The sequence below is a fragment of the Ruegeria sp. CDSC079 genome (assembly GCF_059610505.1).
Genome location: NZ_JBXWNT010000001.1, coordinates 1 through 55,126, shown reverse-complemented (window position 1 = coordinate 55,126; position 55,126 = coordinate 1). Strand labels below are relative to the sequence as shown.

At 57.5% G+C, this 55,126-nt stretch carries 61 protein-coding genes (1 of these 61 cut by a window edge); 25 read left to right on the top strand and 36 right to left on the bottom strand.

The features are described from left to right. From AC2FIC_RS00305 to AC2FIC_RS00285, 5 genes are all read right to left on the bottom strand, one after another. Window positions 1-154 carry the beginning of a 2-hydroxyacid dehydrogenase gene (locus tag AC2FIC_RS00305; RefSeq protein WP_496691004.1) on the bottom strand. 797 nt of this gene lie to the left of the window's left edge, so the window shows 154 of its 951 coding nt (coding positions 1-154); its start codon is at window positions 152-154; the stop codon falls past the left edge of the window. Further along, the gene (locus tag AC2FIC_RS00300; protein WP_282021513.1) at window positions 154-492 is read right to left on the bottom strand and encodes a tRNA-binding protein; all 339 of its coding nucleotides are present in this window, start codon (window positions 490-492) and stop codon (window positions 154-156) included. Before AC2FIC_RS00300 ends, AC2FIC_RS00305 begins: the two co-directional genes overlap by 1 nt. Beyond that, on the bottom strand, window positions 485-1,300 hold the full coding sequence (gene proC, locus AC2FIC_RS00295; RefSeq protein ID WP_496691005.1) for a pyrroline-5-carboxylate reductase: 816 nt from the start codon (window positions 1,298-1,300) through the stop codon (window positions 485-487). The genes AC2FIC_RS00300 and proC overlap by 8 nt, the downstream gene beginning before the upstream one ends. Window positions 1,301-1,336: 36 nt before the next feature. Continuing rightward, window positions 1,337-1,837 (bottom strand): type III secretion system chaperone family protein, encoded by a 501-nt coding sequence (locus AC2FIC_RS00290; protein ID WP_496869995.1) that lies wholly within the window; start codon window positions 1,835-1,837, stop codon window positions 1,337-1,339. 308 nt (window positions 1,838-2,145) lie between these two features. Continuing rightward, a complete protein-coding gene (locus AC2FIC_RS00285) occupies window positions 2,146-2,394 on the bottom strand; it encodes an accessory factor UbiK family protein (protein WP_142636566.1) in 249 nt (82 codons plus the stop codon). A 97-nt stretch (window positions 2,395-2,491) separates the two neighbouring features. Between AC2FIC_RS00285 and lgt the strand changes: the two genes are divergently transcribed. Genes lgt through pgeF form a run of 3 tightly spaced genes read left to right on the top strand, consistent with a single transcriptional unit; the run spans window position 2,492 to window position 5,195 of the window. Then, window positions 2,492-3,373, top strand: coding sequence for a prolipoprotein diacylglyceryl transferase (gene lgt / locus AC2FIC_RS00280; RefSeq protein ID WP_496691007.1), 882 nt, complete (start codon window positions 2,492-2,494; stop codon window positions 3,371-3,373). Next, entirely contained in the window at window positions 3,373-4,440 is a 1,068-nt protein-coding gene (locus tag AC2FIC_RS00275) for a class I SAM-dependent methyltransferase (protein ID WP_496691008.1), read from the top strand. Before lgt ends, AC2FIC_RS00275 begins: the two co-directional genes overlap by 1 nt. Further along, window positions 4,437-5,195 (top strand): peptidoglycan editing factor PgeF, encoded by a 759-nt coding sequence (gene pgeF, locus AC2FIC_RS00270; RefSeq protein WP_496691009.1) that lies wholly within the window; start codon window positions 4,437-4,439, stop codon window positions 5,193-5,195. Before AC2FIC_RS00275 ends, pgeF begins: the two co-directional genes overlap by 4 nt. Before the next feature lie 241 nt (window positions 5,196-5,436). On the opposite strand, the gene AC2FIC_RS00265 is transcribed toward pgeF, so the two are convergent. Next, window positions 5,437-5,616, bottom strand: a complete 180-nt coding sequence (locus AC2FIC_RS00265) for a hypothetical protein (RefSeq protein WP_185956677.1) — start codon at window positions 5,614-5,616, stop codon at window positions 5,437-5,439. 305 nt (window positions 5,617-5,921) lie between these two features. Here AC2FIC_RS00265 and AC2FIC_RS00260 point away from each other — a divergent pair, with 305 nt between their 5' ends. Continuing rightward, window positions 5,922-6,704, top strand: a complete 783-nt coding sequence (locus tag AC2FIC_RS00260; RefSeq protein ID WP_271949219.1) for a Hint domain-containing protein — start codon at window positions 5,922-5,924, stop codon at window positions 6,702-6,704. 116 nt (window positions 6,705-6,820) lie between these two features. Here the strand turns inward: AC2FIC_RS00260 and AC2FIC_RS00255 are convergent, their stop codons facing one another. Beyond that, complete coding sequence (locus AC2FIC_RS00255) at window positions 6,821-7,321, bottom strand: Lrp/AsnC family transcriptional regulator (RefSeq protein WP_142636556.1); 501 nt, start codon at window positions 7,319-7,321, stop codon at window positions 6,821-6,823. Between the two features lie 225 nt (window positions 7,322-7,546). Here AC2FIC_RS00255 and trxB point away from each other — a divergent pair, with 225 nt between their 5' ends. From trxB to AC2FIC_RS00235, 4 genes are all read left to right on the top strand, one after another. After that, entirely contained in the window at window positions 7,547-8,488 is a 942-nt protein-coding gene (trxB, locus tag AC2FIC_RS00250) for a thioredoxin-disulfide reductase (RefSeq protein ID WP_271949214.1), read from the top strand. 4 nt (window positions 8,489-8,492) lie between these two features. After that, window positions 8,493-8,960 (top strand): RES family NAD+ phosphorylase, encoded by a 468-nt coding sequence (locus AC2FIC_RS00245; protein ID WP_246097225.1) that lies wholly within the window; start codon window positions 8,493-8,495, stop codon window positions 8,958-8,960. Between the two features lie 60 nt (window positions 8,961-9,020). Next, a complete protein-coding gene (locus tag AC2FIC_RS00240; RefSeq protein WP_496691010.1) occupies window positions 9,021-10,691 on the top strand; it encodes an adenylate/guanylate cyclase domain-containing protein in 1,671 nt (556 codons plus the stop codon). A gap of 217 nt (window positions 10,692-10,908) precedes the next feature. After that, complete coding sequence (locus tag AC2FIC_RS00235) at window positions 10,909-12,627, top strand: bifunctional sulfate adenylyltransferase/adenylylsulfate kinase (protein ID WP_142636548.1); 1,719 nt, start codon at window positions 10,909-10,911, stop codon at window positions 12,625-12,627. Window positions 12,628-12,684: 57 nt separating this feature from the next. On the opposite strand, the gene AC2FIC_RS00230 is transcribed toward AC2FIC_RS00235, so the two are convergent. From AC2FIC_RS00230 to AC2FIC_RS00215, 4 genes are all read right to left on the bottom strand, one after another. Continuing rightward, window positions 12,685-13,545, bottom strand: coding sequence for a hypothetical protein (locus AC2FIC_RS00230; RefSeq protein ID WP_496691011.1), 861 nt, complete (start codon window positions 13,543-13,545; stop codon window positions 12,685-12,687). Beyond that, window positions 13,545-14,429 (bottom strand): PhzF family phenazine biosynthesis protein, encoded by an 885-nt coding sequence (locus AC2FIC_RS00225; RefSeq protein ID WP_496691012.1) that lies wholly within the window; start codon window positions 14,427-14,429, stop codon window positions 13,545-13,547. Before AC2FIC_RS00225 ends, AC2FIC_RS00230 begins: the two co-directional genes overlap by 1 nt. 92 nt (window positions 14,430-14,521) lie before the next feature. After that, on the bottom strand, window positions 14,522-14,746 hold the full coding sequence (locus tag AC2FIC_RS00220; protein WP_142636543.1) for a DUF1150 family protein: 225 nt from the start codon (window positions 14,744-14,746) through the stop codon (window positions 14,522-14,524). Between the two features lie 5 nt (window positions 14,747-14,751). Continuing rightward, on the bottom strand, window positions 14,752-15,165 hold the full coding sequence (locus AC2FIC_RS00215; protein WP_142636541.1) for an Hsp20 family protein: 414 nt from the start codon (window positions 15,163-15,165) through the stop codon (window positions 14,752-14,754). 163 nt (window positions 15,166-15,328) lie between these two features. Here AC2FIC_RS00215 and AC2FIC_RS00210 point away from each other — a divergent pair, with 163 nt between their 5' ends. The 4 genes from AC2FIC_RS00210 to AC2FIC_RS00195 all read left to right on the top strand — a co-directional run bounded on the left by AC2FIC_RS00210 (window position 15,329) and on the right by AC2FIC_RS00195 (window position 17,937). After that, window positions 15,329-15,553: a YdcH family protein gene (locus tag AC2FIC_RS00210; RefSeq protein WP_037308505.1), complete on the top strand. Its 225-nt coding sequence runs from the start codon at window positions 15,329-15,331 to the stop codon at window positions 15,551-15,553. A gap of 76 nt (window positions 15,554-15,629) precedes the next feature. Next, entirely contained in the window at window positions 15,630-16,115 is a 486-nt protein-coding gene (gene purE / locus AC2FIC_RS00205; protein ID WP_271949196.1) for a 5-(carboxyamino)imidazole ribonucleotide mutase, read from the top strand. Beyond that, on the top strand, window positions 16,112-16,867 hold the full coding sequence (locus tag AC2FIC_RS00200) for an NAD(P)-binding domain-containing protein (protein ID WP_282021522.1): 756 nt from the start codon (window positions 16,112-16,114) through the stop codon (window positions 16,865-16,867). Before purE ends, AC2FIC_RS00200 begins: the two co-directional genes overlap by 4 nt. A 2-nt stretch (window positions 16,868-16,869) precedes the next feature. Continuing rightward, window positions 16,870-17,937, top strand: a complete 1,068-nt coding sequence (locus tag AC2FIC_RS00195; protein ID WP_496691013.1) for a 5-(carboxyamino)imidazole ribonucleotide synthase — start codon at window positions 16,870-16,872, stop codon at window positions 17,935-17,937. Between the two features lies 1 nt (window position 17,938). Here the strand turns inward: AC2FIC_RS00195 and AC2FIC_RS00190 are convergent, their stop codons facing one another. The 6 genes from AC2FIC_RS00190 to AC2FIC_RS00165 form a co-directional block, all read right to left on the bottom strand. Next, the gene (locus AC2FIC_RS00190) at window positions 17,939-19,090 is read right to left on the bottom strand and encodes an alpha-D-ribose 1-methylphosphonate 5-triphosphate diphosphatase (RefSeq protein WP_496691014.1); all 1,152 of its coding nucleotides are present in this window, start codon (window positions 19,088-19,090) and stop codon (window positions 17,939-17,941) included. Continuing rightward, window positions 19,087-19,860: an alpha/beta fold hydrolase gene (locus tag AC2FIC_RS00185; RefSeq protein ID WP_496691015.1), complete on the bottom strand. Its 774-nt coding sequence runs from the start codon at window positions 19,858-19,860 to the stop codon at window positions 19,087-19,089. The genes AC2FIC_RS00190 and AC2FIC_RS00185 overlap by 4 nt, the downstream gene beginning before the upstream one ends. A gap of 38 nt (window positions 19,861-19,898) precedes the next feature. Continuing rightward, a complete protein-coding gene (locus tag AC2FIC_RS00180) occupies window positions 19,899-20,741 on the bottom strand; it encodes a DMT family transporter (protein ID WP_496691016.1) in 843 nt (280 codons plus the stop codon). A gap of 239 nt (window positions 20,742-20,980) precedes the next feature. After that, a complete protein-coding gene (groL, locus tag AC2FIC_RS00175; RefSeq protein ID WP_496691017.1) occupies window positions 20,981-22,621 on the bottom strand; it encodes a chaperonin GroEL in 1,641 nt (546 codons plus the stop codon). A gap of 55 nt (window positions 22,622-22,676) precedes the next feature. Further along, complete coding sequence (locus AC2FIC_RS00170) at window positions 22,677-22,964, bottom strand: co-chaperone GroES (protein ID WP_120632017.1); 288 nt, start codon at window positions 22,962-22,964, stop codon at window positions 22,677-22,679. A 151-nt stretch (window positions 22,965-23,115) separates the two neighbouring features. Continuing rightward, window positions 23,116-23,790 (bottom strand): DUF2161 domain-containing phosphodiesterase, encoded by a 675-nt coding sequence (locus AC2FIC_RS00165; RefSeq protein WP_496691045.1) that lies wholly within the window; start codon window positions 23,788-23,790, stop codon window positions 23,116-23,118. Between the two features lie 136 nt (window positions 23,791-23,926). Here AC2FIC_RS00165 and AC2FIC_RS00160 point away from each other — a divergent pair, with 136 nt between their 5' ends. The 7 genes from AC2FIC_RS00160 to AC2FIC_RS00130 all read left to right on the top strand — a co-directional run bounded on the left by AC2FIC_RS00160 (window position 23,927) and on the right by AC2FIC_RS00130 (window position 29,969). Continuing rightward, window positions 23,927-24,907, top strand: coding sequence for a TraB/GumN family protein (locus AC2FIC_RS00160; RefSeq protein WP_496691018.1), 981 nt, complete (start codon window positions 23,927-23,929; stop codon window positions 24,905-24,907). Between the two features lie 100 nt (window positions 24,908-25,007). Beyond that, complete coding sequence (locus AC2FIC_RS00155) at window positions 25,008-25,928, top strand: manganese-dependent inorganic pyrophosphatase (protein WP_496691019.1); 921 nt, start codon at window positions 25,008-25,010, stop codon at window positions 25,926-25,928. A gap of 126 nt (window positions 25,929-26,054) precedes the next feature. Next, window positions 26,055-26,930 (top strand): HAD family hydrolase, encoded by an 876-nt coding sequence (locus tag AC2FIC_RS00150; protein WP_496691020.1) that lies wholly within the window; start codon window positions 26,055-26,057, stop codon window positions 26,928-26,930. A 100-nt stretch (window positions 26,931-27,030) separates the two neighbouring features. Beyond that, a complete protein-coding gene (locus AC2FIC_RS00145; RefSeq protein WP_074736482.1) occupies window positions 27,031-27,474 on the top strand; it encodes a MaoC family dehydratase in 444 nt (147 codons plus the stop codon). Window positions 27,475-27,532: 58 nt separating this feature from the next. Then, on the top strand, window positions 27,533-28,465 hold the full coding sequence (locus tag AC2FIC_RS00140) for a bifunctional riboflavin kinase/FAD synthetase (RefSeq protein ID WP_282021528.1): 933 nt from the start codon (window positions 27,533-27,535) through the stop codon (window positions 28,463-28,465). After that, entirely contained in the window at window positions 28,462-28,935 is a 474-nt protein-coding gene (locus AC2FIC_RS00135) for a YcgN family cysteine cluster protein (protein WP_142636512.1), read from the top strand. Before AC2FIC_RS00140 ends, AC2FIC_RS00135 begins: the two co-directional genes overlap by 4 nt. Further along, window positions 28,935-29,969, top strand: a complete 1,035-nt coding sequence (locus AC2FIC_RS00130) for a threonine aldolase family protein (protein ID WP_496691021.1) — start codon at window positions 28,935-28,937, stop codon at window positions 29,967-29,969. The genes AC2FIC_RS00135 and AC2FIC_RS00130 overlap by 1 nt, the downstream gene beginning before the upstream one ends. Window positions 29,970-29,985: 16 nt before the next feature. On the opposite strand, the gene AC2FIC_RS00125 is transcribed toward AC2FIC_RS00130, so the two are convergent. Then, window positions 29,986-30,798: an alpha/beta fold hydrolase gene (locus AC2FIC_RS00125; RefSeq protein WP_496691022.1), complete on the bottom strand. Its 813-nt coding sequence runs from the start codon at window positions 30,796-30,798 to the stop codon at window positions 29,986-29,988. Window positions 30,799-30,807: 9 nt separating this feature from the next. Then, window positions 30,808-31,410, bottom strand: a complete 603-nt coding sequence (locus tag AC2FIC_RS00120; RefSeq protein ID WP_496691023.1) for a 2-hydroxychromene-2-carboxylate isomerase — start codon at window positions 31,408-31,410, stop codon at window positions 30,808-30,810. A 108-nt stretch (window positions 31,411-31,518) separates the two neighbouring features. On the opposite strand from AC2FIC_RS00120, the gene AC2FIC_RS00115 reads away from it, so the two are divergent. Then, on the top strand, window positions 31,519-32,538 hold the full coding sequence (locus tag AC2FIC_RS00115) for a ribose-phosphate pyrophosphokinase (protein ID WP_142636504.1): 1,020 nt from the start codon (window positions 31,519-31,521) through the stop codon (window positions 32,536-32,538). A gap of 60 nt (window positions 32,539-32,598) precedes the next feature. Then, window positions 32,599-33,051, top strand: a complete 453-nt coding sequence (gene rpiB, locus AC2FIC_RS00110) for a ribose 5-phosphate isomerase B (protein ID WP_142636502.1) — start codon at window positions 32,599-32,601, stop codon at window positions 33,049-33,051. Between the two features lie 14 nt (window positions 33,052-33,065). On the opposite strand, the gene AC2FIC_RS00105 is transcribed toward rpiB, so the two are convergent. The 7 genes from AC2FIC_RS00105 to AC2FIC_RS00075 all read right to left on the bottom strand — a co-directional run bounded on the left by AC2FIC_RS00105 (window position 33,066) and on the right by AC2FIC_RS00075 (window position 39,434). Beyond that, a complete protein-coding gene (locus tag AC2FIC_RS00105) occupies window positions 33,066-33,416 on the bottom strand; it encodes an H-type lectin domain-containing protein (RefSeq protein WP_281994982.1) in 351 nt (116 codons plus the stop codon). A gap of 114 nt (window positions 33,417-33,530) precedes the next feature. Next, on the bottom strand, window positions 33,531-33,941 hold the full coding sequence (locus AC2FIC_RS00100; protein WP_142636498.1) for a F0F1 ATP synthase subunit epsilon: 411 nt from the start codon (window positions 33,939-33,941) through the stop codon (window positions 33,531-33,533). A 12-nt stretch (window positions 33,942-33,953) separates the two neighbouring features. After that, window positions 33,954-35,378 (bottom strand): F0F1 ATP synthase subunit beta, encoded by a 1,425-nt coding sequence (atpD, locus tag AC2FIC_RS00095; RefSeq protein WP_142636495.1) that lies wholly within the window; start codon window positions 35,376-35,378, stop codon window positions 33,954-33,956. Between the two features lie 20 nt (window positions 35,379-35,398). Then, window positions 35,399-36,274 carry a F0F1 ATP synthase subunit gamma gene (locus AC2FIC_RS00090; RefSeq protein ID WP_496691024.1) on the bottom strand — a complete coding sequence of 292 codons (876 nt, stop codon included), beginning with the start codon at window positions 36,272-36,274 and terminating at the stop codon, window positions 35,399-35,401. Window positions 36,275-36,289: 15 nt separating this feature from the next. Beyond that, window positions 36,290-37,828, bottom strand: a complete 1,539-nt coding sequence (atpA, locus tag AC2FIC_RS00085; RefSeq protein ID WP_142636491.1) for a F0F1 ATP synthase subunit alpha — start codon at window positions 37,826-37,828, stop codon at window positions 36,290-36,292. Then, on the bottom strand, window positions 37,829-38,389 hold the full coding sequence (locus tag AC2FIC_RS00080; RefSeq protein WP_142636489.1) for a F0F1 ATP synthase subunit delta: 561 nt from the start codon (window positions 38,387-38,389) through the stop codon (window positions 37,829-37,831). 310 nt (window positions 38,390-38,699) lie between these two features. Continuing rightward, window positions 38,700-39,434 carry a class I SAM-dependent methyltransferase gene (locus tag AC2FIC_RS00075; protein WP_142636487.1) on the bottom strand — a complete coding sequence of 245 codons (735 nt, stop codon included), beginning with the start codon at window positions 39,432-39,434 and terminating at the stop codon, window positions 38,700-38,702. Between the two features lie 61 nt (window positions 39,435-39,495). On the opposite strand from AC2FIC_RS00075, the gene gloB reads away from it, so the two are divergent. Continuing rightward, window positions 39,496-40,263 carry a hydroxyacylglutathione hydrolase gene (gene gloB / locus AC2FIC_RS00070; RefSeq protein WP_496691025.1) on the top strand — a complete coding sequence of 256 codons (768 nt, stop codon included), beginning with the start codon at window positions 39,496-39,498 and terminating at the stop codon, window positions 40,261-40,263. A 174-nt stretch (window positions 40,264-40,437) separates the two neighbouring features. Then, the gene (clpA, locus tag AC2FIC_RS00065; protein ID WP_496691026.1) at window positions 40,438-42,762 is read left to right on the top strand and encodes an ATP-dependent Clp protease ATP-binding subunit ClpA; all 2,325 of its coding nucleotides are present in this window, start codon (window positions 40,438-40,440) and stop codon (window positions 42,760-42,762) included. A 137-nt stretch (window positions 42,763-42,899) separates the two neighbouring features. On the opposite strand, the gene AC2FIC_RS00060 is transcribed toward clpA, so the two are convergent. The 3 genes from AC2FIC_RS00060 to AC2FIC_RS00050 all read right to left on the bottom strand — a co-directional run bounded on the left by AC2FIC_RS00060 (window position 42,900) and on the right by AC2FIC_RS00050 (window position 46,364). After that, on the bottom strand, window positions 42,900-44,579 hold the full coding sequence (locus AC2FIC_RS00060; RefSeq protein WP_496691027.1) for a peptidoglycan -binding protein: 1,680 nt from the start codon (window positions 44,577-44,579) through the stop codon (window positions 42,900-42,902). Between the two features lie 3 nt (window positions 44,580-44,582). Beyond that, on the bottom strand, window positions 44,583-45,764 hold the full coding sequence (locus AC2FIC_RS00055) for a biopolymer transporter ExbB (RefSeq protein ID WP_282021534.1): 1,182 nt from the start codon (window positions 45,762-45,764) through the stop codon (window positions 44,583-44,585). Between the two features lie 69 nt (window positions 45,765-45,833). After that, window positions 45,834-46,364 carry a gamma-glutamylcyclotransferase gene (locus AC2FIC_RS00050; protein ID WP_496691028.1) on the bottom strand — a complete coding sequence of 177 codons (531 nt, stop codon included), beginning with the start codon at window positions 46,362-46,364 and terminating at the stop codon, window positions 45,834-45,836. Window positions 46,365-46,431: 67 nt separating this feature from the next. Here AC2FIC_RS00050 and AC2FIC_RS00045 point away from each other — a divergent pair, with 67 nt between their 5' ends. Continuing rightward, window positions 46,432-47,433: a DUF2125 domain-containing protein gene (locus AC2FIC_RS00045; RefSeq protein WP_496691029.1), complete on the top strand. Its 1,002-nt coding sequence runs from the start codon at window positions 46,432-46,434 to the stop codon at window positions 47,431-47,433. On the opposite strand, the gene AC2FIC_RS00040 is transcribed toward AC2FIC_RS00045, so the two are convergent. The 4 genes from AC2FIC_RS00040 to AC2FIC_RS00025 form a co-directional block, all read right to left on the bottom strand. Then, complete coding sequence (locus AC2FIC_RS00040; protein WP_496691030.1) at window positions 47,430-48,149, bottom strand: extensin-like domain-containing protein; 720 nt, start codon at window positions 48,147-48,149, stop codon at window positions 47,430-47,432. The genes AC2FIC_RS00045 and AC2FIC_RS00040 overlap by 4 nt on opposite strands. Further along, window positions 48,146-49,066 (bottom strand): prephenate/arogenate dehydrogenase family protein, encoded by a 921-nt coding sequence (locus AC2FIC_RS00035; RefSeq protein ID WP_142636472.1) that lies wholly within the window; start codon window positions 49,064-49,066, stop codon window positions 48,146-48,148. Before AC2FIC_RS00035 ends, AC2FIC_RS00040 begins: the two co-directional genes overlap by 4 nt. Next, window positions 49,063-50,148 carry a histidinol-phosphate transaminase gene (gene hisC, locus AC2FIC_RS00030; protein ID WP_496691031.1) on the bottom strand — a complete coding sequence of 362 codons (1,086 nt, stop codon included), beginning with the start codon at window positions 50,146-50,148 and terminating at the stop codon, window positions 49,063-49,065. The genes AC2FIC_RS00035 and hisC overlap by 4 nt, the downstream gene beginning before the upstream one ends. Before the next feature lie 65 nt (window positions 50,149-50,213). Next, on the bottom strand, window positions 50,214-51,629 hold the full coding sequence (locus AC2FIC_RS00025) for an aminotransferase class V-fold PLP-dependent enzyme (protein ID WP_496691032.1): 1,416 nt from the start codon (window positions 51,627-51,629) through the stop codon (window positions 50,214-50,216). A 103-nt stretch (window positions 51,630-51,732) separates the two neighbouring features. On the opposite strand from AC2FIC_RS00025, the gene AC2FIC_RS00020 reads away from it, so the two are divergent. Then, complete coding sequence (locus AC2FIC_RS00020; RefSeq protein ID WP_142636466.1) at window positions 51,733-52,194, top strand: Lrp/AsnC family transcriptional regulator; 462 nt, start codon at window positions 51,733-51,735, stop codon at window positions 52,192-52,194. 129 nt (window positions 52,195-52,323) lie between these two features. On the opposite strand, the gene rpsD is transcribed toward AC2FIC_RS00020, so the two are convergent. The 3 genes from rpsD to AC2FIC_RS00005 form a co-directional block, all read right to left on the bottom strand. Further along, the gene (rpsD, locus tag AC2FIC_RS00015) at window positions 52,324-52,944 is read right to left on the bottom strand and encodes a 30S ribosomal protein S4 (protein WP_058279997.1); all 621 of its coding nucleotides are present in this window, start codon (window positions 52,942-52,944) and stop codon (window positions 52,324-52,326) included. Window positions 52,945-53,157: 213 nt separating this feature from the next. Beyond that, the gene (locus AC2FIC_RS00010) at window positions 53,158-53,661 is read right to left on the bottom strand and encodes a hypothetical protein (RefSeq protein WP_282021538.1); all 504 of its coding nucleotides are present in this window, start codon (window positions 53,659-53,661) and stop codon (window positions 53,158-53,160) included. A 282-nt stretch (window positions 53,662-53,943) separates the two neighbouring features. Continuing rightward, window positions 53,944-54,951, bottom strand: a complete 1,008-nt coding sequence (locus AC2FIC_RS00005; RefSeq protein WP_496691033.1) for a helix-turn-helix domain-containing protein — start codon at window positions 54,949-54,951, stop codon at window positions 53,944-53,946. Window positions 54,952-55,126 lie beyond the last annotated feature (175 nt).

Genomic DNA, 55,126 nt, shown 5'->3' with positions numbered 1-55,126 from the left:
CCAAGGTCGGCACCACCACATCGAATTCGGACAGCGCATGCCCCATTTCCTCGGGTGACATCGGCAAGGTTTCACTGCGCATCTCTGCGTCAAACTCTGCGCGTGCACGTGCTGCGACAGAGGCGGTCATCGGTCGGGCAATGAACACACGCATCAGTGCATCCGCCCACCGGTTGGAACCTTGCCATCCGGCCCGATCAGGACGATCTCACCAGTCTCATCGGGCAATCCCAAAACAAGCACTTCGGACATGAACTTGCCGATCTGGCGCGGAGGAAAATTTACCACCGCCATCACCTGCTTGCCCACCAATGAGGCGGGATCATAATGCGCAGTGATCTGGGCCGAGGTTTTCCGCTCGCCGATGTCTCGTCCAAAATCGATCCACATCTTGATCGCTGGCTTGCGCGCTTCGGGGAAGGGTTCGGCGCGGATAACCTCGCCGACGCGAATGTCGACCTTAAGAAAATCGTCGAATGTAATTTCACCCACGAGACAGCTCCTTGGACCGATCGGTTGCGGCTTTAACAGCGCGGTGCAGCAGGTCGGGAAAACCGAATTCGTCGTGCATCAGGACCTCAAGCGCGGCCTGCGTGGTTCCATTAGGCGAAGTGACATTGACGCGCAGTTGCGATGGGTCCTCGTCAGACGCCATGGCCAAGGCCCCTGCCCCGGCGACCGTGGACTTGGCCAGCCTCATCGCCAAATCATGTGGCAGGCCCTGAGCCTGACCCGCGGCAGCGAGCGTTTCTATAAGGTGGAATACATAGGCAGGGCCGGACCCGCTCAGCCCGGTAACGGCATCAATCTGCGCCTCATCCTGCAATCTGACCGTCTCACCGACCGCAGATAGCAGGTTTTCGGCTAGGGCCAGATCCGCATCCGAAACAGCAGAATTTCCAATCAACGCCGTGATTCCCTGTCGGATCGCCGCCGGGGTGTTCGGCATGGCACGCACGATTGGTGTTTTCTGGCCCAACACCTCTTCGAATGTGGAGATTGAGGTGCCCGCCGCGACCGACACGAACAGGCTGCGCCCGCCGCCCAAGGCTGTAATTGCGGGCAGCGCATCGCCCATCATCTGCGGCTTTACCGCGACCAGCACAACTGCAGGCCCCTCGGGTAGCGGGGTATTGATGTTGACGCCCGACGATTTCAGCCAATCCGACGGGAAAGGGTCAATCACCCAGACTGACGAGGCAAGAAGGCCATGCTCTAACCACCCGGCAAGCATGGCCGATCCCATCTTGCCGCATCCCAAAAGCACCAGCCCCTGTTCGGCGACGCGTGACATGTCCATGATTGCCCCTCCGCTTATTTGGCTCGGGGCAAAGCTTTACGCGCGGCCGTAGGCCTCTGCAATGGCGACTTGCATCGCGTCTTCCGGGGTGCGGTTGCCCCATGTGACCAGTTGGATCGCGGGATAATAACGCTCGGCGCTCAGGACCGCTGCAGTGATCATCGTATCAATCTGTTCCGGGCTGGCCATCTGACCACCCGCAAGAACCAGACCGTACCGGTAAACCATCAGCTTCTGATTGGCCCAGTATGTGAAGGCCCCGGCCCAGCACTGATCGTTCATCTTGTTCAGAAGTTCATAAAGCTCGGTCTCGCGCGCCTCAGGTGGCTCCATCTCGAACGAGCACACCATACGCAGCGTTTCGTCATAATTCGACCAGGCCAGCGCAATCGAATAGGTGCGCCACTGTCCTTCGACAGCCATTGCGATCTGATCATCCCCGATCCGATCAAAGTCCCAATCGTGATGTTCGGCAAGATGTTCAACAATGTCGATCGGATGAAGGTCTTCGTCAAGAAACTGCTCGGAAAGGGCCATAATGCCACCTCACTAATTTCTAGCATTTCGGGGCTGGCAGCGCCCCAGCGCTAGTTGCCTGCTCTACAAGCCGGGCTTCCCCCATAGGCCTGTACTAAATATGGTGCGCTGTGGGTGGTGGCCTGACAACCCCCATTTTTGGGGATAACAGCAATAAGTTGTGGATAGCTGGCAACGGGGATCAAAATATTGGCATCAGATGCAGCTTTGTCTTGATTAATTCCCGCAAGACGGCATGATGCACAACACCGCACAACCCAGAACCGGATTGCGCGGCGTTTGTTTTTTTTCGAAAATTTCGCGGGGGATTATTCGCCCAGCTTGGCTTCCAACGCTGCAATGCGCGCCTCGAGCGCTGTGTTTTCCTCGCGCGCTTTCTGAGCCATGGCACGGACAGCGTCGAATTCTTCGCGTGTGACGAAATCGCGATCAGCCAGCCAACGGTCGATCATCGACTTCATGGCGTTCTCCGCCTCGTCCTTTGCGCCTTGGGCAACACCCATGGCGTTGGTCATGAGTTGGGAAACATCATCCAGAATCTTGTTGCGGGTTTGCATGGTTATCCTCCGATTTGGCGGTTGGTCTCTATATGGGGAATGATTGGCGCAGGCTCAAGGTTGACTTAACCCTCAAAGCCCGGGCAATGAGACGCACATGCAGGCTGTTCTAAATTTCCCCGATCTGTCGCCCGAACTTTTCTCGATCTCGCTGTTCGGGATGGAGTTCGCACTTAGATGGTACGCCCTCGCCTATATCGCCGGGATTGTGATTGCATGGCGCCTGGGGGTGATCGCCCTAAAGCGCCCCGCCCTGTGGCCCGACAAGGCGCCACCGATGCAACCCGCCCAGCTTGAGGATTTGATCACCTGGATCATCCTGGGCGTGATTCTGGGCGGGCGACTTGGGTTCGTGCTGTTTTATCAACCAGCTTATTACCTTTCGAACCCGATCGAAATTCTGATGGTCTGGCAGGGCGGCATGGCCTTCCACGGTGGATTGCTAGGCGTCGTCGTGGCCTCATATATCTATGCAAGACGTCACCAAATTTCGATTTTGCCGCTTGCTGATCTGATCGCGCATACCGTGCCGCCTGGGCTGTTATTGGGTCGTGTCGCGAATTTCATCAACGCCGAACTGTGGGGAAGGCCCAGCGACTTGCCCTGGGCCTTTGTATTCCCCGGTGCCGCCGCCCAAAACTGCCCGACGGTTATTGGTCTTTGCGCCCGCCACCCCTCTCAGCTTTACGAAGCCGCGCTTGAGGGGTTGCTGCTGGGCGTCCTGCTGTTGTGGCTGGTCTATTGGCGCCGCGCTTTCCTACGGCCCGGTCTGGTCACAGGCGTGTTTATGGCGGGCTATGGCGCATCGCGTTTCATTGTCGAGTTTTTCCGGCAACCCGATGCACAGTTTGTTTCGGCCGGAAATCCGCTTGGACTTGCCTGGCAAATGGGCGGCTACGGCCTGACCATGGGCCAGTTGCTGTCTTTGCCAATGATTGCCTTTGGCCTTTGGCTGGCTTTACGCGCTAAGGCCAAGTGATGACCCTCGCCAACCTCTTACAGGCTCGTATCGCACAAGACGGCCCGATGAGTGTAGCCGACTATATGACCGAATGCCTGCTGCACCCGACACTGGGATATTACACCACCCGCGACCCCCTTGGCCCGCAGGGCGATTTCATCACCGCCCCGGAAATCAGCCAGATGTTTGGCGAACTAATCGGGCTCAGCCTTGTGCAATGCTGGATTGACCAGGGGCGTCCGGACCGTTTCACGCTAGCGGAGCTGGGTCCCGGGCGCGGAACGCTGATGGCTGACATGCTGCGTGCAACACAGGGCGTGGATGGCTTTCACGCGGCGGCAGATATTGTTCTGCTTGAGGCCTCACCAACCCTGCGCACCATTCAGGCAAAGACGCTGGATGCCTATGCTCCGCGCTGGATTACATCAGTCACCGATCTACCCGATTCCCCGCTTTTGCTGGTGGCAAACGAGTTCTTTGACGCTCTGCCCATTCGCCAATTCATCCGCGATGACAGCGATTGGCGGGAACGTTTGATCGGGATGAAGGACGAATCACTGGCTTTTGGCCAGGGGCCACGGTCGCCACAGATCGCTTTGAAGAACCGGCTTGAGGACACGCAGGATGGGGATCTGGTCGAGCTTTGCCCTTCGGCCATACCGATCATCACTGTGATCGCCGGACGGATCGCGACCCATGGCGGGGCAGGACTGATCCTGGATTATGGCGACTGGCATTCGCTTGGGGATACGTTTCAAGCGCTGCATGCCCACAAGCCGATAGACCCGCTTTCCAGTCCCGGACAAGCTGATCTGACCGCCCATGTGGACTTCGAACCTCTGGCGAGCGCAGCGCGAGCTGCGGGCTGCGCCCATTCGCGCCTGACACCCCAAGGCGTTTTTCTGGAACGGCTGGGCATCACCGCGCGGGCGCAAGCATTGGCGAAACCACTCAGCGGGTCCAAGCTTGAGGCGTTGATAGCCGCACATCGCCGGTTGACGCACCCAGAGGAAATGGGAAACCTGTTCAAAGTACTGGGCCTGTACCCATCTTATGCCGCATTGCCACCGGGACTGGAATCATGACGCTGGAAATTCTGACTTCGGATCTCTTGTCATCCGTACGCCATGGTTTTTTCTGCCGCCGTGGCGGGGCCTCATCCGGGATCTTTGCAGGGCTCAACTGCGGTCATGGATCATCTGACCAGACCGAGGCTGTCGCGATAAACCGTAACCGCGTAGCGGATGCGATGGAGGTCGATCCCGGATCCCTTATCGGAGTCCATCAGGTGCATTCACCGACGGTCATAACTGTTGATGGTCCAATCGACGGGGAAAAGCCTAAAGCAGACGCGTTGGTTACGGCCTGTCCCGGACTGGCGCTGACCATCCTCACGGCGGACTGCCAACCTGTTCTTTTTGCCGACACCCACGCAAAAGTGATAGGGGCTGCACATGCAGGATGGCGCGGCGCGCTGGACGGTGTGCTTGAGGCCACGTTGGACTCCATGGAGGCGCTGGGAGCACGGCGCGAGAATACAGTGGCCGTCATAGGGCCCACAATCTCGCAAATTGCGTATGAGGTCGGGCCCGAGTTCCTAGAAGACTTTGCCGCTGAATCATCAGAAAACCTGCGGTTCTTCGCAAATGGGACGGGTGATCGGATGCAATTTGACCTCCCGTCCTATGGGCTGCACCGGTTACGTCAGGCTGGTGTCGGGCATGCAGAGTGGATTCGTCATTGCACCTATTCGGACCCGAACAGATTCTATTCGTACCGCCGATCGGTTCATACAAAAGAAGCCGACTACGGCCGCCTGATTTCCGCCATCAAACTGTGACGCGTATCCTGATTGTGGCGAAATCGCCGCTTTTTCGCCACATTTGTTGTGTCTATATGAGTCGCCAAAATTAGGTTTTTTTGCCCTCTCTCAGATGGTTATCTGCATATTTCCGAATGTGAGCGCGGCTAGATTAAGAAAAGGAAACAGCCAACTTTCTTTTGTCCCAGATTCAACCCGCGTCAGCCTTATGGCCGCCTCAATATCGCGACACGTTAGTCTCAGATTGGGTCATTAGGCATTAAGCCTTGAACGAGTAGGACAACAGGATGAAACAAAGATCCCGCTTTCTCAGCGCTGTTCTAAAAGCGTCCAGAGAGCAAAAACTGGAGATGCCGTGGAAGCGGGTTTCCAGCCGTTCTGCCAGTGTGGCGCGCCGTTTGGCTTCGCGACGCTGATTGGACAGGCCTACCAAAGCCATTCTGCCGGCTTTGAGGGTCAAGACACACAGCGGGGGTGCTCCGATCCGGTGTGTGGCGCTTCACAGACGCTTTCTGTGAATGTGTTTAGGAGTTTGTGTGCGTAGACAATTTTCGTCTGCGAGTTGTGAGTTTGTCTGGGGGGTCAATGTGTTGACCAAGAGTTTGCGAAATTCCATCGCACTGCGCGGCCGTTACAGCCGACGTCTCGAAGTCGCCATAGCATTCAAGACAAAGAAAACCGATCAGGCGGGCCTGTACGGGGGTTCAGCCTTCCTGAGCGGATGTTTGAGGGGACGGAATTAGTATGACTATTCCACATTCTTTGGCCCGCGCCGCCAGAAACGCCGTCGATACGTCGACAATGCTGCGCGAGATTCCAAGAAATACAACAAAACAAAAAGCGCAGCTGCGGCGCTATGAGGTCAGTTCATTGTTGAGCAATGGCGAGGTATCCCAAACCCGCCACATCGCGCCAGCGCTGCCCATGTTCGAGGATGCGTTTTGTGCCTTTACGCGGGGTTCGCTTGTCGAAACCGAAAACGGGCCGATAGCGATCGAAGATCTTTTGCCTGGCGATACGGTTTTGACCCAGAATGGAACTTCGGAAACCGTGGTCTGGAAGGGCTCGGTTACTTTGATCCCCGGGCGCGAAGACTCGCGTGGTCGCACACGCCCGCTGACACGCATCATGGCGGATACCTTCGGAATGCAAAAACCGATGTCAGGCGTGACTGTCGGTCCGGCTGCGCGCCTGTTGGGCACCCCAGCACATCTGCGGCACTTGTATGGCGGATCTCCTGTTTTGACGCCCGCTCACGAGTTCCAAGACGGGATGGGTGTCATCGAGATGCTACCGCCTACCCCAATCGAATTGTTTCACATCTGTCTGAAACGCCATTCGGTTATCAAGGTAGACGGATTACAGTTTGAATCATATCATCCAGGCGTAAATGCGGTTCGGATGATCAGCCATTCGCTTCGCTCAATCTATTTGAACTTGTTCGAGCATGTCGAATCGCTGAATGACTTTGGCCCGCTGCAGTTACCGCGTGCCGGAGATGGAGAGGTGGACGCAATCACTGCCTGAGTTTTAACCAGTACTGCAAAGTGGGGGCTTTATGCAGATTTTAATTAGTTGGGTGTTGTTTCTGGTTGTCACGGCGATTTTGCCGCCGTGCACCAGCCGTCACAAAAGGATGCGCTTTACGCCGTCCGGTTCATTCGTTCTTCCAGGACGTCAAACGGTACACCGGGCTCGTCCTTAGCGCCGCGTATCACAAGTGAGGTTTTAACGCTGGCCACGTTTGGCGTGGTCAGCAACTCGCCTGTTAAAAACTGCTGAAAGCTGCTGAGATCAGGAGCGACGCATTTCAGAATAAAATCCACTTCGCCGTTCAGCATGTGGCATTCACGGACAAGTGGCCATTCGCGGCAGCGTTCCTCGAATGCGCTGAGTTCGGCTTCGGCTTGGCTTTCCAATCCGACGCTTGCAAAGACCTGAACCTCAAAACCCAGCTCACGCGCATTCACTTCCGCATGGTATCCGCGGATAAGGCCCGAGTCTTCCAATGTGCGCACGCGCCGCAGGCACGGAGGCGCGGAAATTCCCACACGTTTCGCGAGCTCTACATTGGTCATGCGACCGTCTGCCTGCAATTCTGCCAGAATCTTGCGGTCAATCTCGTCCAGCCGTGTCGCGACCATAAAAAGCTCCTGAATTTTCGGTTGTTATATCAGCACCCAAGGGATGCGCAATAATGTTTCGCGTTTGCGCAATATTCTTTGGTTTTCCAGGTATTTTTCTAGCGCGAGTTGTGAAACGGATTCTCCGATACGGCACGAAGGGGCTTTAAGCGCCTCAAGGGGGTCGCTATATCCATTCGCCAAGGGGCCGCAGGCCCGTATCAGGCAGATCGAGTCGGGGGTATCATGGCCGAAACAAAACACACCAGGGTTCTGATAATCGGATCAGGACCTGCCGGTTATACTGCGGGCGTATATGCCAGCCGTGCGATGCTGGAACCGATCCTGGTTCAGGGCATCGAGCCGGGCGGACAGCTGACGACCACCACCGAGGTCGAGAACTATCCCGGCTTTACCGAGGTTCAGGGTCCTGATCTGATGATCAAGATGCAGGAACATGCTGCCGCGATGGGATGCGAGATCATCGGCGACATCATCAGCGATCTGGATGTCTCGAAACGCCCGTTCACCGCAAAGGGCGACAGCGGCACCATCTACACCGCCGATGCGGTCATTCTGGCCACTGGCGCGCGGGCGAAATGGCTGGGATTGTCCTCGGAAGAGAAGTTCAAAGGCTTTGGCGTTTCCGCCTGCGCCACATGCGACGGGTTCTTCTATCGCGGGCAGGAGATCGTTGTAATCGGCGGCGGCAATACCGCCGTGGAAGAGGCGCTGTTTCTGACCAACTTTGCTAGCAAGGTCACCTTGATCCATCGCCGCGATGAATTGCGCGCCGAAAAGATTCTGCAGGATCGGCTGATGAAGAACGACAAGATCGAGCCCCTGTGGTTCCACGAACTGGACGAGGTCATCGGAACCGATGCGCCTTTGGGTGTCGAAGGCGTGCGCGTCAAGAATGTGAAAACCGGTGAGATTCGCGAAATCCCCTGTAAAGGTGTTTTCATCGCCATCGGCCACGCACCCGCGAATGAGCTGGTCAAGGACTCGCTGGAAACCCATATGGGCGGCTATGTGATCACCAAACCGGGCTCCACAGAAACCTCCATTCCAGGTGTCTTTGCTGCCGGAGACCTGACAGATCACATCTACCGTCAAGCCGTTACCAGCGCCGGGATGGGCTGTATGGCCGCGCTGGATGCTGAACGGTTCCTGGCCGAGCAGGATTAATCAGGTGATCGAATTCTCCGGCCCGATCTGGAGAATTCTGTTCCTCTCACAGATAGACGCCCCTTTGGCCCCAGCACGGGCGCCAGAGGGGCGTTTTCATTATACGGGCCAATTCGCGCTTTATTCTTCGCTGAGCGCTGAGGGTGCCGAAGTAGCCATCAAACGCTATGTCTGCCCATCCGATCCACCACGCATTCTTCAAAAATGCCGGATCACCGGCGCTCGGCTGGTAGATCTGCGGGGGCGCAGCGAAGCCTCGGTCGTGTGGCAGGATATCCACGAAAAAGAAGGCGCCTCACCCACCTGGCTATTTTCGGATGACGCCCGCGCCAAAGGCGCCGACGGCTTGCTATACAGCTCGCGATCCCGGCCAGAACTCAGTCATGCGGTTTTGTTTAGCACCTCACCAGAGGTAGTGTGCCTGGATGGGGATCCGCATCCCTGGTTGCCGGGGCATAGAGGCTTCGCTTGACCCCCGCTCTGCGCCGTTACAGACTCTGAGATGCGAGCAAAACGAACACAGGTGAACCGAGTGAAAAGCGTACTATGGCAAGGCGGGTGGGCTACCCGGCTGAGGATCATGAGCGGCCTGATCCTGTTCATCTTTGCCTTCTTTCACTTCATCAATATCGGTCTGGGACTGTTTCATACTGATTTTCTCCACGGAATGCAGAAAGGCCGCCATGTCATTACACGCAACAACATCGGCAGCGCGATTCTATATCTGGCCTTGCTCGTGCATTTTGGGCTGGCGCTGTATTCGTTAGCTCAGCGCAGAACCATGCGAATGCCTTTCAGTCTGGGGCTACAGGTGGTGCTTGGATTTGTGATTCCACTGCAACTGATCTCGCACCTTGTTCACACCCGATACGCACATGCAGTTTTCGGGGTTAATGATGAGATGGGTTATATCATCGCGCTAATGTGGCCCAGCTATGCAATCTGGACACAAAGCCTGCTTTTGCTGGTGGTCTGGGTCCACAGTTGCATCGGTCTTCACATGTGGCTGCGCCTGACATCCTGGTGGCAAAGGACGCTGCCTTATCTGATCGGGCTCGCCGTGTTCATTCCGTCTTTCGCTCTGGCAGGTCTTTTGACAGAGGGCCGACGCATCTGGGCTGATTTCGCCGACCCGTTTCTGCGCGATCAGTATATCGAACATTACAACTGGCCATCGCCCGAGGCTTTTCAGGCTCTGATGGGTGTGAGGCAAGATACGCTGCTTGCATTCGGGCTGGCGGTTGGCGCTACATTGCTTGTGTTTCTGGTGCGCAAAATTTTGCGACGCCGACATTCGGTGCGCATCAAATATGTTGAAGGCCCCGAAATTGTGGCCGAAAAAGGCATGACCCTGCTTGAGATTTCTCAGGCCAACGGCATTCCCCACACTGCGCTATGTGGTGGCAAGGGGCGCTGCACCACCTGTCGCGTTATTGTCGAGAATGGTGCAGATCAGCTCCCCGTCCCCAGTGAGATCGAGGCCCGCAGCTTGGCTGCCGTAAAAGCACCCGAAGGCGCACGCCTAGCCTGTCAGATCCGCCCGACCGAGCCAATCACGGCCTTTCGGATGTACAATCCCGGTAGCGGTCGCAATCGCGCCCATGCCAGTCAGGGGCAGGAACGTAAACTGGCGGTGCTGTTTCTGGACATGCGTGGGTTCACGGCACTGACCACCGGGCAGTTGCCCTATGACATTGTTTTCCTGCTCAACCGGTTCTTTGACGCCATCGTGCCAGCCATCACCTCGGATGGGGGTGTGGTCGACAAGTATATGGGTGACGGGCTGCTGGCAGTGTTTGAAACCGCCGATGCTGCAAGTTCAGCACGGGCCGGGATGAAAGCCGCAGCCAATGTCAGCCGCGCATTGCAACGGTTCAACGAGCAACTCGAAACCGAGGGCAGCCCGCTTATTCGCATTGGAATGGGATTACATCTGGGCGATCTGGTTCTGGGCGAAATCGGCGCCGTAGGCACTGCAAGCCGCACGATTATCGGCGACGCCGTGAATGTCGCCAGCCGATTGGAGGCCGAGACCAAGGGGTTGGGTGTCGAGCTTTTGGTTTCGGGCGATCTGCTGAAGGCAGCGGGGCATGAGAGTTGGCAGAACGATCTGCGCCCCTTCCAGTTGCGTGGGGTAACAAGGCCAATTTCTGCCCTGCCGGTCGAACGTGCGTCCGACCTCACCCCCAAGATTGCCGCCTGAGAACACACTCATTCAAACCGGTCTATTTGGCCTTGATCCAAGGGATTGTCGTCGGGTTTCGCGTCAAAATGTGGAAAATCCTTCCAATCCGGAGAAAAACCGCGCATATCGTCCTTTGTTTCATAAATCCATCTGGACTTCACCCGACCGCCGGGGCACATGCCCGGCAAACGCCCCTGAATCACTGGCCAATCCATCCTTCGACAAGAGAATTCCCATGACGATGTTAAGCAATCTGGCGCCGATCTCTGAACTTTATGTTTCGTACGAGTCCGCACAGAAACTGAAAGTAGAAGCTGCCGACCTGACAAGCTGGGACCTGAGCCCTCGTCAGATCTGTGATCTGGAACTGCTGATGAATGGCGGGTTCAACCCGCTGAAAGGGTTCCTAAGCGAGGCAGATTACGACAATGTCGTCGAAAACATGCGCCTGGCCGACGGCACCCTTTGGCCGATGCCAATCACGTTGGATGTCAGCGAAGACTTCGCTGAGGGCATCAAACTGGGTCAGGACATTGCGCTGCGCGACCAGGAAGGTGTCATTTTGGGCACCATGACTGTGACCGACCGCTGGACGCCGAACAAGGCGCGCGAGGCGGAAAAGGTCTTTGGCGCAGATGACGATGCCCACCCGGCGGTCAACTACCTGCACAACACTGCGGGCAAGGTTTACTTGGGCGGCCCTGTTGTTGGTATCCAACAGCCCGTTCACTATGACTTCCGTGCCCGCCGCGATACGCCGAACGAGCTGCGCGCCTATTTCCGCAAACTGGGTTGGCGCCGTATTGTTGCGTTCCAAACCCGCAACCCGCTGCACCGCGCGCATCAGGAACTAACCTTCCGTGCCGCCAAAGAGGCGCAGGCCAACCTGCTGATCCATCCGGTTGTTGGTATGACCAAGCCGGGCGACGTGGACCACTTTACCCGCGTGCGTTGCTATGAGGCTGTTCTGGACAAGTACCCGGCCTCGACAACTTCGATGTCACTGCTGAACCTGGCGATGCGTATGGCAGGCCCGCGCGAGGCGGTGTGGCACGGGTTGATCCGCGCCAACCACGGCTGCACGCATTTCATTGTCGGCCGTGACCACGCAGGCCCCGGCAAGAACTCAGCCGGCGAAGATTTCTATGGCCCCTACGACGCACAGGATTTGTTCCGCCAGTTCCAGGATGAAATCGGCGTCGAAATGGTCGATTTCAAACACATGGTCTTTGTGCAGGAACGCGCTCAATACGAACCGAATGACGAGATCGCCGACAAAGACAACGTCACAATCCTGAACATCTCGGGCACAGAACTGCGCCGCCGTCTGGCCGAAGGCCTGGAAATCCCCGAATGGTTCAGCTTCCCTGAGGTTGTGACCGAGCTGCGCAAGACCAAACCGCCGCGCAGTCAGCAGGGTTTTACCGTATTCTTCACCGGTTTCTCCGGCTCGGGCAAATCGACCATCGCCAACGCGCTTATGGTAAAGCTGATGGAGATGGGCGGTCGTCCGGTGACCCTGCTGGATGGAGACATTGTTCGTAAGAACCTGTCATCGGAACTGGGCTTTTCGAAAGAGCATCGCGACCTGAACATCCGCCGCATCGGCTATGTGGCCAGCGAGATCACCAAGAACGGCGGCATCGCTATCTGTGCCCCAATCGCACCCTACGCCACGACCCGCCGCGCCGTCCGCGAAGATGTCGAAGCGTTTGGCGCTTTCTGCGAGGTTCACGTGGCCACCAGCATCGAAGAATGCGAACGCCGCGACCGCAAGGGCCTGTACAAGCTGGCGCGTGAAGGCAAGATCAAAGAATTCACCGGAATTTCCGATCCCTACGACGTACCTGCCAATCCCGAGCTGAGCGTCGAGACCGAGAATGTGGACGTAGACAACTGTGCCCACCAGGTTCTGCTCAAGCTGGAAAGCATGGGTTTGATCGCCGGATCGTAACCTGCGCAAAGAATCAAGCAAAAGGCCCTCGGTTTCCGGGGGCCTTTTTCTATTGGATTATAGTTCTGCCCGAATGGCGGCGACAGCGCGCCCTTCGAAATCACCAAACTCGGCCGCTTTGGACTGGCTGGCCCGCAGGGCGCCTAGACGCGCGGCATAGTCATCGACCGAAGCGGCTTGAATCGCACTCCGAATGTCGTCCTCGGAATCGCACAGGATCATCCCGGATGTGTCGAAGAAATCACCAATATTGGGACAGCCCCAATAGATCGGCACAGTCGAGCACAAAATCGCGTCTGTCAGCTTTTCCGAAAAGTAATTCCGCTCCCGCACATTCTCGATCACCACCGAATAGCGATATGGGGCCAGCCCGTCAGACTTCAGGTCAAACGGAGTATAGCCACGCCCCATAATATCGACATCTGCCCCGGATTCACGAACCCAATCGATCACGGAATGGCGCAGCTGATGTCCTTCGAGATCACGTTTGGCCGAGGCGATCAAAGAACAGGATTTAGATTTCCCGACCAAAAGTTCTCGCCAATCAGGCACCATCGTCACGCCATAGGGCAGAAACACGGCGTTTGGGATACCTTGCAACAAAACATCATGAAAGGTCAGCACCCGGAAGAACCGCCGCCACGTATAGCGCAACATGCGATCATGTTTGGCATGGATGGCCGAAGGCTCTCCCATCATCAAAGATATCCGCGCACGTGTTCCCCGACGAAGACGCAGATGTACCGTGGAATTGGGGTACATGATCAGATGGTCCGTGTGCGCAAGATCGCCCACTGTTTTTCCGATCAGACGATCCGGGCAACCTTCGGGCCAGGTCAGTTCCGACAAAGGAACCGTGGCCAGTTTCGGCCCTAACCGATGCCCATAGGGCAATATGGCGATTGCAGGTTCTGTCATCATCCGGCATCTGGCAAATTGACCTGACCCCGCATCAGAATATGCCCGCGACCGGCGACCTTGATGCCTGTCATCGCATCCGATGGGCCAGCTCGGGTAACAGTCGCCTGACCGGGGCGCCCCATATCATGGCCTTGCTCGGCAATAAAAACGTCCTTTGGCATCAGCCCATGTTTCCAGAGATACGCCGCCATCGCACCTGTGGCAGATCCGGTAAACGGATCCTCGGGCGGGCTGGGCGGGGCCAACAGCAATCTCGAGAATGTATCGCCTGCTTTGGTCGCGCCTTTGAGCGTTACAAGAAAAGGTTCGGCCATATCGGAGCCGGAAAAGCCCGCCTTTTCGGCAATCTCGCGCAAAGGCCTTTCGACCAGTCTTGCCGCGCGCAGGGCGTCGTGATCACGAAGAACAGTGACACAGAAGGGCAGCCCGGTAGAAACAAATTGCGGCGGCGAGATAATCGCCTCTTTGGGCAGGCTGATGGCAGAGGCGACCAGCTCGGCGGGAACATAGGCGCCGAATTGTGGTGCAATCTGCGTCATCTCGATTTCATCACCGCTGATGCAGATCGAAACGATCCCCGCGCCGGTTTCAAGCGTCAGGGTATTGCCTTGCAGCATTCCTCTGGACTGTATTGCAGCTACGGTTGCGATCGTGGGATGCCCGGCAAAGGGGATTTCGCGACTGGCCAGAAAATAACGAACCCGGAAATCGGCCACATCGGACGGGCCAGTAAAGGTGCATTCAACCAAGGACGTCTCGCGCACATAGGCCATGCAGACGTCTTCGGACAGAGCTGCCCCACCATGAACAACAGCGCACCCATTGCCACCAAAGGCGCGATCGCTGAAGGCGTCTACCCAGTCAAAGTCGAACCAATTCATGTGTCGTGCACTCCGATATTCGAACCATCATAGGTTCGACTGTCTCGCCCGACAGGCCATGGATGTCACGAGGAAAACGTACGGAGGCCACTTTAGTGCACGGCCACCGGTGAAAAATCATGCTCGCGCGCCAGGTTAAACGCCAGCTTGCGATCAGCAACCAGTGCCAGTTGCTGGCCGTCGGCATCGTGTACCGCATATAGCAGGCTCAGATCTCCGGCCTGTTCGCGAACTTCCCGAGGTAGATCGGCGACTTCAACTGTTTTGACATAGACGATCCGATCGCCTTCGGCGTTGATTTCAAACGGTGTATTCATTGCTCTTACCCCTTCCTTATGTTGATCGTTTGCACCACGGTTTCGGGCACGGCGCGGGTCAGATCCACATGCAGCAGACCATTTTCAATGATCGCTTCGCCAACCTCGACCCCATCGGCCAACACGAACATGCGCTGAAACTGACGTGCCGCGATCCCACGGTGTAGAAAGATACGTCCTTCGCTGTCGTCGCGCTGACGTCCCCGGATCACCAACTGTCGATCTTCGATGGTAATCGACAGGTCCTCTTCTGCAAACCCGGCCACGGCCAAGGTAATGCGGTAGGAAAAATTCGAGGTCTGTTCAATATTATAGGGCGGATACCCCTCATTTCCGGCCTTTGCAGACCGCTCCAGAAGGCGTTCCAACTGCTCGAACCCCAAAAGATGCGGGTATGAGCCCAGAGTAAGTTTAGACACGTATTTTCGTCCTTTATTGCCAAAGCGACGTGTTGTGCGGCCCCATTCTGGCAACCGCGTATAATAGAATATGGGAATATACAGCGATGTCCACAAGGTCTGGCCGGATCAAGCCTGACACACTATCTTGTGTGACAAGCACCACAACAACTCTGAGTCGCCAATGAACGCGCCCACCGATCTTTCGATGAAAACTGATGAGGTTCTGCGGGTAGAGCTGGAAGTTTTCCGCCGTCAACACCGTGATCTTGACGAAGCAATCGAGGCGCTTCAGGCCACTGGCACCTCGGATCAACTGACGATCAAACGGTTGAAAAAGCAGAAACTGCGCCTGAAAGACATCATTCGCCTGATCGAAGACCGCCTGACCCCGGATATCATCGCCTGAGACATCTGAACCGCATTGCCACAAAGGCGGATTTGGCTATAGTTCGCGCTCTTTTGGAAGGCAGGGACGCAAGCGGATGAGCGACGTTAAAGTGGGGATCATCATGGGAAGCCAGTCAGACTGGTCCACGATGAAAGAAGCCGCAGATATTCTGGATGAGTTGGGCGTGGCCTATGAAAAACGCATCGTTTCAGCGCACCGCACCCCAGATCGCTTGTGGGACTATGGCAAGACTGCTGTCTCGCGCGGATTGCAGGTGATCATTGCTGGGGCCGGCGGGGCCGCGCATTTACCGGGTATGATGGCCTCGAAAACACGCGTTCCTGTGATCGGCGTTCCGGTGCAGACGCGGGCACTGTCTGGCGTCGATTCGCTCTATTCCATTGTTCAGATGCCCAAAGGGTTCCCGGTTGCGACTATGGCGATCGGGTCGGCAGGCGGTGCCAATGCGGGATTGATGGCCGCTGGCATTCTGGCGCTGCAGGATAACGCTCTGGCCGACCGGCTGGATGCCTGGCGCGACGCGCTATCGGCCTCAATCCCCGAAGAACCCGAGGGATGAGCCGGATCGGATTCATCGGCACGGGCCATATTGCGGCCCCGATGGTGCGTTTTTTGGCCCGTAAAGGGCACGAGATCTCCGTGACAGAACGCAATGACCAGGTTTCAGCCGCGCTAAATGCTGAACTGGGTGTGTCTGTCACGACGCCACAGGCCGTGATAGATGCATCCGAGATCGTGTTCCTGTGCCTGCGCCCACATATCGCTGCGGACGTTCTGGCCGCCTTAACGTTTCGATCCGACCATCAGATCGTCTCGGTCATGGCAGCAGTCTCGAAAGATGAACTAACCGAGCTCTGCTCTCCGGCGCCGGCAATCGTGCAAACCATTCCGCTGGGATTTTTGGAAGCCGGTGGTTGCCCGCTTGTCGCTTTCGGCAACGATCAACTGCTGGTCGATTTGTTCGCACCGGAAAACCCGGTGATCAAGGTCGCAGATGAGGCGGCACTGAACGCCCATTTCGCCATTTGCGCCATGGTCCCCGGCCTTCTGGACCTGATGGCGACCGGAGCAACTTGGCTGGGAGACACAACCGGAGACGCAGCCGGGGCCGAATTCTACACCACCCAGTTGGTATCGGGCTTTCTGCACGCGATGGATAAGAAGGCCGCAGGCCGCCTAGAGGCCGAACGCGATGCGCTGGCCACTGACGGCACGCTGAGCCTGCAAATGACACAGACCCTGCAAGATCAGGGCGCGCACAAGGTATTGCACGCAGCACTTGGCGCTATTGGCAAACGTTTGGAGAGTTGAGAATGGTGGAAATGCTTGCCCCCGGCGCGACAATCGGGATTTTGGGCGGCGGTCAACTGGGCCGTATGCTGTCCGTTGCTGCAGCCCGGCTGGGTTTTGTGTCGCATATTTATGAACCCGGTGCGACCCCGCCTGCGGGTCATGTGGCGGATCGTGTGACCACCGCCTCTTATGATGATGCCGAGGCCCTCAAGGCCTTTGCCGAAGCAGTCGATGTCATCACCTATGAGTTCGAGAACATCCCCACCGAAGCACTGGACATTCTGGAAGTCCACCGCCCCATCCGCCCGGGGCGCGAGGCGCTGCGGGTCAGTCAGGATCGACTGAACGAAAAGGCTTTCTTGCAAGGGCTGGGCCTGAATACCGCACCCTTCGCCGATATCACGGATCTGGACAGCCTGAAGGCTGCGATTGACAAGATCGGCACCCCTGCCATCCTGAAGACCCGCCGATTTGGCTATGACGGCAAGGGACAGGCCCGGCTACGCAGCCCCGATGACGCTGAAACTGCTCTGGCCGATATGGCGGGTGCGCCTGCGATCCTTGAAGGGTTTGTCGATTTCAGCCACGAAGTATCAATCATCGCCGCGCGCGGATTGGATGGTCAGGTCGCCTGTTTCGACCCCGGTGAGAACGTGCATCGCGATGGCATTTTGCATACCACCTCCGTCCCTGCCCGCCTGCCCGCAGCAAAGCGCACAGATGCGATCCTGCTGGCGGCAAATATCCTGAACGCCTTGGACTATGTCGGCGTCATGGGGGTCGAGTTGTTCGTGACCCCGCAGGGTCTGATCGTGAACGAGATCGCACCGCGCGTGCATAACTCGGGCCATTGGACACAGAATGGCTGCGCGGTGGATCAATTCGAGCAACATATCCGTGCCGTGGCAGGCTGGCCTCTGGGCGACGGGCAGCGTCATTCAGACGTGGTGATGGAGAACCTGATCGGCGACGATATGGACCGCGTACCTGAACTCGCGACCGAACGTGATGTTGCGCTGCATCTTTATGGCAAGGCCGAGGTGAAGGCAGGCCGCAAGATGGGTCATTTTAACCGCATCACGCGGTAAATCAGCCGACAAACCGCGCGGCGATATCCCCGGCCATATAGCTGACGCGCCCGGCAGCCAGCGTTGCCGCGACACGGTTTGTATCTGCCTCCAGAATGACCAGATCGGCACGCTGCCCGGGGGTGAGCGTGCCGCGATCTTGCAACCCAAGTACGCGGGCTGGCCCTGACGACACCAGCGCCCATGCGCCCGCCATGTCCAGAAGGCCGGATTTGGCCAGCATCAAGGCTGCCCGGCGCGGGCTGGGATAGTGATAATCCGAGGCCAGTGCATCGCACAGCCCCATCGCAATCAGGTCCAGCGCGCTAACATTCCCTTTATGCGACCCGCCGCGCACCACATTGGGCGACCCCAGGATGATGTGATCCCCGGCGGTGCGGGCGGCCTCGGCGGCTTCCAGCGTTTCGGGGAACTCTGAAATCCGCGCGCCCCGCGCGCGCCAATCGGCGCGAGTTTGGGCAGTGGCGTCATCGTGGCTGCCCATCCGGACGCCCTGCTTTGTCAAAGCAGTACAGAGTACATCCAGTGCGGTATACACCTCATCCCGGCGAGCATGCATCGACAGCAGCATTTCGAAATGCACCTCGGGATTGCGACCGGCCTTGAGCGCCTGACCGGTCAGACGCGGGGGCTTACGCCCCTCAGCCAGACGGTCATGCGGCAGGTGGTCGTTGAACACGACATAGGGCACCCGCCAAGCCGCAATCTTTTCTGCCAGTCCGGCGTAATCGTCCAGCATATGCGTTTCAAACCGAAGCTGGGGCATCAGATCGGTGACGGTGTGGTCCTTGACTGCCGCAATGGCATCAAACACCTGCCCTGCGAACTCAGGCCCGCGCACCCCACCTTCCCAACTGTAAAACTGGGCCAGAACGGCTGTGGTGATGCCATTGGCCGCCAGTTCAGCCTCGACTGAGAGGATCCCTTCGTTCATCTGCTTCATGGCACCGCGACGGGGCGCGATGTGCCGTTCAAACCCATCACCATGCAGGTCGATAATACCGGGCAGAACCAGATATCCTGACAGGTCGATCTGCTGCCCGGCAGGGCCTGTCTGAACCACGCCATCGGCAATGGTCAGATCGACATCCGTCAGCCCCTCGCCGGGCAGAAGAACCTCTGCACCGGTCAGAGTCAGGCTTAATGCGGTCATTGCGTGGACTCCGAGTCAGGTTCCGAGCAATCCTGTCCGATGCAGATCTCGTCAATAGCTTCCATCACCCCGTCAAGCCAGGTGATCTGCGGGTCGAACTGGCCGAATTCAATGAAGTGCAGGGCCTGAGCTATGACCCGCGGATTGTTCATCATGAACGTATGCGTCACCGGCAGAACCAGGTGATCAGTCATTCCTTCGACCTTGGTGCTTTCAACCGAAACCTTACCGTCATCAGGCCCATCAATCAGTGAAGAAAACACCGGGTTTAATGAGTTCTCGCCTGCGATAACACCCAGTTCAAAATCCACCGGCGGTAGACGACCCGGGATCCCTTCGGCGCCTGTGCCCAGTTGAAGGCCCGCAGGTCCGTTGAGATAGCCGAACACCTCCCACGCGCTAAGTTCATCGACCAGTTGGCTGCCCTGATTGGGCGGCCCCAGCATGACGACACGACCCAGGTTTTCCGGGCTATGATCCTTGAGCCAATAGCGCAACAAAATGCCGCCCATCGAATGTGCCACCACATTGACAGTGTCATCGCCACAAGACGCAAAGGCATCAGGAATGGTTTGTTCGGCCAGTTCGGGAATACCGATCTCGGTCGAGGGATAGCCCGGGCGCACAACCGAATAGTCATGTGACTTGAACAGCTGCTCCATCACGGTGAAAGAGGCCTCGGTCCGCGCAAGACCATGCAACAAGACCACGCATTTCGCGCTGGCCGCGGCAGGAAGCAGAAAGATAAGCAGGGCGATCAGAATTTTCATAAGCGCCAGATAATGCCTTAGCGCCGCTGATGAAAGCCCTACCCCCGCTGACGTCGCAGCACCGCCAGCGCAATGCCGCCCAACACAAGCGCTGCGCCAATCAAAAGCCGGGCCTCTGCTGTTTCGCTCAGCAAGAGGACACCACCCAGAATAGCAATCACGGGCACGCTCAACTGCACTACAGCTGCAACGGTCGGTGCCAGTTGGGGCAAAACACGGTACCACAACGCATATCCCAGCCCCGAAGTGACCGCCCCGGATATTGCCGACAGCAACAAACCGGTGCCCGTCATCTGCCAACCTCCGCCGAGCAGCAGCAAAGCTCCGGCCGTCACCGGAAGGGCAATGACGAAATTCGCCGCCGTACCGGCAAGCGCATTTGGCTCGGACCGTCCCGCCAGAGAATATGCTGCCCAGCCAATCCCGGCAGCGCACATCAGGGCGGCTCCGACCGGGTCCACCTGAACCGTTCCCGACGGCCAAAGCACATAGGCGAGGCCACCCAATGCAATCGCCGCTCCCAGAAGTTGCTGTCGTGTCGGTGAATTTCCAGTCACGGCAGTGGCCACGAACATCGTGATTTGCACCACCCCGAAAAGGATCAAGGCGCCCAGCCCAGCATCCAGTGTAAGATAGGCGATCGAGAACCCGATCATGTAAAGCGACAAGGCGCCGGCGCCAATGAACCGGCGAGAGCTGCGCAACGGCAGGCTGCCGCCACGTATCAAAACCAGCACCGCCAGCATGAGCGCCCCTGCCAGAACGCGCATAACCGCAAACCCGGCCGGGTCGCTATCGCCGCCTTCAACGGCCATCCGGTTCAGAATAGAGTTCGCTGCAAAGGCGCACATGGTGAGGGCGGTCAGAAGGAACAGTCGCATATCAACCCGATATCGGTTTCACACCGGTTTGGGTACTCACTTTCCTGAAGGGACCGGTTAGACCGTCGACCTCGGAACAGTTTGAGCCACAGTTTCAGTCAAAAGCGGCGTGTCAAAACGAAACGGGGTCGCCCGAAGGCGACCCCGTTCCTTAGCTCTGCAGCTCCCCTCTGGGCGGTTTGGCTATGCTGCCAAGCGCCTGTGGGGCCGTCAGAATTCGCCTAAGCGAATTCGACGTTTTACATCATGCCGCCCATGCCGCCCATGTCGGGCATGCCGCCGCCAGCAGGTGCATCTTTCTGCGGCTTGTCAGCAACCATTGCTTCGGTAGTGATCAGCAAGCCAGCAACCGACGCTGCATCTTCCAATGCGGTACGGACAACTTTGGCCGGGTCAATCACGCCGAATGCGAACATGTCACCATATTCTTCAGTCTGCGCGTTGAAGCCAAATGCCACATCGTCGCTTTCGCGAACTTTGCCAGCAACAACCGCACCGTCGACACCTGCGTTTTCAGCGATCTGGCGCAGAGGCGCTTCGATTGCCTTACGAACGATGTTGATGCCTGCGTCCTGATCAGCGTTTGCGCCTTGCAGAGTGTCCAGTGCTTTACCGGCCTGAACCAGAGCAACACCACCGCCCACAACAACGCCTTCTTGAACAGCAGCGCGGGTCGCGTTCAGAGCATCGTCCACACGGTCCTTACGCTCTTTCACTTCAACTTCGGTCATGCCGCCGACGCGGATAACAGCAACACCGCCTGCCAGTTTGGCAACACGTTCTTGCAGCTTCTCACGGTCGTAGTCCGACGAGGTTTCTTCGATCTGGGTGCGGATCTGAGCAACACGTGCTTCGATCTCGGCTTTTTCGCCAGCACCGTCGACGATGGTGGTTTCGTCTTTGGTGATCTCGATTTTCTTGGCTGTGCCCAGCATGTCCATAGTCACGGACTCAAGCTTCATGCCCAGATCTTCGCTGATGACCTGACCACCGGTCAGGATTGCGATGTCCTGCAGCATGGCCTTACGGCGATCGCCGAAGCCCGGTGCTTTGACAGCAGCAATTTTCAGGCCGCCGCGCAGTTTGTTAACAACCAGAGTTGCCAGCGCTTCGCCTTCAACGTCTTCTGCAATGATCAGCAGCGGCTTTTGCGACTGGATCACTTGCTCGAGCAGCGGAACCATCGGCTGAAGCGAGGACAGTTTCTTTTCGTGCAACAGGATCATGCAGTCTTCGAGGTCTGCAACCATCTTGTCAGCGTTGGTGACAAAGTAAGGCGACAGGTAGCCGCGGTCGAACTGCATGCCTTCGACAACATCGGTCTGGGTTTCCAGGCCTTTGTTTTCTTCGACGGTGATAACACCTTCGTTGCCGACCTTCTGCATCGCGTCTGCGATTTGCTGGCCGATCTCGGTTTCACCGTTGGAAGAAATGGTGCCAACCTGAGCAACTTCAGCCGAGTCCTTGACTTCACGCGAGGCGTTCTTGATGCCTTCAACAACCTTGGCAGTTGCCAGGTCGATGCCGCGCTTCAGGTCCATCGGGTTCAGGCCCGCTGCAACCTGCTTCAGACCTTCTTTGACGATGGACTGAGCCAGAACGGTTGCGGTGGTGGTGCCGTCGCCGGCCTCGTCATTGGTGCGGCTGGCGACTTCTTTCACCATCTGCGCGCCCATGTTTTCGAACTTGTCTTCCAGTTCGATTTCCTTGGCAACCGAAACACCGTCTTTGGTGATGCGCGGCGCGCCGAAAGATTTGTCCAGAACCACGTTGCGGCCTTTGGGGCCCAGGGTCACTTTGACAGCGTCGGCCAGGATGTTCACACCTGCCAGCATGCGGTTACGGGCATCGGTGTCGAACTTGACGTCCTTAGCAGCCATGTCGTTTCTCCTTGAGAAAATGTATTGGGATGAAGATCAGAGGAAGCGCGTGGGCTTACTCGATGATCCCCATGATGTCGCTTTCTTTCATCATCAGCAGCTCTTCGCCGTTGACTTGGACCTCGGTGCCCGACCATTTGCCGAACAGGATCTTGTCGCCAGCTTTTACAGCCATTGCGATCAGCTCGCCGCTGTCCTTGCGTGCGCCTTCGCCGGTCGCAACAACTTCGCCTTCGCTGGGCTTTTCTTTCGCGCTGTCGGGAATGATCAGACCACCAGCGGTTTTCTCATCGCTTTCGGTACGGCGAACCAACACGCGGTCATGAAGCGGTTTCAATGCCATCTTTGCAGCTCCTTGGGCTCAAAGTTTATTTATCCTCCCCTCACCTTGCGGCGAGGCGTTAGCACTCGACCCTTGCGAGTGATAACGGCGTATAGCTAGGGGGTCGAAATCCCTGAGTCAACAAGCGTGAAGAATTTTTTATCCTTGGGACTCAGTCAGGCTGATCCCAGCTATAGGCCCAGTGCTTCAGACCCTCTTGTCCGGATTCCGACAAGGCGTAGACGCCTTTTTCAATTTTGTCGAACCAGCCATAATGGTTTTCGCGCATCAGCCGGGTCGCAATCGAAACACCGGTTGCCTTAGCAACATCTGCCCCTTTTGTGGCACCACATTCTGCAAGATGCGCCGCACAGCGCAAAGCATCCTGACGATAGGCGGTGACGAGGCCGTGGCGTGTGGCGCCGCCTGCGTTCGGATCACCTTCAAGCCTGTCAAACTCGCGCAGCAGCCGCGCTGTTTTGGCCTTGTCTTTTCGCGGGGCGTAGGGCCCAGGATCACAATGCACCTCGACAACGCCATCCGCCCGAACAGTTATCAGGCCAAGGCCCAACCTTCGACATAGCGCCGTGTTGTCCTTCAACGCCCGCCTGGCTGTGCGTCCGCGGGGCTTGAGAACACAGATATAGACATTTTCAGTAACCTTCAGTCGGGTGATTGCCTGGTGAAACAGCGCCAATGAGAAACGCAACTTCAACTCTACAATCAAAGGCTCTTCACCCTCACGAACAGCCATGACATCGACCGCACCGACCTCGCCTTTGACGGTATAGCCCTGACGCTCTAACAGCGCCTTGATTGGGGGGTAGAGATCCTGCTCGCGGTCCATGTGGCTCATGCTATTCGAATTACTGTGGAATGCCAGACACAGATCAGGTCAGTGTCCATCCTGGCAGGTTGAACACCGGCCTTGGCCCCGGCAAGGTCGCACCCCATATAGGGATTGATCCAACCAGGATGGTACGATGCGTTTTTTGATCTTTTTGGCTTGTCTGCTGGTACCTTTCTCGGCCCAAGCGGCCTGCGAGGGGCGCGACCTGAGGTCTGACCTAAGTCCAGAGGCGCAAGCTGATTTGCAGCAGGCTTTGGCCGACTTCCCGTACCCGGAAGGCAATCACTGGATCGCGACCAAAGGCGATACAGTTCTGCATCTGATAGGAACGCTGCACACAAACGACCTGCGTATGGACGCCGTCACAGAAAGGCTGGAGCCGACACTCAGCCAGGCGGATGCGTTCTATTTCGAAGTGACCCAGGACGAAATGACCGCTTTTGAACAGGAACTGGCCAAAGACCTCAGCCCTGTTCTGATCACCTCAGGTCCCACCCTGATTGAGCTGATGCCGGAAGAGGACTGGGCCGCCCTGTCCAGCGGCTTGGCAGAGCGTGGCATCCCCAGTTGGATGGCTGCAAAAATGCGCCCCTGGTTTCTGAGCATGATGCTGGGTGTCCCCCCATGCATGACCGAGAATCCGGAAGCCAGCTATGGAATGGACGCGCGCCTGACCGACATGGCCGAAGCCCATGACATCCCCCAGTACTCTTTAGAGCAGATTGACGATCTGATGGCGATGTTTGACCAGCACCCGATCGAAAAGCAGGTGCAATCACTGATCCGCATGGCCAGTGCCTTTGAAAGCAGCGAGGATCAGTTGGCGACTATGGTCAATGCCTATCTAGAAGAAAAGCACGCAGAGATCATCCAATTTGCCAGACTACAGGGGCTTGAAACATCCGGTCTGTCACAAGAGGTCTTCGACGAAGAGTGGTCCAGTTTCGAACAGCAACTTCTAGTCGGGCGCAACAACAACTGGATGCAGCACATATTGGCCATTCAGGACCAAACGGTGGTTATTGCAGTGGGCGCCGGACATTTGGGCGATGACCATGGTCTGTTGAACCAGTTGGAACAGGCCGGATACACGCTGAAACGTGCCGCTTTCTAGGCCCGGCCTTACCCTTCGTCGCAGTTTACGCAGGGGCGGGTGACAAGTGTGCCAGACCACCCTATAAGGCGCCCAAATCTACTCTCCTCAGGACGCTGAAATGACAACCCTCGTATTTGGACATAAATCCCCCGACACTGATTCCACCGGTTCGCCGATCCTGTGGTCATGGTACATGAACGAAATCAAAGGCGAACAGGCCGAGCCTGTCCTGCTGGGTGAACCCAACACTGAAGCAGCCTTTATGCTGCAGCACTGGGACCTGCCCAAGCCGCGCATCATCACAGACGTAGAGGCTGACGCGCCGGTTGTTATTGTCGACACGAACAACCCCGCCGAGCTGCCCGCCAGTATCAACGGCGCCGATATCCGCGCCATTATCGACCACCACAAACTGGTCGGCGGTCTGGAAACCAAAGGCCCGATCGACATCACCGTGCGGCCGCTGGCCTGCACCGCCACTATCATGGTCGACATGATCGGCGTCGATGCCGCCAAAATGCCCGATGCCATCAAAGGCGCGGCGCTGACCTGCATCCTGTCGGACACGTTGGAATTCCGCTCGCCCACCACAACCGCGCATGACCGCGCTGTGGCCGAAAAACTGGCCGCGGATCTGGGTCTGGACGTCTCGGCCTATGCTGCAGAAATGTTCGCGGCCAAATCAGATGTGTCCTCATTCTCGGACGCCGAGCTGATCCGGATGGACAGCAAGGAATACGAAGTCGACGGCACCAAATTCCGCGTTTCGGTTCTGGAAACCACAGCACCGGGTGTCGTGCTGGACCGCAAAGACAGCCTTGCGGCGTCGATGGCCGACGTAGCCAAAGAGGACGGTGTCGATCAGGTATTGCTGTTCGTGGTCGATATTCTGAACGAAGAAGCCACCCTGCTGGTTCCCAACGATCTGGTCAAAGCCGTGGCCGAGAAAAGCTTTGACGCCTCGGTTGATGGCGACGTGGTCGTTCTGCCCGGGATCATGAGCCGTAAGAAACAGATCATTCCGAACCTCAAGGTCTGATTCCAAAATCACCAAAGGCGCCTTGATCGGGCGCCTTTTTTGCTAGGCATTGCCCTTACTGGCCAAACACCACACGCACTGTCTTAGGCTCAAACGACACCCTTTCCAGATCAATGGGGGCCCAACATGACGCAGATCATCCACGCATTGCCCGAGGTTTCCAGCCGTTATAAGGCCCTGTTCGTCGATCTTTGGGGCTGTGTACACAATGGCATCACTGCTTACCCCGAAGCGGTTGCGGCCCTGCAGGCCTATCGCGCGCAAGGCGGCATTGTTGTCCTGGTGACCAACTCTCCCAAGCCGCGTGCTGGAGTCGCCACCCAGCTGGCGCAATTCAATGTCCCAGACGACGCCTATGACACGATTGCAACCAGCGGAGATTCGGCCCGGTCGGCCATGTTCCGGGGCGCAGTGGGCGAAAAGGTCTATTTCATGGGCGAATGGCAGCGGGACGCGGGATTCTTTGAACCGCTGAAGTTGTTGGACCACCCGATTCATATCGAGCGCGTGCCTCTAGCCGAGGCAGAGGGCATTGCTTGTTGCGGCCCCTTCGATCCTATGGCCGATCCGTCTGTGAACCGCGCTGATTTCCTGTACGCCAAACAAAAGGGGCTGAAGCTGCTTTGTGCCAATCCCGATATTGTGGTGGACCGCGGCGAGGTTCGGGAGTGGTGCGCTGGTGCATTAGCCAGGCTTTATACGGAAATGGGTGGCGAAAGCCTATATTTCGGAAAGCCTCATCCGCCGATCTATGATCTTGCCCGCCGCAGGTTGCAGGAACTTGGCCACGACATCCCCGATGGGGACATTCTTGTCATCGGAGACGGTCCGCACACCGACATTCTGGGGGGAATGGGGGAAGGCATTGATTCTCTTTTCATCTCGGGCGGGCTAGCCGCGGCCGAGACAAAAACCGAGGCACATCCGCATCATGACTCCCTAACTGATTATATTCAAAAGGAAAAGGTAAACCCGACCTATACGATCGGCCGCCTTAGGTAGTCAAAAAAGGCTTGATTTTCTGCAGTTGCAAAGTAATAAAGTTTCCCAACAGGGGTGACTTTGATTTTTTTGTTGCCCGATGAATTCGAGTGAGGGCAACATGTTGGATAATCTTCCACGCGGCACGATCTGTATTGAAGACATCGAGATGGGCATGTCCCGTCACCTTCGCAAAGTGGTGACGGACGAGGATATCGAAATGTTCGCTCAGGTGTCGACCGACAGAAACCCCGTACATCTGGACGACGATTACGCCCGCGACACGATCTTCGAGGGGCGCATCGCGCATGGGATGCTGACCGCGGGTCTGATCTCGGCCGTGATCGGCGAGCAGTTGCCTGGCCACGGCACAGTTTACATGGGGCAGTCGCTGAAGTTTCTCGCTCCTGTTCGCCCGGGTGACATGGTCTATGCCGAGGTCAAGGTGATCGACATTGATTTTGCCAAACGTCGGGTCAAGCTCGATTGTCACTGCGCAGTGGATGGCAAGAAGGTGCTGGTCGGCGAAGCCATGGTACTGGCCCCGTCGCGCAAATTCGACTGAGCGTTTCCGGGAGTCTCAGACCCTTGAACAAGCGCGCCTGTCCCGCTAGGCAGTCGCTATGCGCATCATTCGTGACCTTCAATTCATCGAACCCCAAGATCGCGGCGCCAGCGTGGCGATCGGGAATTTCGACGGCGTTCATATTGGCCACCAATCTGTGATCGAACTGGCCCTCAGCGCCGCGCCGAGTGCACCTTTGGGCGTACTGACATTCGAGCCGCATCCCAGGGAATACTTCGCCCCGGACACCCCGCCCTTTCGCCTGATGCGCGGCAATGCCCGCGCGCACCGGTTAGCAAAACTGGGGGTCGAAAAGCTGTATGAGCTGCCGTTCAACGCCGCATTGGCTGGCCTGACGCCCAGGGAATTCGCCCGCAACGTGATCTGCGACGGGCTCGGCCTGTCGCATGTCGTCGTAGGTGCCGATTTCTGTTTCGGCAAAGGCCGCAGCGGCACCGCTGATGACTTGGTGCTCTTTGGGCAAGAGATGGGGTTCGGTGTCACCATCGCTCCGTTGATGGAGAGGTCCGAAAATGTCGTTTCTTCCACTGCGATCCGTACTGCACTGACCGAGGGCCGCCCGCAGGATGCCGCTACCATGCTGGGTCACTGGCACCGGATCGAAGGCGAGGTGATCGGAGGAGAACAACGGGGCCGTGAACTGGGATTTCCCACCGCAAACATGTCCATTGAGGGGCTGCATCCGCCAAGATTCGGCGTCTATGCCGTACTGGTCGATGTTCTGGATGGACCTCATCTGGGCAGCTATCAAGGCGCAGCCTCGGTTGGGACGCGACCGATGTTCAATGGTGAGGTCCCCAATATCGAAACCTTCCTGTTCGACTTCTCGGGTGACCTTTATGGCGCGACCCTGTCGGTGGGTCTGGTAGAATACCTGCGCCCCGAGATGACCTTTGACGGTCTGGACGGCCTGATCGCGCAGATGGATGCCGATTGCGACAAGGCCCGCGGCCTGCTGGCGGACCGATGACAACGGATCCGATCGACCGCACCGGCCTGGCCCCCAGGTTCTGGGAACGAAAACCGCTAACCCGCATGAACCAAGCCGAATGGGAAGCTTTGTGCGATGGCTGCGGCAAATGTTGTCTGAACAAACTGGAAGATGAAGACACCGGCGAGGTTGCCCTGACCTGCGTCGCCTGCCGTCTGCTGGATGACGAAAGTTGCCGCTGCACCCAATACGATATCCGCCACCAATTTGTGCCGGAATGTATCGTGATGACGCCGGGCAACATCAACGATCACGCCTATTGGCTGCCACAGACCTGTGCCTATCGCCTGCTGTGGGAGGGCAAACCCCTACACGACTGGCACCCCTTGATTTCTGGCACACCGGACAGCGTTCATGCCGCCGGAGTCTCGGTTCAGGGGCGGACCGTGTCCGAATTCGAAACTCCGCTGGAGGAGTGGGAAGATCATATCATCGAGGAGCCCAGCTAATGTACTTTGCCTCTGACAATTCGGGGCCGGTTCACCCGGCGGTCATGGAAGCGCTGAATGCTGCCAATCAGGGCTATCAGATGGCCTATGGAACCGACACCCTGATGAATGAGGTCCGGGATCGCATTCGCGGGGTGTTCGAGGCACCTGGCGCCGCCGTGTATCTGGTGGCCACCGGGACCGCGGCGAATTCGCTGGCGCTGGCGACGCTGGCGCAGCCGTGGGAGACGGTGTTCTGCTCACCTGTGGCCCATATCCACGAGGATGAGTGCAACGCGCCCGAGTTTTACAGCGGCGCCAAGCTGACGCTGGTTCCGGGCGCGGACAAGATGGCGCCGGACGCGCTGCGCGGCTCGATTCTGGCCGAAGAAACACGCGGCGTGCATGGACCGCAGCGCGGACCTGTGTCCATTACGCAGGTGACCGAACGAGGGTCTGTTTACACCCTGTCAGAATTGCAGGCGCTCTGCGCTGTGGCCAAAGAGTATGGGCTGCCAGTCCATTTGGACGGTGCGCGTTTTTCCAACGCCCTTGTTGCGTTGAACTGCTCACCCGCCGAGATGACGTGGAAAGCAGGCGTGGATGCGGTCAGTTTTGGCGGGACCAAAAACGGGCTGATGGGCGTCGAAGCCGTTGTCTTCTTTGATGAAAGCAAAGCCTGGGAATTCGAATTGCGCCGCAAGCGCGGGGCGCACCTGTTCTCCAAGCACCGCTATCTGTCCGCCCAAATGGCCGCGTATCTGCAGGATGATCTGTGGCTGACACTGGCCCGTCAGGCCAATAACAACTGCGCCCGTCTGACCGAGGGATTGCGGTCCAAAGGTGCCTCTTTCCTGCACGCGCCGCAGGCGAATATGATTTTTGCCCAATTTTCACGCGCCCAACACAAGCAACTGCATGCCGCAGGTGCTGTTTACCACCTGTGGGGGGCAGAGCTGGACGGGGCAGATGACAGCGAAATTCTAGCCTGTCGGCTGGTTTGTGACTGGTCCATCGAGCCTGCGCAAATTGATCGGTTCATCGCGCTCTTGTAACGACGCGCCCGAAGCTTCAGGCAGTGGCAGGCAGTCTGTTCCAAAAAGCCTCGATCAGAGCGCCGGTCTCTGTCGGGTGAGAGATCGGAGCCATATGCCCTGCCCCTTCGATCACGGCGCTTTCGGCCATTGGAAGACGGGATTTCAATCCAGAGTTTATCGCGACCATCACTGGGTGGGTGAGCGCGCCATGCAGCAGCAATACCGGCATATTGGCGTGTGCGATCCGTTCGGGCCGTAGCAAGCCTTTGGAATCCATTATCAGTTCGTTTTCGACCTCGGATACCAGATGAATTCCACGCACCATCCCTGCACGTGCAGTTTCGGGCATGTCTGACCAACGCGGTCCCCTATCTCCAGCCCACAACCGGTTGAACAGCCTTGCCGCCAGAGGTTCGTCGCCTGCCGCAAGCGCGTCCATACAGGGTTGGGCAACATGCGCGTATTCCGCCACAAGGTCCGGGGCATCCTGCTGTGCCACCGCAAAATACACCGGTTCGATCAGTACGACACTGCGAACCAATGTTGGGTGCTCGACCGCCAGCCGCAATGCAATCGCCGCGCCAAAAGAATGCCCGACCACGTCCATCGGCTCGGTCAAATGTTCAAGTGTGGCTTCGGTCAGCCGGTCATACAGATCCCCCTGGCGATCCCAGTCCGGGCTGCGCCCATGGGACAGCATATCCGGTGCAATAAAACTTGCCTGCCCTTTCATCGCCGCGGCTAGGCCTGCCCAGACCCCGGAATGAGCAATGGTACAATGCAAGGCCAGCACAGGGCGATCACCCTGCCCCAGCCGCGTGACATGCAGGTTCTGCGCAACGGCCATTATGTTGTCCTATCCCTTCAGCCCGGCCAGATGCCCGTCCAGATCGTCCAACCTGTCTTGGCCCCAGAACCGCTGATCGTCTTCCGTTATATAGAACGGAGCTCCAAAAACCCCGCGTTCCACGGCTTCTTCCAGATTGGCGGTATAGGTCTCAGCCCCGAGCAGCAAGCCGCTAACGGCCAGATCCGGGGAAAACCCAGCGTCAGCCAGGCAAGCGCGGATCACGTCGTCCTGCGCGATGTCCTTTTCCTCGGCCCAGCAGGCGCGCACAAAGGAATGCACCAGCTGCCCCACCTCCCCTGACCCGTCCTGAATGGCGGCGATGATCGCGTATGAGGACGGCGCCGCATTGGTGGGCCAATGGGCCGGTTGCAGGTTGAACGCCATACCCAGCTTTTTTGACTGTCGCTGCATTTCTTGTGTCCGGTATTCGATGCGCGAGATATGGCGGTCCTTGGGCGGAACACCTCCCGTGCGTCCGAACAGGGCGACGATATCAAGCGGCTTGTAGTTGATTGTCGCACCATGTTTGGCCGCAATCTCCTCCAGGCGCAGTCCGGCCAGGTAGGTGTATGGCGAGAGTGTCGCAAAATAGTAGTCAATTTGGGCCATGTTCACTTTCTCCGCAGCGTTATCTTTGCTGGACGGTAAGGCCATGCTAAGCGGTGTCAACATCACGAATCTGTCACATTTGCCATTGCTGCCCGGGGACCTCAGCCGATGCCGACACTTCACGAACCCAAGTTAATCGCTGGGAACGCTAATCTTCCGCTTGCCGAATCCATTGCACGCCGAATGAGCCTGTATCGCGGCGTCGATCAGGGTCTGGTCGATGCCCGGGTCGAACGGTTTAACGACGGTGAAATCTTTGTCGAAGTGTTCGAGAACGTGCGCGGCGAAGATATGTTCATCGTCCAGCCCACCTCGAACCCGGCCAATGACAATCTGATGGAGCTACTCATCATTGCTGATGCGCTGCGCCGTTCGTCGGCCCAACGGATTACCGCCGTGATCCCCTATTTCGGCTATGCCCGCCAGGACCGCCGCACCAAGGCCCGCACACCGATCAGCGCCAAGCTGGTGGCCAACATGCTGACTGGCGCCGGGATCGAGCGTATCCTGACCATGGATCTGCACGCAGCGCAGATTCAGGGGTTCTTCGACATGCCTGTCGACAACCTTTATGCCTCGCCGATCTTTGCGCTGGATGTGAAACATCAGTTCAAGGACAGCCTCGACGAGATTATGGTCGTTTCGCCCGATGTGGGCGGCGTGGCCCGGGCGCGCGAGTTGGCCAAGCGGATCAACGCCCCGCTGTCGATCGTGGACAAACGCCGCGAAAAAGCCGGCGAAGTCGCTGAGATGACCGTAATTGGCGATGTCAGAGACAAGATCTGTTTGATCGTGGACGACATGTGCGACACGGCCGGTACTCTTTGCAAAGCGGCGCAAGTACTGCTGGATAATGGTGCGAAAGAAGTTCATTCCTACATCACACACGGCGTCATGAGCGGCCCTGCGGTCGAACGCGTGACCAATTCGGTGATGAAATCTCTGGTGCTGACCGACACGATCCAGCCGACAGAAGAAATTACCAAGGCCAAGAACATCCGCATCGTGCCCACAGCCCCGATCTTTACGCAGGCGATCCTGAATATCTGGAACGGCACCAGTGTATCGTCACTGTTCGAGGATAAGACCCTGACGCCGATCTACGAGTCGATGTATCATAGGGATTGATCGAACGCGGCGGACCAAGGGCCGCCTCTTTTCTTTCTGCAATACAGGTCGGAGTTTACCGTGACAGCCTCAAAACGCATTGTTCTATCCAGCGACCACGCAGCTATCGAATTACGCCAGGCGGTTGCCTCTCATATTGCGGCCCAGGGATGGGACGTCGTCGATATCGGCCCCAAGACACCTGAGAGCACCCATTACCCTGTTCATGGCAAAGCCGCCGCCCAAGCAGTGGCTTCCGGGGATTGTCAGCTTGGCATCGTTCTGTGTGGAACGGGTCAAGGTATCATGATGGCGGCCAACAAGGTCCCCGGCATTCGCTGCGGTGTCTGCTCGGATGCCTTTTCCGCACGCATGATCCGCCAGCATAACGACGCCAACATGCTGTCTGTCGGCGCCCGAGTCGTGGGTGAGGGTCAGGCGCTGGATATAGTGGATGCGTTCCTGTCAGCCGAATTCGAAGGCGGACGGCATGCACACCGGGTCGCCATGATAGAGGCATCGGACGAGTCCTAAACCCAAGGCTGGCTTCACAGAATATCCCAGTCATCCTCATGCGGCACCTCGCCGAACGCTGTCCAAGATATTCGGATGCGCGCGATGCGGGTATCCGACCAGGTACGGAACACCGCAGAAAATCCCACGGGCGTGATGTCCTCGGCCTTGACCTCGGCACGCAATGCCGAAGATGTATCAACATCCCACAGTGACACGCTGATCTGTACAACAGGCGCGGAACGGTATGGCTGGCTGAATTCAATGTCCGAGCGTCGTTCGCGCGGCCCCTCGCCTGTCCACATGTCACCGCCATCTGCGAAGTCGGAGAACAGCACAACTTCGCCTTGGTCGATACCAATCGGATGGGTACTAAAAGTCTGCATTTTGTCGTCTTTTATAAAGAATTACGGAACCTTAGACCGCCCTTCATCCAAAATCACCACAAAAAAACGGCCCCGCACAGGCAGGGCCGTTTCTAAATCTATATGTCCTGAAACTTACAGGCTCATATGTGTCCCAAGAGCTTCCATATCGGCCAGCAGCTTGGCCGCATCGTCGACGACTGATTGATCGTCGCCGCCTTTGGCCGCGTCATGCGACGCACGTGCCTCGGCGATCAGATCGTCCAGATGCGCGCGGGTCACTTCAGAGACCGGAATGGCCTTTTCGGCCAGAACCGACATGCTGTCGCCATTGATCTGGGCAAACCCGCCGGTGACCAGGTATTCGCTGGACCCTTCGGGTGCCTCGACCTTTAGCAGGCCGGGGCGCAACGTGGTGATGGTGGGGGCATGATCGGGCATCGCCGTCATGTCCCCGTCCGCGCCGGGAAGCTGGACCGCAGTCACCGCGAGCGAAGCAAGGCTCCGCTCGGGGCTGACGAGGTCAAAGTGCATCGTGTTTGCCATCAGGTGTGCTCCTTAGGCGGCTTCTGCGGCCATCTTTTCCGCTTTGGCGATCACTTCATCGATGCCGCCAACCATCAGGAAGGCTGCCTCGGGCAGGTGATCGTATTCGCCGGCCACAACGGCCTTGAACGACGCGATGGTGACATCCAGAGGAACCTGAACACCAGGCGAGCCAGTGAAGACTTCGGCCACGTCAAACGGCTGCGACAGGAAGCGTTCAATCTTACGGGCACGGGCCACGGTCAGTTTGTCTTCTTCCGACAGTTCGTCCATGCCGAGGATCGCGATGATGTCCTGCAGCGACTTATAGCGCTGAAGGATCTGCTGAACGTCAGTCGCAACGGTATAATGCTCTTCACCGACGATGGCCGGGTCGAGCAGACGCGAGGTCGAGTCGAGCGGGTCAACGGCAGGGTAGATACCCTTTTCCGAGATCGCACGGTTCAGAACGGTTGTCGCGTCCAGGTGTGCAAACGAGGTGGCCGGCGCAGGGTCGGTCAAGTCATCCGCAGGAACATAGACGGCCTGAACCGACGTGATCGAGCCGGACTTGGTCGAGGTGATGCGTTCCTGCATCGCGCCCATGTCGGTCGCCAGTGTCGGCTGATAGCCCACCGCCGAAGGAATACGACCCAGCAGAGCCGAAACCTCGGAACCCGCCTGCGTAAAGCGGAAGATGTTGTCGACAAAGAACAGAACGTCGGCACCGGTTGCATCACGGAACTGTTCCGCCAGGGTCAGACCCGACAGAGCGATCCGCATACGGGCTCCCGGAGGCTCGTTCATCTGGCCGTAAACCAGCGCGATTTTCGAATCTTCCAGCTTGTCGGGAACGATAACGCCGGATTCAATCATCTCGTGATATAGGTCGTTGCCTTCACGGGTCCGCTCACCAACACCGGCGAACACGGACACGCCAGAGTGCACTTTGGCGATGTTGTTGATCAGTTCCATGATCAGAACGGTTTTGCCAACACCGGCGCCGCCGAACAGGCCGATCTTACCGCCTTTGGCGTAAGGGGCCAGCAGGTCAACAACCTTGATGCCGGTCACCAGAACTTCGGATTCAGTGGCCTGATCCGCGAAATCCGGCGCGTCCTGGTGGATGGAGCGCGTTTCGGTGGTTTCCACGGGGCCTTTTTCGTCGATGGGCTCGCCCACAACGTTCAGGATACGGCCCAGGGTCGCGTTGCCGACTGGAACCGCAATCGGTGCGCCGGTGTCCGTGACTTCGGCACCACGTACAAGACCTTCTGTCGCGTCCATCGCAATGGTGCGGACAGTGTTTTCGCCCAGGTGCTGTGCCACTTCCAAAACCAGCTTCTTGCCGTTGTTGGTGGTGTCCAGCGCGTTCAGAATTTCAGGCAGTGCGTCATCGAACTGCACGTCGACGACGGCCCCGATAATCTGAGTGACTTTGCCTTTTGCATTCGCCATGTTTCGTCTCCGGTTTGTCTCTACAGCGCTTCGGCGCCGGAAATAATTTCAATCAGCTCGTTGGTGATCACGGCCTGACGCGAACGGTTGAACTGGATCGTCAGCTTGTCGATCATCTCACCCGCGTTGCGTGTCGCGTTGTCCATCGCGGACATCCGTGCACCCTGTTCCGAGGCCCCGTTTTCAAGCAGTCCCGAGAAGATCGCAGTCGCAACCGCCTTGGGCAGCAGATCGGCCAGGATGGCCTCTTCGCTGGGCTCGTAATCAAAGACCGCGCCGCTGTCGTCCCCTTCGACATCCTCGAATGAGGCAGGGATGATCTGCTGTGCCGTCGGGGTCTGGCTTACGACGTTGACGAACTTCGAGTAGAAGATCGTGGCAACGTCGAATTCACCCGCGTCGAAACGGGACAGGACGTCTTTTGCGATGTCCTGCGCGTTGGTATAGCCCAGACGCTTGACCTCGCTCAGATCGACATGGCCCACGAACAGGTCGCCAAAGTCGCGCTTGATTGCATCACGACCTTTTTTGCCAACGGTCAGAATTTTGACCGTCTTGCCCTTTGCCTTCAGCTCGTAAGCCTTGGCGCGGGCCAGCTTGGCGATGTTCGAGTTGAAGCCGCCACACAGGCCGCGTTCAGCTGTCATCACAACCAGCAGATGGACATCATCACTGCCCGTACCACGGAGCAGCTTGGGGGCGCTGTCGCTGCCCCCGACCGATGCCGCCAGCCCCGCCATCACGGCATTGAACCGTGCGGCATAGGGGCGCGAGGCTTCGGCAGATTCCTGGGCGCGGCGCAGTTTTGCGGCCGCGACCATCTGCATGGCCTTGGTGATCTTGCGGGTCGATTTGACCGACTCGATCCTGTTTTTTAGATCCTTAAGATTTGGCATGTGCCCGCCTCTCCCTTAAGCGAAGGTTGCGGCGTATTCGTCCAGCGCAGCCTTGATCTTGTCGGAAGCGTCGCCCTTGATCTTGGGGTCCTCGTCCGTGATCCACTGAAGCAGATCCGCGTGCTTGCCACGCAGATGCGCCAGCAGGCCAGCTTCATAGCGGCCAACATCGGTGACGTCGATCTTGTCGAGGTAACCGTTGGTGCCGGCGAAGATGACGCATACGATTTCAGCGTTGGTCAGCGGTGAGTACTGCGGCTGTTTCATCAGCTCGGTCAGACGCGCACCACGGTTCAGCAGCTGCTGGGTTGCGGCGTCAAGGTCGGAACCGAACTGCGCAAAGGCAGCCATTTCACGGTACTGAGCCAGTTCCAGCTTAACCGGGCCGGCAACCGACTTCATCGAGTTGGTTTGAGCCGAGGAGCCCACACGCGAAACCGACAGACCGGTGTTCACAGCAGGACGGATACCCTGATAGAACAGCTCGGTTTCAAGGAAGATCTGGCCGTCGGTAATCGAGATCACGTTGGTCGGAATAAACGCCGAAACGTCGCCACCCTGGGTTTCGATAACCGGCAGAGCCGTCAGCGAGCCCGCGCCAAAATCTTCGTTCAACTTCGCCGAACGCTCCAGCAGGCGGGAGTGGAGATAGAAAACGTCGCCAGGATAGGCTTCACGTCCGGGCGGACGGCGCAGCAGCAGCGACATCTGACGATAAGACACGGCCTGTTTCGACAGGTCATCATAGATGATCAGCGCGTGGCGGCCATTGTCACGGAAGAACTCAGCCATCGCGGTCGCGGCATAAGGTGCCAGGAACTGCATCGGCGCCGGATCGGACGCGGTTGCGGCCACAACGATCGAATATTCAATCGCACCGGATTCTTCCAGTTTCTTCACCAGCTGAGCAACGGTCGAACGCTTTTGGCCGATGGCCACATAAACGCAGTACAGCTTCTTGGACTCGTCGTCGCCTGCTGCTTCGTTGTACACTTTCTGGTTCAGGATCGCGTCCAGAGCAACGGCAGTTTTACCGGTCTGACGATCACCAATGATCAGCTCTCGCTGGCCACGACCAATCGGGATCATCGCGTCGACCGATTTCAGGCCGGTTGCCATCGGCTCGTGAACCGATTTACGCGGGATGATGCCCGGCGCTTTGACGTCTGCAACGCCGCGCTCGGTGGATTCGATCGGACCCTTGCCGTCCAGCGGGTTGCCCAGGCCGTCAACAACACGACCCAGAAGACCGTTGCCGATCGGCACGTCCACGATCGAGTTGGTGCGCTTAACAGTGTCACCTTCTTTGATGTCACGGTCAGAACCAAAGATAACAACACCGACGTTGTCGCTTTCCAAGTTCAGCGCCATGCCCATGATGCCACCGGGGAATTCGACCATCTCACCGGCTTGCACATTGTCCAGGCCGTATACACGGGCAATCCCGTCACCGACGCTTAGCACGCGACCGATTTCGGCCACTTCGGCTTCCTGACCAAAATTCTTGATCTGGTCCTTCAGGATTGCAGAAATCTCTGCAGCTTGGATTCCCATTTATCCGACCTCTTTCATTGCATTCTGTAGGGAGTTGAGCTTGGAGCGGATCGAGCTGTCGATCATCTTCGAGCCCACTTTAACGACAAGACCGCCGATGAGGCTTTCATCAACGGTCGCATTTATTGTCACGGTCTTGCCCACACGCTCGGACAGCGTTTTGGACAGTTTATCCATCTGTGTCTTAGTCAGCGCCTTGGCCGAGGCGACATCGGCGGTCACTTCGCCACGCTCTTCGGCCAGCATGTCGCGCAGAACCTGCACCAGTTGCGGCACAACGAACAGACGGCGTTTCTGCGCCATCAGACCCAGCGTGTTGCGCAGGATGGCGTTCAGACCCATCTTGTCGGCAATCGCTGTAATCGCGCCTTCTTGTTCAGCGCGCGAAACCAGAGGCGAGGCGATCAGGTCGCGCAGATCGGCACTGTCGCCCAATGCTGCTGCCAGATCGTTGATTCCGGTTTCCAGACCTGCGAGGTCTTTATTCTCTTTAGCGATCTCAAAAATCGCTGTGGCATAGCGCTCGGCGATGCCTGTGGAAATCGAAGCTGGTTCGGACACGTCCACCCTTCCGATATTTTGGGCCCCGAATTCGCGTTGCGGCAGCTACCCGGGGGCGTGAAGAAACCCCGTCCATAAGGCCGGGGATCAAAATCAACGGGGATGTAGCAGAGGTAAACCCAGCTAGCAACATATTATCACCATGGGCACCTTATCCACAAAGCGTTCTATTTCAGATACTTAGCTTGGGTGCGACCCTTTTATACGGCTGATGAGGGTGAAAAATGTTACCAAACCGCAAGGTTTTGCGATTCCTGCAGCCATTTTCGCGTGTTTCGGCCTTATGATGGAAGCTAGTACCGGCGTTGCGCTAGGCTGGCTTGAGCAGGCCATCCAGCGCCTTGATCTGACGGCGCCCTGTCGCTTTGGTGACGGTTCCGCTGGGCGGTCTGATTTGCTTTGTCGCCTCAACCATCAGAACGCCGCCTGCCATGATCGTCGGCAAGCGCTGGCCAGTTTTCTCTATCAGGCTGCCGGATTTCAACCAGAACCGACGGAAGGACGGAGGCAAATACAAGGCGGAACAATAGTTATCCGTCATAAAGTGATGCGCTCTTAGCTGACTTTCCAACTGCGAGGCAGAATAAGGGCGCCCGAATCCAAATGGCGTTCGATCGGTCCGTGACCACAGCCCCGCACGGTTCGGTACGATAAAAAGCGCCCGTCCACCGGGACCAAGCACACGCCAGCATTCCGCCAGCAATTCGGCGGGACGTTGTGACGTTTCAAGTCCATGCATCACCACCAGCTTGTCCACATGGCCTGTTTCAATCGGCCACAAGGTCTCTTCCGTCAAAACAGATACGTTGGGCATTCCCGCAGGCCAGGGCATCACCCCCTGCGGCCCGGGCATCAGCCCGATGACGCGGCGCGCATCTTTCAGGTAGGGCCGCAACAACGGCACAGCAAAGCCAAACCCTACGACGGTTTGACCTTTGGCCTCGGGCCACAGATCAATCATTCGCCCACGAATGGCCGCCTGCGCCGCACGACCAAGAGTGCTGCGGTAGTAGAAATTCCTCAGATCCTGCACATCAAGATGCATTGCGGACACCTGGCCAATCGGATTAGCTGAGCGCAGTCTAGCAACGAAAGGGCAAAAGGCCATGCCTCTTGAGATCGTCACCATCCCATGTCTCAGCGATAACTACGCATTTCTGGCGCATGACGCGGTTAGCGGCAACACCGCATTAATCGACGCGCCCGAAAGCGACCCGATTCTGTCAGAACTGGAACGACGTGGCTGGGGCTTGTCTCATGTGTTGCTCACGCATCACCATTTCGACCATGTCGACGGGTTGCCGGCCATTTTGGAACAGCACCCGGCGACGGTGATCGGCGCTGCAGCCGACGCACATCGCCTGCCCCCCTTGGATCAACAGGTCAATGACGGCGACAGTTTTGAAATCGGCGGGGAACCCGTCCTTGTTCTGGACGTTTCGGGGCATACTCTTGGTCATATCGCCTTTCACATGCCGCAAAGCGCGGTGGTCTTTACCGCCGACAGCCTGATGGCAATGGGTTGTGGACGCCTGTTTGAAGGCACCGCACCGCAGATGTGGGAATCGCTGTGTAAACTGAGCGCCTTGCCGGATGACACGCTGGTTTGTTCAGGGCACGAATACACGCAGTCCAACGCCAAATTCGCTCTCACCGTCGATCCAGGAAATTCTGCGCTGCAGAAACGCGTCGCAGAAATTGACAGCACCCGAACCGCCCAACAGCCTACAGTTCCCTCCACTCTGGCGCTGGAAAAGGCCACTAACCCCTTCCTGCGCGCTGCTGACCCGGCGATTCAGGCGCATCTGGGTATGGCAGGAGCCGAACCAGCCAAAATTTTTGCTGAAATCAGGGCTAGAAAAGATCGGTTTTGATACCTATTTCACCTACTTCACAGCCACGGTCACAACAAATGTGACTGTCAAGAGCAAGAAAACCCTTGAAGCCGGGCTCTGATCAACCAAACTCTAATAGTATGAGGACATGGTTGGGATGGGGATCCGGCCTTCAGCCCGCCCCCTTCTGACCCAAGACAGAGGAGCACCCGCGTGCCTTCATTCTCGAGCACACTAGAACAAGCCATCCACGCGGCCCTGGCGGCTGCGAATGAACGGCGACATGAATTCGCAACGCTGGAGCATCTGCTTCTGGCATTGTTGGAAGAGCCCGATGCGATCCGCGTGATGAAAGCCTGCAGCGTCGATCTTGACGAATTGCGCAGCACTCTGGTGGAATTCATCGACGAAGACCTATCGAACCTTGTCACCGATATTGACGGGTCCGAGGCTGTACCGACAGCCGCTTTCCAACGTGTGATCCAGCGCGCTGCGATCCATGTTCAAAGTTCGGGCCGGACCGAAGTGACCGGGGCGAATGTTCTGGTCGCAATCTTTGCCGAACGCGAAAGCAACGCAGCCTATTTCCTGCAGGAACAGGATATGACCCGGTACGATGCGGTGAATTTCATCGCCCATGGTGTGGCCAAGGACCCGGCCTACGGCGAAAGCCGTTCGGTATCGGGCGCGGATCAGGCGGAAGAGGAATCTCCGGCCAACACTGCCGATGGCGAGCAAAAAGAAAGCGCGCTGGGGAAATACTGCATCGACCTGAACGCGAAATCGCGAGCAGGCGATATAGACCCGCTGATCGGTCGTGCCGATGAGGTTGAGCGCTGCATTCAGGTGCTATGCCGCCGGCGCAAGAACAACCCGCTTCTGGTCGGTGATCCGGGCGTTGGCAAAACCGCAATCGCAGAGGGGCTGGCATTTAAGATCATCTCTGGCGAGGCCCCCGATGTCCTGTCAGAAACCACCATCTATTCGCTGGATATGGGTGCATTGCTGGCGGGCACCCGCTATCGCGGTGATTTCGAAGAACGCCTGAAAGCGGTCGTGACCGAGCTTGAGGATCACCCAGACGCGGTTCTGTTCATTGATGAAATCCACACCGTCATCGGTGCCGGTGCCACCTCGGGCGGGGCAATGGATGCCTCGAACCTGCTGAAACCGGCCCTGCAGGGTGGAAAACTGCGCACTATGGGTTCGACCACCTACAAAGAGTTTCGCCAGCATTTCGAAAAGGATCGCGCGCTCAGCCGCCGGTTCCAGAAGATTGACGTGAACGAACCTTCGGTCGAGGACAGCGTAAAGATCCTGCGCGGTCTGAAGCCCTATTTCGAAAAGCATCACGAGATCAAATATACAGCCGACGCGATTAAAACCGCGGTCGAGTTGTCAGCACGCTACATCAATGACCGCAAGCTGCCCGACAAGGCGATCGACGTGATCGACGAAGCCGGTGCGGCCCAGCATCTGGTTGCTGAAAGCAAGCGCCGCAAGACCATCGGTGTCAAAGAGATTGAGGCCGTTGTTGCCAAGATCGCCCGGATTCCACCCAAGAACGTCACCAAGGACGATGCCGAGGTTCTAAAAGACCTTGAAAAGTCGCTCAAACGGGTGGTCTTCGGGCAAGACGTGGCGATTGAGGCGCTGTCCAGCGCCATCAAACTGGCGCGCGCCGGTCTGCGCGAGCCGGAAAAGCCCATCGGCAACTATCTGTTTGCTGGCCCAACCGGTGTGGGTAAGACCGAGGTCGCGAAACAGCTGGCGGATACGCTGGGAGTGGAACTGCTGCGTTTTGATATGTCGGAATACATGGAGAAACACGCGGTCAGCCGCCTGATCGGTGCGCCTCCGGGCTATGTCGGGTTCGACCAAGGCGGTTTGCTGACTGATGGCGTCGACCAGCATCCGCATTGCGTTCTGCTGCTGGATGAGATTGAAAAAGCCCACCCGGACGTGTTCAACATCCTGCTGCAAGTGATGGACCACGGAGAGCTGACCGACCACAATGGTCGCACGGTGAACTTCCGCAACGTGGTGCTGATCATGACCTCGAATGCGGGGGCGCAAGAACAGGCAAAGGCGGCCATCGGCTTTGCCCGGGACCGCCGCGAAGGTGAGGATACCGCCGCGATCGAACGTATGTTCACGCCGGAATTCCGCAACCGTCTGGATGCTGTCATTTCCTTCGCGCCGCTGCCGAAAGAGGTCATCCTGCAGGTGGTCGAGAAGTTCGTGCTGCAGCTCGAAGCGCAGCTACTGGACCGCAATGTGACCATCGACCTGACGCCAAAAGCCGCCGAATGGCTGGCCGACAAAGGCTATGACGACAAGATGGGCGCACGCCCATTGGGACGCGTCATTCAGGAACACATCAAGAAACCTCTGGCCGAGGAGCTGCTGTTCGGCAAGCTGGCCAAGGGCGGTGTCGTTCGCGTCTCGGTCAAGAAGGGAGAGCTGGATCTGGACATTTTTGGCCCCGATCAACCGCGCATCCCTGGCGACAAACCCCCGCTTCTGACTGCAGATTAAAAGCAGCGCATCAAATCAAAGCCCGGCTTCTACGCCGGGCTTTTTTCTTGCCCGAGCTGAGTCACCTGTCTCAAAAGAAAATCTCAGGGGCGCCCGGAAAACCACCCAACTCTGACAATGGGCCTTACTTGCTGCAATCAGCGCTCGGTCAGCTTCAATTCGATCCGGCGATTCTGAGCGCGCGCTTCTGGGGTGTTTGCGGGGTTGAAGGGTTGGAATTCACCAAAGCCATTGGCCGCCAGACGTTGCGGTGGAATACCCAGCGCATCGACCATATAACGGACAACCGACAAGGCGCGTCCCTGGCTAAGCTCCCAGTTGTCCCGATAGCGGCCAGTTCCGGCCAGCGGGACATTGTCGGTATGGCCGTCCACGCGAATAACCCAGTTCAGGCCTTCGGGAATTTCAGCCGCGACACTGCGCAGTATATTGGCCACCTTGGCGATCTCAAGCTGACCCTTGGGCGACAGCACTGCTGATCCTGTATCGAACAGTACTTCGGACGAGAACACAAACCGATCGCCTTCGATCCGAACGCCTTCCTGACTACCCAGCACATCGCGCAACCGACCGAAGAATTCCGAGCGATATCGCTGAAGATCCTCGGCCTGCGCCGTAAGTTCTTGGTTCTGACCCGAAAGAGCCTCGGCCTCGGCCTCAAGCCGGGCGCGCTTGGCCTCTTCCAACAGACGACGACGACGCTCTTCCGAGGCGGCGCGGGCGAGTGCGGCGTTCAGATCCTGACCCAATGTTTGAATACGAATATCAGCGGCGGCGTTGCGGTCTTCGTAATCGTCCAGCAAGGCCTGCAATCCACCCAACTGCTCGCGCAGGGCTGCCATCTGCTGGTTTAGCAAGGCAGTCTGACGCTGCGCCTTTGCTGAAACGGCTTTCTCGGCAGAGATTGCCTCACGCGCAACGGCCAGCAAGGCTGCGCGTTCTTCGGCCAATGTACGCTGTATCTGCTCCGCTGTCAGAGCGTCGGTTTGGGCGGCCAATGCCGCTTGCAGCTGGGCCTGCAACTCCTGACTATCAAGTTCACCAAATTGCCGCTCGAGCTCAGCCTTGGCAGCTTGCGCAGCGGCCAACAGGGTCAGGGTTTCTTCGGCTTGCTTGCGTTGCGCTTCCAGAGCCAGCGTCATAGCGGTCAGTTCCGCATCCGCGTCCTGCAGACGATTGCGCAGGTTATCGGCAGCCGCAGCTTCGGCCAGGCGCGCGGCCTCTTCGGCGTCAAGCTGGCCTTCAAGCTCGGTGACCAATGCGGCCTGCGCGGCCTCATTTTGTTCCAGATCCGCCACCAACGCTTCAAGCGCTTCGCGGCGGGCAGCATCAAGCCGGGCGGCCTCGGCCTGGGCATCGACCTCGGCACGACTTTGGGCAAGGGCCAGGTTCAGGGCCTCTTGTTCATTCAGCAATTCCGAACGCTCAGATTCCAGTGAGGCGATAACCCCCAGCGACCGCTCTTGATCGGCCAACAGAGATGCGACCTGTGCTTCGAATGACGTGATCCTGGTTTCCGCCTGCGCCAGATCTTCCTCGGCCTGCGTCAGGGTCGCATTCAGCGCCCCTAACCGGGCCTGAAGGCGGCTGTTTTCCCGTTCTTCCAACCCAAGCGCACCGGCAAGGGCCGCCACTTCGCCGGACAGAGCGGTCAGTTCATCCTCTTGCCCCGAAATCGTCTCGCGCAGCACGAATTGCACCACCATGAAGATGGTCAACACAAAGGTCAGAACCATCAACAGCCCGGTCATCGCATCCACGAAACCCGGCCAGACCGACCCCTGAAACCGCTGACCTGTGCGACGGGACAGAGCCATGGATTACTCTCCTTCCGGAGCGGTTCGAACGGCGCCTCTGGGCAATGTAAGAGCTTTGACCAACAGTTCGATGTCCTTGCGCAGCTCGCTCATGCTTTCTTGGCGGCCTGCAGAAATTTCTTCGAGGATACGCAGCAACTGAACATCCATCGAGCGCAGGCGCATGCGGCTTTCTGCGTCTATTCCTTCGCTGGTCCCCTGTTCCCGCAGATGATCCAGCAGAGCGTCCTGCCCCAGTGCGACACGTTCCAGCGCAGCGGTGACATTCTCGGTCTCAGACTGACGCTGGTTCATATCTCCGATTGCGCCGACAAGATGCCCCAGCTTGCCCGACAGCTCGGCCCGGTCGGTTTCCTGCGCCGAAAACAAGTCCTGCAGGGCGTTCATCTGTTCGGACATTGCATCCAGAACCGGTGTCAGAACCGCCAGTTCGGTGCTGCTGCCGTCATCGCCTGCTGCAAAGCCGACACGGGTGATCGAGGACAACCATTCTTCGAGCTCTCGATAAAACCGGTTCTGCCCGTGGCCCGCGAACAGTTCCAGCAACCCCACAATCAGCGATCCGGCAAGGCCCAGCAACGAAGACCCAAAGGCCACGCCCATTCCCTGCAGTTGGGTTTCAAGGCCAACCATCAGGCGATTGAACACCGCCAGCCCTTCTTCGCCATCCTGCGGATTGAGACTGCGGATCGTGTCGACAATAGCGGGGACCGTCGTGGCCAAACCAAAAAACGTTCCCAAAAGCCCAAGATAGATCAGAACATTGGTGATATAACGCGTGATCTCACGCTCTTCCTCGACCCTTTCGGCCACCGAATCCAAAATAGACCGGGTCGAACTGGAACTGATCTGCGACCGCGCACCCCGGTCCCGCAGCAGCGACGCCAGCGGTGCCAAAAGCTGAGGCGTGCGCGCGTCCTCATGAACAACGCCACCAACGAAGGACTCGATCCAGCGCACCGAACCGATCAACTGTGTCACCTGATAAAAACAGGCAATTACGCCGACGAAAAATACCAGAAGGATAAAACCGTTCAGATACGGGTTTGCATAGAAAACCGGCAAAACGTAAGGCAGCGCCATGAAGATGCCCATACCAGCCAAGCCGATCGCCACAAGCATCGTTACGATCTGACGAATGGGTTGCGAGAAATGCGGTCTCGCGCCCTGTTGTGCCTGCGCCATGCGCGTTTTTCCCGGTTCTTTTCTGCTCTGACGCGAATCTACCGAAAATCTGCCGGTGACGCCAAGGGTTTATGAGGTAATGCTTCGCACCCGTTGCGCTAACCACTCAAGATCGGGATCACGCAGACCAATCTCGGTCAGATGTTCAGCAGTGTTATAAAGGTATTCGGTATTTGGACCACGCCCGCCAACAGCATGGGCAATGATCTGCGCCTGGTCTTCCAACGGCATGCCCCCGCAATACTGCACGTGATCTGCGTCGATAACATAGGTGACTGCCGTTACGACCTCGTCCGTTTCCAAATGCACATCCAGCATCTTTTCGACATAGGCCGACGAGATCAGCTCGCGCTCGCGCAGTTCATGCAAGGTACGCTCTTCGTGGCCTGCTTCGACGGCGAGGGCCAGACCTTTGCACAGGGTGTCTTGCTGTTCATCCAACGCCAGAACAAGGCCGGGTTTCTCTTCGGTTCCGCGGTGATGAATCGAACTCATGCAGAAAGACCGCGCATATCCATTCAGGGTTGCGCGTTCGCTGCGGGACACGGGAAAGCCGGGATTCCACAGCAGCGACCCATATCCGAAAACCCACATCGTCATAGCACTGGTCCTTGCCCGTTTGCGCCTATAAACATCAATTTCAAGGCGGGAAAAAGGGCCATTAGCAATGCGCGGGCTAATACGAGTAGTCATTTTCATCACTGCGATCTGGAGCGCCTATTGGTTCGTCGCCGGATATGGATTGCGCAACGCGATCACAACATGGTTCGACAACCAACAAGAAAGAGGCTGGCTGGCCGATTTTTCGGACGTAGCCACAGCAGGCTATCCGTTCAACCACGTCACCCGACTGAACAGCCCCGCACTGGCCGACCCGGTCAACGGCACCGCCTGGAGCGCCGACTGGATCGAATTCCAAAGCCCCGCGATCTGGCCGGGTCGGCAAGTTCTGCGTTTCGCGGAAACGCCGCAGCTGCTGTCCTATTTCGATCAAACGTCGACCATCGTTGCAGCTGACCTGCAGGCCGAGCTGCAGTTGCAACCTGGTGTCGCGCTGATGCTAGAGAAAATGTCTCTGACTGCCGGACCATGGTCCGTTGCCAATGATGCTGATTTGCTAGCAGCGGGAACCACGCTTGGTCTGGTGATGGAGCAAACCGAAAATCCTCAAGCCTATGCGATCAGCGCACGGATCGACGGCTTTTCCCCCGGCGATGATCTGCGCGCCATGATGCATTCCGCCACCACACTGCCCCAGACATTCGATGCGCTGGAATTGGACATGGTCGCCACCTTTGACAAACCCTGGGACCGATCCGCGTTGGAGCAAAGCCGGCCTCAGCCCACCCGGATCGCCCTGCGTCTGGCCGAGATGAAATGGGGTGCACTACGCTTGTTTGCAGCCGGAGAGCTGGATGTGGACGATCAGGGCATCCCAACAGGCGAGATCTCGATCAAGGCCGAAAACTGGCGCGAGATGATCGCCATGGCCAACGCCGCTGGGGCTCTGCCCGATCAGGCCGTTGATCCGGTAACGCGTGCGCTGAAATTCATGGCCGGTCTGGGAGGCAATCCCGATGCGCTGGATCTGCAGTTGAACTTCCGTGAGGGCTATGTGGCGCTTGGCCCGCTACCCCTTGGTCCGGCCCCGCGGTTGATCCTGCGTTAACGGCAGTACGGGCCACGGCGATACCGGGCTGTGTCCAAGTGAAAATGATCCCGGTGATACCGGTCCGCATTCGGGCCAAGTACCGTTCCGAACGGCCCGCAGGCGGCGCGCCAGATCTTGGTCAGTTGCTTCTTTGACGGGTTCTTGCGCCAACCGTTCAGAACGGTCACAACCTCGCCATTCGCCATCTTGAAACCTGATATGTCTATGGCCCGGCCTTTACCGTGTTCCGATATCCGCGCACCCTTGCGGTTGTTGCGCGTTCGGCATGCGTAGTGGGCCGCGACCTGCAGTTCGACAACGGGACCGCGCCTTTTGAAGGTGGGCTTCACGCTTTTCTCGACCCATTGGTTCAGCGCAATTGCTGTGCCGCAATCCATGGTGGACGGACGGCTAAGCGCCACACCAGAAACTGAGGTGATCTGTACCGCTTCTTTGATCCCGCAGGCTTTGATCTTGCCGGGAACATTACCCACCGGCTTGCCCTGAATTTCGATATTCCCGCAGACCGATGTTTTGCGCAGTTTACGCTTTTTGAACAGCACCTGCTGTACCAGCGCATTCGGCTGCAACTCTGGCTGCATCCCGACCGGAGCGGCAAAGGCCAGAACCGGTTGGTCATCGGGGGTCAACAGGTGTTCAGATGGCGTTGCATTCCCCATTGTGGCACCAAGTACCAACCACCCAATCGACAGACCGCTCCAGCCGCGCCTCATGGGTTGGTATTCCCGCGACCAAAATCCGGCGCGTCCGTATCCTGCCCGGCATCAATGATCCCGCGCCGGATCGCACGTGTGCGCGTGAAATAATCGAACAGCTGATCGCCGTCACCTGTACGAATGGCCCGCTGCAGCGCAAACAGTTCTTCAGTGAAACGCCCCAATATCTCTAGCGTCGCATCCTTGTTGGTCAGAAACACATCGCGCCACATAGTCGGGTCCGAGGCCGCGATCCGGGTGAAATCCCGAAAGCCCGCGGCCGAGTATTTGATGACCTCGCTATCGGTCACACGGCGCAGATCATCCGCTACGCCGACCATCGTATAGGCGATAAGGTGTGGCGCATGGGATGTCACTGCAAGAACCAGATCATGGTGATCGGCATCCATCTCATCAACATTCGAACCCAAACCCGTCCACAATGAGCGTAGTCGCGCAACGGCCTCCGGGTCCGAGCCCTCTACCGGCACCAATAGGCACCACCGATTATCGAACAGCTCGGCAAATCCGGATTCAGGGCCGGAATGCTCGGTCCCGGCCAGCGGATGCGCGGGGATGAAATGAACACCCTGCGGGATGTGAGGTGAGACATCTTGAATGACATGCCGCTTGACCGAACCCACATCTGACACGGTCGCGCCCGACTTCAGGGCAGGCGCAATCTCCTGCGCTACCGCGCCCATCGCGCCAACAGGCACGCACAGAACCACAAGGTCTGCACCCTCAACGGCCTCTTGCGCGGTGTCACAGATCCGGTCGCATAGGCCAATCTTGCGCGCGGTGTCACGCGTGGCCTCGGACCGGGCATAGCCGGTTACTTCGGCGGCCAATCCAGCACGTTTAATCGCCCAGAACATCGACGATGCGATCAGGCCCAACCCGATCAGCGCAACGCGGTCATATACCTGGCTCATGCGGCGCCCCCTTTGAAAGCGGTTATGGCCGCAACGACACGGCGACAAGCCTCCTCGTCCCCAACCGTGATCCGAAGAGCATTTGGCAGGTTATATCCCGCCACGCGGCGCACGATCAAACCCTGTGTCTTGAGGTAATCGTCGCACGCTTCGGCCTCGGCCTGATCCTTAAAGCGGGCGAGAATAAAATTGGTGCTGGACGCATCCGAAGATACGCCGATTTTGGACAACTGGGCCGAAAGCCAAACCCGCAAGCGTGCATTTTCGCTGTGGCAAAAGGTCAGGTACTCTTCGTCCTTTATGGCGGCTTCGGCAGCGGCCAACGCAGTCAGCGACAGGTTAAAGGGCTGGCGTACCCGGTTCAGCACATCAATGATCTCTTGCGCCGCATAGCCCCAACCGACCCGCATCCCGCCCAGTCCATAGATCTTGGAAAAGGTCCGCGTCATGATCACATTCTCGAACCGATCCACCAGAGCGCGGCCTCCGTCGAACCCTTCGACAAACTCGGCATAGGCGCCATCAATCACCATCAGACAGGTCTGCGGCAAGTTTTCGGCCAGTCGGATAAGATCAGCCTCGGGGATCATGGTCGATGTCGGATTGCCCGGATTGGTCACGAACACGATCCGGGTCTGGTCAGTCACAGCGGCAAGAATGTTGTCCACATCCACGTGACGATCGGTTTCAGGCACCATCACCGGAGTTGCCCCCGCCATCCGAGCGATGATCGGGTACATCGAAAATCCGTGTTCGGTATAGATAACCTCATCCCCCGGACCGGCATAAGCCTGTGCCACGAATTGCAGCACCTCGTCACTGCCCACGCCGCAGATAATTCGCGCCGGGTCCAGCCCGTGGCGTTCGCCAATGGCCTTACGCAGACTGGCGTGATCTGTACTGGGATACCGGTTCAGGGTGGCCGCACTGTCACGCACTGCTTCGATCGCTTTGGGGCTAGGGCCAAAGGGGTTTTCGTTCGAGCTCAACTTGATCACATGGTCGACCCCCGCCACCTTCGACTGGCCGCCCTGATAAAGCGCGATGTCCATAATGCCGGGTTGAGGGGTGATCTGGGTCATAAGAGGCTCCGTATTTAGAAGCCCCTCATACCCGTCTCAAAGCGTTGAGAAAAGCGGCAATTCCCTTATGCCGCCTTGAAGCGGGCTGTCGCCGGGTCGGCGTCGTAAAAGGGGGTAAATTCTTCGGTCCGCCGGGACAGGTCATTGACGCTGTCGATGATGAAGCGGACAGTCTCTTGGGACATCAGATATGAAAAGTTCAGACGCACCCAACCGGGTTTTTTCAACTCTTCACCAGCACCTAGCGCCGCATGCAACTGCTCCGAGGCTGCACGATCAATACCCAGCAACCGATGGGCATAGGGCCCGGCACAAGCACACCCGCCCCGCGCTTGAATGCCATAAACATCACTCAGCATCCGGGTGAATAACTGCTGGTGCACCGGCTGACCTTTACTGTCATGAACAAGAAAGGAAAAAATCGGCAACCGATGTGGATTGTCCGCGCCCAACAAGGTCAGACCTGGGTTATCTCCCCACCCTTCCAATGCCATCTGGTTATAAAGCGCCTCGCGCCTTGCGATTTCGTCTGCGCCAACCGCATCCTTGACCATGAAAGCCAACGCGGCACGGATGTCGCCTATGACATTCGGCGTTCCCGCCTCTTCGCGCGTTGCAAGATCGGCGCTGTAGTCATGCCCCCAAGGGGACACGAAACTCACAGTGCCACCACCGGGCCAGCTGGGGCATGTTCGCTGCACAACGTTTTGATTGACGATCAATACACCAGACGCGCCGGGTCCACCGGCAAATTTATGAGGAGAGACCACGATCGCATCCTTGCGCGCATCCGCCGGGCCCATTTCCATTGGCAGATAAGGCCCACCGCCCGCATAATCCCAAACCGCTACAGCACCATTAGCCTTAAGCAGCCGCGTAACCGGGTCGGGATCAGTGATTATGCCCGTCACGTTCGAAGCGGCCGAAAATGACCCGATGATCAGATCCGAGTCTGCGTTTTCAACCAAGGCACGCTCTAAAGCCGACAGATCGACACCCCCTTCGGATGCTTCGGGGATTTCAATCACCAGCGCTTTGCTTTCCCGCCACGGCAGGATGTTCGAATGGTGCTCATATGGGCCGATCATTACCACTGGTCGTGCTGCGGCCTCGATCCCCAACAGATTGACCAGCCGGTTGAGACCCGCTGTAGCGCCCGATCCCGTAAAGATCACCGCATCATTTTCCCCGGCGCCAACAATCCGGGAGATTTCCACACGGGCCTCGCGCCGCAGTCGGGTCATGTAGGCCCCGCAATAAGACGCCTCGGTGTGGCTGTTGGCATAAAACGGCAACACATGAGCGGCCACAAAATCCTCGACCTGCTTCAATGCGCGGCCCGACGCAACATAATCCGCGTAAACCAAAGGTATGTCCCCGCGCAGCCCCGGGATCATAACATTCTCGCCGATTAAGCCATCGCGCAACGTGTCGCTACGAACAGCAGCTTCAATGTCAGAACGAAATTGGGAAAGTGTCATTATATGGACTCCGAAGTTTCCCAACAAATATGATTGATATGTGTTGTGTATATAATGCATATTTTTAGATGGTTTTCATAAATCATGTGTCATATGATTTGGAATGTCAAAAAATCTAGATCATATTGACCACCGCCTGCTGCGTGAATTGCAAACCGACGCTACGCTGTCCCAACGAGAACTGGCCGACCGCATCGGGCTGTCGCAAAACGCCTGCTGGCGTCGGCTGAAGGCCCTGAATGATCAGGGCGTCATCATCGGATCGACGGCGCAAATCGCGCGCGAAAAACTAGGGCTAAGCCTTGTAGTCTTCGTCATGCTGCGTACGCGGCACCACTCGGCCGAGTGGTTACAGGCCTTTCGCAGGCATGTTCTGACGATACCAGAGGTCGTGGACTTCCACCGCATTGGCGGCGACTACGACTATCAGCTCAAGGTTGTTACGCAGGATATGGCTTCGTACGACAAGGTCTATCAACGCCTCATCGAAAAAGTCGAGCTGGACAGCGTAACCTCATATTTCGCGATGGAGGCAATTGCAGAAGGACGACCCTTGCCAATCTGATCTGCTCTTTATTTGGCCAAAAAAATTGCTCGGGGGGCATCGCGGCTGGTCGTGATTGGGGGCAGAGTCCCCTAAAACGAAAAAGGCCGCGCAACCGCGCGGCCTTTCGAATTTCGATTTCGGCGAAGATTAGTTCTTCGCGTAGAATTCGACAACCAGGTTCGGTTCCATCATGACAGGGTAAGGCACATCGCCCAGACCTGGTGCGCGCACGAAAGTCGCGGTCATTTTCGAGTGGTCGGCGTCGATGTAATCAGGAACATCACGCTCGGCCAGAGCAGCAGCTTCAAGAACAACGGCCAGTTGCTTGGACTTGTCACGTACTTCGATGACGTCGCCTTCTTTGACACGGTAGCTGGGGATGTTGACCCGCTTGCCGTTCACTGTGACGTGGCCGTGGTTCACGAACTGACGCGCGGCGAACACGGTCGCGACGAATTTGGCGCGATAGACAACGGCGTCCAGACGGCGTTCCAGCAGACCAATCAGGTTTTCACCGGTATCGCCGTTGACACGAACAGCTTCGGCATAGATGCGGCGGAACTGCTTTTCGGTCAGGTCGCCATAGTAGCCCTTCAGCTTCTGCTTGGCACGCAGCTGCAGACCGAAGTCAGACAGTTTGCCTTTCCGGCGCTGACCGTGCTGACCAGGGCCGTATTCACGACGGTTGACCGGGGATTTCGGACGACCCCAGATGTTTTCGCCCATCCGGCGGTCGATTTTGTACTTGGCAGACGTGCGTTTGGTCACGGCTGATCTCCTTCTTAAGGTCGAGGCCCTGATAGGCCACTATGAAGGGCGTTGTCCTCTTGAGGTTTCCCTCATGACAGGCCTCCCCTTGCGGGGGCCACCAACACCAATGAAGCCGCGCTTATATCCGTAGCGCTGGCAGAGTCAACATGCCGAACGGAAGGAACCGAAACTTTCTGAAATTTGATTCAAAGACGGCACCACTAACGGGATTTACTCCGCTAAAGTGGCACCGTTTACAGTTGCGCGTAGGTTCGCGACACCAGTGTACTGGAACTGAGTGGCCTTACGATGAAACGCGACGACAGTTCCGTCCTGCTCTGCAACTTCACCACTCTGATGCTTGATCTGAGTATATGCGCTGATCCAGAATTCCTGATCGCGTGAAGGACAGCCGCTTTCAAACACCAGCGACGGGCTTTCATCATCATCGGAAACGACCAGTAACGCTGAAAACCGTTGCGCCCCGTTCATAAGCTCGAGCGTTCCGACGACATTATCCGAAAAAGTCGTGGCAGGAATAACGCGCCCGATTGTACCTGATGCAAATGCGTTTTTACGCCCGACAACTTCAGCGCTGCCTGCCAGCATCGATGCCTGACCGCGCCAGGACCAGGCCGACCCTACATTTAAAAATGCCAGAGGCGCCGCCTCTAGCCCATCAATCTCTGTCTGCGACCATGAAATGGCAACACGACCGTTTACCCCGGTATTCATTTTACCGCCCGTACCCCTCAACAAATCACTGCCCGATGGCCAAGGGTTTATCAGTGACGATTCCGGCAGAAAAGGGACGGAATTGCAGCAATCACGAGAATGTTGCAGAACAGAATCAGAATCCGGATGCAGAAATCCGCGTTTCAAAGACTTAAAGGATCATACTGAGCCCGAATATCGGTCTGCCCTGCATTCGGTCTGATCAGGCTTTTTTCGATTCGCCAACCACAGCGGATTTAGATTTCAAATGCGTGCGCCCTAATCGGCACACTGCACGAGCTGTCAGTTCACCAGCCCCCGATCCGCCATCCCACCGGAAAAGCGGAGGCTGCGGATATCTTCCGGCATCGTCTTGTACTGGTCTCGAAAAGCACGTTTCAGTGACGTTGTAGACGAAAACCCTGTGGCGGTGGCAATCTCGATTTGTGGCAAATCCGTAAACCGCAGCAGGCTATGCGCACGTTCCAAACGCAATTCTCGGTATGTGGCCAAAAGCTTTGCCCCCGTCTTGTTCAGAAACCGTCTCTGAAGCTGCCGGGTTGAAGTGCCGACCATGTTCGAAAGATCCGTGATCCTGAGTGGCTCTTCGACATGATTCAGCATTGCCTCAACCGCTGACATAACCAGGTGATCCCCGCCCGCACGATGGATCAAGCGATTGGCAAGCTGGCTTTCGCAGTCCCGCTTGGGCTCGGACAGGCCGATAAACCCGCGTAGGTTATCTGCCATATTCTCACCATGGTCCAACGAAACAAAATCCGCCAACAAACGCAGCGTACTTAGACGTGTCGTCGCGCTATGCGTGCGCCCGCGCGCCGCCAGATATGTGCCTGTACCACAGTTGGTCAAACCTGCTTCACGCGCTGCTGCATCGAAGTTGGGGTGAATGGCCGCGACTGTTTTTTCCGACAATCTAATCTGGGCCAGCACAAGCACGGCACCACCGACAAGAACGGTCCGTGGCGAAAGGTTCAGAACTTGTGAGACCCATGTTCTTTCGGCGTCGGACAACGTCCAACAATCCGAAAAATCGCCCCAGAAAACAGCCGCTCTTCCGGTCCAGTACTGCGGTCCTCCTACGGACCCCGCACCAGCCAAACGCAGATTAACGACATAGGAATGGTCGCCGGTCAGGTCGCTCAGGGCATGATAAAATTCCCTGATCATCTCGGCCGAGGCAAATGCACTACTATCGCGCACGATCACATCGATGTTGTGGGTTCGCACGAACGCAGCAGAGGTTGGCTCAGCCAGATAGGCTTGGTCATTTTCGAAGATGCAATGCTTCATGTCTCCCCCGCTGAAAAGCCTGGGCCACAGGCAAAGGCATATGGCCCGGGATGGATCAGCCCCTGGCCAGAGCGGGGGCTGATCTGGTTGTCGTCTGTTTACTCTGCGGCTTCTTCGTAAGCGTCCATTGGAGGGCATGTGCAGATGAGGTTTCGGTCGCCGTATGCGTTGTCGA

Coding starts and splice junctions, on each gene's coding strand:
- AC2FIC_RS00140 (WP_282021528.1), top strand. CDS start 27,533: ATGCGCATCATTCGTGACCTTCAATTCATCGAACCCCAAGATCGCGGC.
- AC2FIC_RS00090 (WP_496691024.1), bottom strand. CDS start 36,274: ATGCCAAATCTTAAGGATCTAAAAAACAGGATCGAGTCGGTCAAATCG.
- AC2FIC_RS00150 (WP_496691020.1), top strand. CDS start 26,055: ATGACGCAGATCATCCACGCATTGCCCGAGGTTTCCAGCCGTTATAAG.
- AC2FIC_RS00105 (WP_281994982.1), bottom strand. CDS start 33,416: ATGCAGACTTTTAGTACCCATCCGATTGGTATCGACCAAGGCGAAGTT.
- AC2FIC_RS00115 (WP_142636504.1), top strand. CDS start 31,519: ATGCCGACACTTCACGAACCCAAGTTAATCGCTGGGAACGCTAATCTT.
- AC2FIC_RS00155 (WP_496691019.1), top strand. CDS start 25,008: ATGACAACCCTCGTATTTGGACATAAATCCCCCGACACTGATTCCACC.
- AC2FIC_RS00040 (WP_496691030.1), bottom strand. CDS start 48,149: ATGAGGCGCGGCTGGAGCGGTCTGTCGATTGGGTGGTTGGTACTTGGT.
- AC2FIC_RS00185 (WP_496691015.1), bottom strand. CDS start 19,860: ATGAAAATTCTGATCGCCCTGCTTATCTTTCTGCTTCCTGCCGCGGCC.
- AC2FIC_RS00120 (WP_496691023.1), bottom strand. CDS start 31,410: ATGGCCCAAATTGACTACTATTTTGCGACACTCTCGCCATACACCTAC.
- AC2FIC_RS00055 (WP_282021534.1), bottom strand. CDS start 45,764: ATGGCGCAGGCACAACAGGGCGCGAGACCGCATTTCTCGCAACCCATT.
- AC2FIC_RS00145 (WP_074736482.1), top strand. CDS start 27,031: ATGTTGGATAATCTTCCACGCGGCACGATCTGTATTGAAGACATCGAG.
- atpD (WP_142636495.1), bottom strand. CDS start 35,378: ATGGCGAATGCAAAAGGCAAAGTCACTCAGATTATCGGGGCCGTCGTC.
- AC2FIC_RS00170 (WP_120632017.1), bottom strand. CDS start 22,964: ATGGCATTGAAACCGCTTCATGACCGCGTGTTGGTTCGCCGTACCGAA.
- AC2FIC_RS00020 (WP_142636466.1), top strand. CDS start 51,733: ATGTCAAAAAATCTAGATCATATTGACCACCGCCTGCTGCGTGAATTG.
- AC2FIC_RS00275 (WP_496691008.1), top strand. CDS start 3,373: ATGACCCTCGCCAACCTCTTACAGGCTCGTATCGCACAAGACGGCCCG.
- proC (WP_496691005.1), bottom strand. CDS start 1,300: ATGGACATGTCACGCGTCGCCGAACAGGGGCTGGTGCTTTTGGGATGC.
- hisC (WP_496691031.1), bottom strand. CDS start 50,148: ATGACCCAGATCACCCCTCAACCCGGCATTATGGACATCGCGCTTTAT.
- AC2FIC_RS00125 (WP_496691022.1), bottom strand. CDS start 30,798: ATGGCCGTTGCGCAGAACCTGCATGTCACGCGGCTGGGGCAGGGTGAT.
- AC2FIC_RS00255 (WP_142636556.1), bottom strand. CDS start 7,321: ATGGTCGCGACACGGCTGGACGAGATTGACCGCAAGATTCTGGCAGAA.
- AC2FIC_RS00045 (WP_496691029.1), top strand. CDS start 46,432: ATGCGCGGGCTAATACGAGTAGTCATTTTCATCACTGCGATCTGGAGC.
- AC2FIC_RS00180 (WP_496691016.1), bottom strand. CDS start 20,741: ATGCGACTGTTCCTTCTGACCGCCCTCACCATGTGCGCCTTTGCAGCG.
- AC2FIC_RS00050 (WP_496691028.1), bottom strand. CDS start 46,364: ATGACGATGTGGGTTTTCGGATATGGGTCGCTGCTGTGGAATCCCGGC.
- AC2FIC_RS00200 (WP_282021522.1), top strand. CDS start 16,112: ATGAGCCGGATCGGATTCATCGGCACGGGCCATATTGCGGCCCCGATG.
- AC2FIC_RS00100 (WP_142636498.1), bottom strand. CDS start 33,941: ATGGCAAACACGATGCACTTTGACCTCGTCAGCCCCGAGCGGAGCCTT.
- AC2FIC_RS00235 (WP_142636548.1), top strand. CDS start 10,909: ATGACGATGTTAAGCAATCTGGCGCCGATCTCTGAACTTTATGTTTCG.
- AC2FIC_RS00130 (WP_496691021.1), top strand. CDS start 28,935: ATGTACTTTGCCTCTGACAATTCGGGGCCGGTTCACCCGGCGGTCATG.
- AC2FIC_RS00165 (WP_496691045.1), bottom strand. CDS start 23,790: ATGGACCGCGAGCAGGATCTCTACCCCCCAATCAAGGCGCTGTTAGAG.
- AC2FIC_RS00190 (WP_496691014.1), bottom strand. CDS start 19,090: ATGACCGCATTAAGCCTGACTCTGACCGGTGCAGAGGTTCTTCTGCCC.
- AC2FIC_RS00025 (WP_496691032.1), bottom strand. CDS start 51,629: ATGACACTTTCCCAATTTCGTTCTGACATTGAAGCTGCTGTTCGTAGC.
- gloB (WP_496691025.1), top strand. CDS start 39,496: ATGCCTCTTGAGATCGTCACCATCCCATGTCTCAGCGATAACTACGCA.
- AC2FIC_RS00210 (WP_037308505.1), top strand. CDS start 15,329: ATGAACGCGCCCACCGATCTTTCGATGAAAACTGATGAGGTTCTGCGG.
- AC2FIC_RS00005 (WP_496691033.1), bottom strand. CDS start 54,951: ATGAAGCATTGCATCTTCGAAAATGACCAAGCCTATCTGGCTGAGCCA.
- pgeF (WP_496691009.1), top strand. CDS start 4,437: ATGACGCTGGAAATTCTGACTTCGGATCTCTTGTCATCCGTACGCCAT.
- AC2FIC_RS00035 (WP_142636472.1), bottom strand. CDS start 49,066: ATGAGCCAGGTATATGACCGCGTTGCGCTGATCGGGTTGGGCCTGATC.
- groL (WP_496691017.1), bottom strand. CDS start 22,621: ATGGCTGCTAAGGACGTCAAGTTCGACACCGATGCCCGTAACCGCATG.
- AC2FIC_RS00225 (WP_496691012.1), bottom strand. CDS start 14,429: ATGAATTGGTTCGACTTTGACTGGGTAGACGCCTTCAGCGATCGCGCC.
- atpA (WP_142636491.1), bottom strand. CDS start 37,828: ATGGGAATCCAAGCTGCAGAGATTTCTGCAATCCTGAAGGACCAGATC.
- AC2FIC_RS00075 (WP_142636487.1), bottom strand. CDS start 39,434: ATGCATCTTGATGTGCAGGATCTGAGGAATTTCTACTACCGCAGCACT.
- purE (WP_271949196.1), top strand. CDS start 15,630: ATGAGCGACGTTAAAGTGGGGATCATCATGGGAAGCCAGTCAGACTGG.
- AC2FIC_RS00010 (WP_282021538.1), bottom strand. CDS start 53,661: ATGAATACCGGGGTAAACGGTCGTGTTGCCATTTCATGGTCGCAGACA.
- AC2FIC_RS00230 (WP_496691011.1), bottom strand. CDS start 13,545: ATGACAGAACCTGCAATCGCCATATTGCCCTATGGGCATCGGTTAGGG.
- AC2FIC_RS00220 (WP_142636543.1), bottom strand. CDS start 14,746: ATGAATACACCGTTTGAAATCAACGCCGAAGGCGATCGGATCGTCTAT.
- AC2FIC_RS00060 (WP_496691027.1), bottom strand. CDS start 44,579: ATGGCTCTGTCCCGTCGCACAGGTCAGCGGTTTCAGGGGTCGGTCTGG.
- AC2FIC_RS00290 (WP_496869995.1), bottom strand. CDS start 1,837: ATGGCCCTTTCCGAGCAGTTTCTTGACGAAGACCTTCATCCGATCGAC.
- AC2FIC_RS00265 (WP_185956677.1), bottom strand. CDS start 5,616: ATGGCTTTGGTAGGCCTGTCCAATCAGCGTCGCGAAGCCAAACGGCGC.
- lgt (WP_496691007.1), top strand. CDS start 2,492: ATGCAGGCTGTTCTAAATTTCCCCGATCTGTCGCCCGAACTTTTCTCG.
- AC2FIC_RS00195 (WP_496691013.1), top strand. CDS start 16,870: ATGGTGGAAATGCTTGCCCCCGGCGCGACAATCGGGATTTTGGGCGGC.
- AC2FIC_RS00260 (WP_271949219.1), top strand. CDS start 5,922: ATGACTATTCCACATTCTTTGGCCCGCGCCGCCAGAAACGCCGTCGAT.
- AC2FIC_RS00160 (WP_496691018.1), top strand. CDS start 23,927: ATGCGTTTTTTGATCTTTTTGGCTTGTCTGCTGGTACCTTTCTCGGCC.
- trxB (WP_271949214.1), top strand. CDS start 7,547: ATGGCCGAAACAAAACACACCAGGGTTCTGATAATCGGATCAGGACCT.
- AC2FIC_RS00285 (WP_142636566.1), bottom strand. CDS start 2,394: ATGCAAACCCGCAACAAGATTCTGGATGATGTTTCCCAACTCATGACC.
- AC2FIC_RS00135 (WP_142636512.1), top strand. CDS start 28,462: ATGACAACGGATCCGATCGACCGCACCGGCCTGGCCCCCAGGTTCTGG.